This is a genomic window from Klebsiella sp. CN_Kp091, from assembly GCF_040065095.1.
Lineage (GTDB): Bacteria > Pseudomonadota > Gammaproteobacteria > Enterobacterales > Enterobacteriaceae > Klebsiella > Klebsiella aerogenes.
Genome location: NZ_JBEAIO010000010.1, coordinates 1 through 57,081, shown reverse-complemented (window position 1 = coordinate 57,081; position 57,081 = coordinate 1). Strand labels below are relative to the sequence as shown.

Below are 57,081 nucleotides of genomic sequence, written 5' to 3'. Positions count from 1 at the left end.
GATCGGATAGTCGCCATCTACCAACGGGAGGATAACGACATCCAGGCGTTATACAACGTCAGCGACGGGGGCGCTTTTCTGAAAAATCATTGGTGGTATCCCGGTAACCGGCAAATGTCGCTACTCTATAACCTGCTTTATGGCATGGCGCTGGCGCTGTACCTGCTTGTACTTGGCATGGAATTATATAATCCCTACAAGTCTGGCAGGAGCTTGTGGTGGTTGTTTCGCGATTCACTGCACATGTTGTCTATATCACTACTTTGTTTCGGCGGAACACTGGCAATAATGGAGCTTATCGGCCCAACCGCCCGCTGTTTGTCACAAAGCGTACGCGACTGGCTGGCGCTGCGAACGACCGTAAGAGGTTACCTCAGGCGAGTCGCCGCCAACACCACATTAGAGGAAATAGGATAATGTTCAGCACCCCGACAAGGCGGTTGTTGTTTCTCGCGCTCACCACGCTGGCGGCCCTTCTGTTGATTGGTAAGAGCCATTTTTATCTGTGGTAATGGCTTTGCCTGAGTCTTCGGCATGGGCTATAGGGAAAAACGCCGCTATTTCATTAAGGAAGGAACCTTGTGAAACAGACTCATTATTTCACCCTGAATTTTACCGGCTTCACCACTGCCGCCTCGGAAGACCAGGGCTATTTACGCCTTATCGAAGATGGGCGCGTCTTTTATACCGATAAACGCTACTTTAAGGACTCCTCGCTTTTTGACAGCCTGCAGGTCGGCCAGCCGCTACATATCGGCACCCGCCGCCTGCAGGATGGTAGCTATTGGATCCACTGGTTAAGCGATGGTAGTGCGTTACTCGAACCCAGCCTACAGCCGCTGAAAGGGGCATGGCTTTTCGGCGTACTGGCGCTCTGCGTTGCTGTCGGTATGATCGCTAACGGGTTATTTTTTGGGCTTTTCATGTTCGCGCTGCTGGTTATGTTATTTTTGCGGATTCACCCTACCGGTTTCGCCTGGATCGCTCATAACTTTTCCCTTACGCAAGCTGACCTGATTAGCAAAATGAATCAAGCCAGACAAGGTGACTTTTCATTTTTCCAGATATTAAATTCAGCACATTCAATAGACGAGAGAAATAAACTCCCGCTGGATAAAAATCTATCGCTACCAGAACATATCGCCCTTGAGGAAGGCGTAATAATGAATAGTTACTTTCGAATATGGGAGTATAGATCTTCGAGAAAATATGCAACAGCAGAAGGCGTATGTTTCCAGCTAGCCACCTCTGCATTGTATTTTCCTGCACAACTGACCTGGCTAACCAACCCCTTCGCGACACATCCGAATATATATCGTCATCACCCACCATTTCTTGCCGATGGCGACTGGGTAATTACCGCACGACAACATGGACATAATGGTCTCCAGGCGTTATACAATGTCAGCGATGGCAGCGCTTATCTGAAAAGCAGTCAATTTAGCCTCGGCAATCCGCAGATGGCGTTTATTTATAAATGTGCTTACGGCTTCGTACTGTTGATTGTATTATTCTCACTATCAATACATTTGCACGATCTGCTAAGCGCTCCTGTAAATTGGAAGTTCATTACCAGCCTGATGATAATGGCGATGCCTATCAATCTTCTTTTAATTATCATCGAACTTATCGGCTTAGTTAGCCGTCGGCTATCGCGCCGGGTAAAAGGTAGAATAAAAGTGCATCAAATAATATTGGCTTACGCCAGGCGTAATGGTTCCAGGATAACGCCACGGGAACTGATGTAGCGCTAAGAAAGATAAAATGCAGGCTGTTATTTTGGCAATCGAAAACTGACACTTTTATCTAAATACGTCATATTCTTACTGTATTACTTACATGAATATGGCAACAGCATCATTACTTTTAATGTAAAAGTAAACAATCATGAATAAAATAATATATGCACTACCGATAATTTTCACTTTAACGATATTCTCATCCCTCGCAGAGAGTAAATATCCACCAACGCCTGATGAGCTCGAAAAGATCCGCATGTTCGATGCTAATTTAGGCAACTACGGAGTCAGAACGATTATTTCCGGACCGGCAGCAATTAAATTAAACGACATTGCCAAATTAAATATATCGAAAAACTATATTTACATTGAAGATAAAGAAAACTACGGTACGCCATTAAGTAATTCCCCAGAAGAAAACTGTTCCAGGTACATATTGCTACGTAATCCCAACAGAAGGGTGTTATGCATAAAAATATTTAACGTCGGATACTTAAGGCTCTCTAACAATCTATCCAACTTGCAAAAAAAAGCGAAGGAACTACAGGATAACATTCTGCCAGAATATATCAGAAACATTCCTGAAGACGTTAGTTTCAGCTGGCTAGAATTACCACAATACAATAAACACGATCATACGTTATCCTGGACGTATCGCTATAGATTTACAAACAAAAATCATATCACCCCTGTAAATCACACAGAACAAGAAAGCAGCGTAATAATATTTGGAAAGCAACATATAATCTGGTTAACAAACTATGATTTTCATAAAAAAGATGAATTTTTATCGCATCTGAACGATTGGGGGAAGAAAATTGTCTTTGCCGAAGGTTATCAGTACCAGCAAGGCAACGTTCCTGCTTGCCACGGACTAGCACCGGGTGATAGTGCGCTGGAAGGGATTGCATACGACTATTCTGCTAATCCACAGCGCTGTTTTCCCTATCCAATTGAGACTTTAATCACTGGCCTACCAGAACAGACCCGTGGCAATCTTAATATTTATAATTTCATGAAGAAAATCTGGATGTCATAAGTAGAGATACTATAGATGAATAAAATAAGCATCTTTTTCGGTTTAACTTGCGCACTGCTTCTTACTGCCTGCGGCAGTACAAAAAAAGACGCTGGCTATCCGGTTAAAAAATTGAGCGGGCCGCAGTGGCGCTGGGAAATTCAAAAGCGTTTTGATGCCGCAAATCCTAATGCCAATCAAGCGGTCTGTATAATTACCGATAGAAGACTGCGCACCAAGTTTAGCGGCGAGATTCGGCCTAGTGCAGGAACGCCATGGTTTATTAAACACGATCTTGTAGAAGAAATAAAACAGGTAAACGAATTTGGAATTACTTTCTTTTATTATCGACTGACTGATAAAGGTGCAGCCAGCAGTCCAAACTGGCCTTATAGCTGGAGAACCGGTCTATGCTTCGGCAACATACAGGTGGAAAATGTAAATACTATCACTCCTACTATGGACCAACGCACCACCAAGGTCGAATTCATTTATCATATCAATAATGTACCTGAATGGGGTCAGGAATTAATGTTACAGCTTTTCCCCAACGCAATAGATGGAAAAATAACCGGATGCGCTAATTTTGATATGGTGGATAAAACACAGCTACGCAGTCAGTCCGGAATCAGTAATTACTATATTGAGGAAAACGAACTCTTCAACTCTGATATAACGAATAAAACACTTTTACACTGTCAGTCCGGCATTGAAAATCACTATAGCGAGAAAGAAGAACTCTTTAATGGATTTTGAGGGAGTCCACTTATGCTGCTTAAGAATATATTTCGCGAATCATTTATCTTCACCTTATTTGGCTGCAAGGTTCGGCATAATCCGGGAAGGATTTTTAGGTTACCCGCAAACATCGTGGCCAGAAAATAAATAATAACGCCCCGAGCGCAAGATAAAACAACGCCACCCTAAGGTGGCGTTGTCGTTTTCAATTACTGGTCTCTGTCCAACCAGTTTCCGCTCTCAATCTGCGCAAACCCCTCGACGGAGCGCTGGTAGACATACATCCACGCGCTGCCGTAAGGCGTTTGGATCAGATGGCGCGCGTATTCACCGCCCTTGGTGCGCAGCGCATCCAGCTCGGCCAGCGTCGATGCGTCGATACGATACACTTCACCATGTACTGTGCCCTCGCCCGGCACCGCGCCTGGATAGTGGCCCAGGCTGTACAGCTGATAATCGTCGACACTATGAGCGCCCAGCAACTGGGCGTTGGTCATCCAGTGGCTGTTGCCTTGTTTGCGTCGTAAACTGCCGTAAACAAATATTCGCATTGCTAAAACTCAAACTGATAGAGCAAATCGAGAGCCTGGTCTACGCCAGACACCGCTTCCATATATAGCTTAGGCATCAGGCGATAACGCAGGGTAAGCGTCGCCAAAGAGTCGAAGATGCCGACGCCGTATTTTACCTGAAGACCCGGCAGCACATAGCCGCTGACCACCACCTGGGAGGAGTCGCCTACCCCCTGGGTATCCAGCGCCAAATTGCTTACGCCAAACGTCTCGCCGATTTTACCCACAACCTGACCACTTTGTGCAACCCCCATTCCAATAAGCATTGAGGTCATCGCCGCACTATCGCTCTGTTCGCTGCCTAAACCCTGACCGCGTAACAGATAAGAAAGCGCTTCCTGCTGCGACATTGCCGGGTCGGAGAAGATCTCGGCCTTCGGCTGATCGGCAGAACCGGTGACGCGAACGCCGGCGATCACGTCGTCTTCGGTGGCTTCCGGGTTACGAATCGCTTCGATATTGAGCAGCGGCTGATCCGGCGGCCCGGAGAACAGCAGCTCGCCTTTACGCACGATCAGATCCTGACCATAAGCGTGGAAACGACCTTCCGGAATATTGATCTGGCCATTGAGCCCCAGCCCCTGCTTATCCTGCGCCACTTTCAGATCGCCGGTCAGACGCGCTTTCAGGCCGAAAGCGTCCAGACGCACGTTGTTGCCGACGTGAATCGTCAGGTTGCTGTTGATCGGAATACCGGCGCTCTGCGGCTTAATCGGCTTCAGATCTTTATCCAGCATCACCTCATCGGAAGAGACGCCCACCGCGCTCTCCGGCACCTCGTTCACCACAATACGCGCCCAAGGTACGTCAACGCGGCCATCGAGGTTAAACAGGCTTGGCGTGGCGGTAAACACCACGTCCGGAGAAACATCCAGGCGGACCATCGGCGGCACGGTAATGCGCACCCGGCTGCCCTTCGCCGCAATCTGCGCGCGCCAGTTGTCGATTTGCGTCCAGTCGGCGTTGCCGCTCAGCGCAATCTGCCCCTGTTTGGTATTCACCGTCCCCTGCAGGGTCGAACGCGTTCCATTGAAGTTCATCGCCAGCTGGCTCGGCTGCATATCAAACGGCATAAAGTTGCCGTCGATATCAACGCCGCTCAACTGCATCTGACCAAACAGCTGCGGGCTCTGTAAGTTGCCGCCCAGACGCAGACGGGCATTAAGCTTGCCTTCTGCTTTCTCGCCGCGAGCGAAGATCGGGTTAATCATCGCCAGCGAGAAGTTGCTAATGTTGACGTTGCCGCCCAGGTTACGCCGCCCCTGCGGGTCGGTCACCTCCACCTGGCCATCAAGCTGGCCGTTGTTGGTCAGGCGTATCAGCCAGCCCAACTGCGCCCGGTTGTTATGCAGGTCGGCGCTGAGGTTAAGCGTATCAAAAGCCACCGGCAGCGGTGCGTCGTTGACCGTCTGGGTGACTTTGACGTTGCGCCCGCTGAGGGTGACTTTGCCCTGCGGCAGCCCCTCTTTGGTGGTATCCCAGCTCACATCGGCGTTACCGCTAAACACGCCGCTTGCCTGGGTCGCCTCCGGCATAAACGGCTTCAGCATCGCCAGATCGAAACGGTTGAGATTGACCACCGCGCGCCCGCTGGCGCCGGCATCGATGGTCTGCGGTACGCACAGCTCGGCATTCGGGTTGCTCCAGCAGTGCGGCCCGATGCTGATTTTCTGTTCCTGATTACGGTAATCCAGCGCAATGTTGCGCGTCAGCGCCACCGGCCCGACCGGCGTCTGGAAACGGGTATTGCTCAGGGTGCCCTTCCAGCGCTCCTCTTTACGATCGAAACTGCCCGCCAGCGTCAGCTGGCCCGACACAGGATCGCCCTGTACGCGCAGCTGTAAATCATGCTGCTTCTCAGTCCCTTTGGCATTCAGCTGCACCAGGCTGATGTTAACCCCAGGCTGGCTGATGCGATCGACGCGTACGTCAAGATTACCGCCAATCTGGTCGCTGGATTTGACGTCACCTTTGACGTTGACCTGGGCTACCGTCAGTTCCTGCCAGCGTAAAGCGCGGGCGGTGATATCCGCCAGCAGCTGCGGCGCGTCGATGGTGCCGCGTACCTTCAGCAGACCTTTCGCCGTACCGCCAAGCCCCGGCAACGCATTGTCGAGATGCGGCGCATCGATGGTGGCGTCGAGATTAAGGTCTTTCACCCCCAGCTCGCCTTTCACATCGGCGCTGTTTGGGCCAAGCGCCAGATGCAGTCCCGGCACTTTCCACTGCATATAGCTGTTACCCTGCAGCGAACCGTGAACATCGACTTTATTCTGTTTCACGTTGCCGGTAATTTTCAGCTCGGGAACCGCCATCTGCCAGCTGCTGCCGTACAGGCTGCCCTGGGTTTTGATAATCCCGTTCAGCTTCGACGGCCAGTCCGGCACCTCTTTGGCGGTATTAATGCCATCGAGGGTCAATTCGCCGCGCCAGCTGATCGCCTGCTGCCAGTCGAGCAACGCTTTCAGTTCGGTTTTCCCCTCCAGCGCCGCCACGGTCAGCTTATCGAGATTTACCTGCTGTTCGTTACCTTTAGCATTAAGGGTAATTTTAGCCGGCGGCAGCGACTGTCCTTTCACCGCGGTACTAAACGCCATGGTGTAGTCGGTCATTTTGCCGCTGAATTTCAGATGCAGATCATCCGCCTGGAACTGTTTCTCGCCGGTAAACGGCCAGTACAGCTGCTTACTCTTCACTTCCATATTCAGCGGCAGACCGGCTTCCGCCAGCTGCGCTTCGGCGCGCAGGGTCATGGCCACCGAGCCGGCTAAATCAACGCCGACCTGCAGTTTTTTACGCAGCTCGCCGCCTACTTTCAGCTTCACCTTCTCGCCTTTCAGCGGGTCGATGTTCAGCGTGCTGTCGAGAGTAATATCGACCGGCCAGTTATCCTGCAGTTGCGCGGTGCCGGAAGCGGTAACCTTGCCCTGGTCGGAATCGACGTCCAGCGCATCAAGTTTCATCTGCCCGTCGATGCTGCTGACCTTCAGCAGCAGGTTGTAGACGGTCATATCGGTATCGCCGGTCAGGCGCAGCTGTTCGCCGCGGAACTCCTGAATATTAAGATTCAGCGGCAGATGCACATCGACCATTTCCGGCAGCACCGGCTGCGAGAACAGATCTTTCATCGTCTCGCCGAGAGGCTTCTCTTCCGGTTTCGGATGGTCAATTTTCGGCTCCACAACCTGCTCCTGCGCCACTTTCGCCACCTTCGGCAGGGCGATGAGTAACCCCTGCAGCGAGGTCGGCGTCAGGGTCAGGTTTTTCTCCTGCCAGTTCAGGCCGGTGGAGAAATCGCGCAGCGAAACGGCGGTGTCGTCGATTTTGACATTGACGTTATGCAGCGCCACGCGGCTGAGGGTAATGGGATAGGGCGTCGAGAGGTTCAGCGGGCCGGAATCTTCTTCCTCTACCGGCGTCGAAGGCGGCATCTTTTTGGTATCGATAGCGACGTAGATATCGCGCAGCGAGATATCGTTAACGCACAGGCTGCTATCCCACAGACAGCGCAGCTTGACGCCGAGATGGAACTGGCCGGCCGTCACCGCCACGCCCGGCTGTTCGAAGCGTACGTTCTGTAAGGTCAGGTCGCGCCAGCCGCCGGTGACCTTGCCAATCTCCAGCCCCGGCACCCAGCGGTCCGCCGCTTTCAGTACCAGATGCAAACCGGTAGTGGTGCCGACTAAAAAGCCGACCACGCCAATCAGCAGCACTAAAAAGAGTAATACGCCGAGGCTTATCTTCTTCCATAAACTCATAATTCAGGCCCCAGACCGATGTAAAACTGTAAACCGTGTTCTTCTTTGTCGCCGATAGGTCTGGCGATATCCAGCTTGATCGGCCCAACCGGCGATTGCCAGCGCACGCCGACGCCCGCGCCGGTTTTAAAATCGCTTTTACGGATATCGCTCACCGCTTCGCCGCTGTCGATAAACGCCGCCCCCCACCATTTCCCGGTGACGTTGTATTGATACTCCAGCGAGCCCGTCGCCAGCTTTGAGGCACCGATTAGCTTGCCGTCGTCATCTTTCGGCGAGATCGATTTGTATTTATAACCACGAATGCTGCGGTCGCCACCGGCGAAGAAACGCAGATCCGGCGGAACTTTGCTGAAGTCATCGGCTTCAATCCAGCCGAGGTTGCCGCGCACCACGAAGCGGTGGCGGTCATAGAGGGTGCGGATCCACACGTCCTGCGCCTGCATGACGATAAAGTTAATGTCCGAGCCCCACATGGTGTTGGAGTAGTCCACCGAATAGCGCTGGGAATCGCCCCAGGTCGGCATCAGGCCGCCACGGGAGCGGGTGCGGTTTACCGAGACGCCGGGATAAAGCAGCATAGTGGTATTGGTGACGTTAGCCTGGGTAAAGTGGTCCAGACTCCAGCGCAGGTTAATCGCGCGCTGCCAGCCGCTCGACATCTCCCAATAGCGCGACAGCGCCAGGGTGGTGGAATCGGCCTTGGTATCGTTAAGGTCGGTACGCTTAAAACCGCCCTGCATCAGGTAATACTGCTCAAGCGGGCTTTTTAATAGCGGGACTTTGTAGCTGAAATCGAGCTGCTGTTCCGGCGCGGAGAGGCTAACGCTGGAGGTCAGGCTGTGGCCGTAGGAGTTCATCCACGGCTTTTTCCACGTTGCTTTCACGCGCGGCCCGACGTCTGTCGAATAGCCGACCCCGGTTTCCACGGTGTTCTCTTTGCGTGGCGAAACGACGCCCTGCAGAGGCAGCACCTTGGTTTTACGTGATTTATCAAACTGCGGCGCGACGACCACCGAGTTAAACCAGCCGGTCGCCGCCAGGCGGCGGTTCAGCTCCGCCAAATCCTGCGAGGTGTAATAATCACCCTGTTTAAAGGGCACCAGGTTTTGCAGGTACTCTTCGCGGATCTGCGAACCGGTAAAGCTTACCGGGCCAAAGCGGTAGCGCTCGCCGCTGTTGTAGTCAATGTCCCAGAAAGCCTGATGGCGATCGAGCGACACGCCGAGCTGGCTTTTATTGAACTCGCTATCGAAATAGCCTTTGCGCAGCGCCACCTTGGTGAGCGAGCTTTTGAAGCCGTCATAATCACTGTGATTGAGCACCGTGCCAATTGCCGGACGCGTTTTCAGCAGATCCAGGTAATCGCGGTCGGTGCGCGCGCCGCCGCGCAGGATCACCTCGGTGCCGCCAATGCGCACCGGCTCGCCGGGAGTCACTTTGGCAATCAGCACCTGACGCCCTTTTTTGGGCGGCGGACGCAGATCGAAATCGATGGTGGGTTCATAGTAACCCAGCGCTTTCAGGCCCTCGCGGATGGCGTCATCGACGCGCGCGCGAAAACGACGGTCCGGCGTGACCTCATCGCTCTGGATCGTGGATAGTTGGGCGCGGACGTTTTTTTCCAGTTCCCCGGATAACCCCTCAACCTGCAAACGCACATTCGCTGCGCTGGCGACCCCGCTGACCAGCAAAAGGCTGGTAACGCATATCTGGCGGATTTGTTGCACGTGTTCTCCTGAATATCCTTGTTTCCCCCCGAAGGAAACGCAAGTGCCGCTCCACGGCTTAACAAAACCCTAACAACTAAGGGTTGAAAAAGTGACGGTAACCCAAATAATTCTTATGTTTAAATTTAGACGTATTGAGCGTGTTTATTGTCTAAAAAGATACGCGACGTTACAACCTTAACCACAAATTGCGAGGCCAACCGTGAGTCTATTTGATAAAACGCATCTTGTCGCCCAGGCGGATGCGCTGCCGGGGCGCAACACGCCGATGCCGGTAGCAACGCTCCACGCCGTTAACGGCCACTCAATGACCAACGTTCCTGAAGGAATGGAGGTAGCGCTGTTCGCGATGGGCTGCTTCTGGGGCGTCGAGCGTCTGTTCTGGCAATTGCCGGGGGTCTACAGCACCGCGGCGGGCTATACCGGCGGCTACACGCCAAATCCAACCTATCGTGAAGTGTGCAGCGGCGATACCGGGCACGCGGAAGCGGTGCGCGTGGTATATGACCCGCAGGTCATCAGCTATGAACAACTGCTGCAGGTTTTCTGGGAGAACCACGATCCAGCGCAAGGGATGCAGCAGGGTAACGACCACGGCACGCAGTACCGTTCGGCTATCTACCCGCTGACGCCGGAGCAGCTTGAAGCGGCGCAGGCCAGCATGCTGCGTTACCAGGCAGCGATGCGCGACGCCAACGATACCCGCGAGATCACCACTGAAATCGCCACGGCGAAACCGTTCTACTATGCTGAGGACGATCATCAGCAGTACCTGCACAAAAATCCGTACGGCTACTGCGGTATCGGCGGGATTGGCGTTTGCCTCCCTCCGCAGGCGTAATCCTGTAGAAGAGGCCGCTGGCGAGAATAATTATCGCTCTGGTGGCTTTACAGACATTTACGCTATACTACGCTGTGTCATAGCCGGTCCAGCGCCTTCGGACCGGTTTTTTATGTATTCCACATTAAAAGAGTTATCCACTTCCCTTCCGAGGATCTGGCCTCAACGGTCAGAAAAGATATGTTAAACAGTATTTTAGTAATACTTTTCCTTATTGCCGTCAGTGCATTTTTTTCGATCTCTGAAATCTCACTGGCCGCATCACGTAAAATCAAACTCAAATTGCTGGCTGATGAAGGCAATGTGAATGCGCAGCGCGTTCTCAAAATGCAGGAAAACCCTGGCACCTTCTTCACCGTCGTGCAGATCGGCCTCAACGCCGTGGCCATTCTGGGTGGTATCGTCGGCGATGCCGCATTTTCACCCGCGTTTCACAGCGTATTGAGCCGCTACATGTCGCCGGAGCTTTCCGAGCAGCTGAGCTTTATTTTCTCTTTCACCCTGGTCACCAGCTTGTTCATCCTGTTTGCTGACCTGACGCCGAAACGCATCGGTATGATTGCGCCAGAAGCCGTGGCTTTGCGCATCATCAACCCGATGCGCTTCTGTTTACTGGTCTTCCGCCCGCTGGTGTGGCTGTTTAACGGCATGGCGAACAACATCTTCCGCCTGTTTAAAATCCCGATGGTGCGTAAAGACGACATCACCTCCGATGATATCTACGCGGTGGTGGAAGCCGGCGCGCTGGCCGGGGTGCTGCGTAAACAGGAACACGAATTAATTGAAAACGTCTTTGAGCTGGAATCCCGTACCGTCCCCTCTTCGATGACGCCGCGCGAAAACGTGATTTGGTTCGATTTACACGAAGACGAGCAGAGCCTGAAGAATAAAGTGGCGGAACATCCGCACTCCAAGTTCCTGGTATGTAACGAGGATATCGATCACATCATCGGCTACGTCGATTCAAAAGACCTGCTGAACCGCGTGCTGGCAAATCAGAGCCTGGTGTTAACCGGCGGCGTGCAGATCCGCAATACGCTGATCGTGCCGGATACCCTGACGCTCTCTGAAGCGCTGGAAAGCTTTAAAACCGCCGGCGAAGACTTCGCGGTGATCATGAACGAATACGCGCTGGTGGTGGGGATTATCACTCTCAACGACGTCATGACCACCCTGATGGGCGACCTGGTCGGCCAGGGGCTGGAAGAGCAAATCGTCGCCCGCGATGAGAACTCATGGTTAATTGACGGCGGGACGCCGATCGACGACGTAATGCGCGTGCTGGATATCGATGAATTCCCGCAGTCCGATAATTACGAGACCATCGGCGGCTTTATGATGTTCATGCTGCGTAAGATCCCGAAACGCACCGATGCGGTGAAGTTCTCTGGCTACAAGTTTGAAGTGGTGGATATCGATAACTACCGTATCGACCAACTACTGGTTACCCGTATCGACAACAAACCAACGGTGCTGGTACCGAAACTGCCTGATATCGAAGAAGCGGCGAAGAAAGAAAAAGGCGCGGCGTAAGCGGCCCTGAAAACATCAACGGCTCCCATCGGGAGCCGTTTTTTTTCGTGCCGTCATACCACGTTATGCGGTCTCAGTTTGCAGACGCATAACCTGACGATTGACTTCGGACATCACTGAGAAATGCAGCTTGTCCTTAACCTTCGGGATAAGGATTTTGCCCTTATCAAATTCAAAAGCGCCAACGTCCTTGATGTACAACCGTCCACGAAACAGGATCTTCACGTACTTCGCCACTTGCAGCGGATTGTAGCGTTGGAAAATTTTCATTGTTGTCTCCTGCCAGGGTTACGCTCCTGCGGTGCCACAGTTAGCCCGCGTATCGGGAGCGCAAATTTTAATGCCCTAAAACTATAGTCCAGATTTCCGAAGTCACCCAGTCTGTAGAAGTTTTTTTACCCTTTGATGACAATAATTCAGAATTTTCGTTTCAGGCATACGTAGTTGTTAGTATAAGTTTCCGTTTTTTATTGAATGTGTGCGTTGGCACGCAAACTGGCATCACGCTTGCGGGTAATGGCGACAATTCGCACTTATCATTAAACAAGACCAAGTGGTCGGATCACCTGCATATAAAAAAGGATATCTCATGACCCTACGTAAGTTGCTGGCGGTTTCCGCCCTCCTGTTTCCGTTAATGGCTTCGGCGCATAATTTTGTCGATGGTCAGCGCGTCGCGCCGGTAGGCATCGCCGATCGCGGAGAACTGATACTGAATAACGATAAGTTTAGCTACAAAAACTGGAATAGCTCGCAGCTGGCGGGAAAAGTGCGCGTCATCCAGCATATTGCCGGGCGCACCTCGGCAAAAGAGAAAAATGCCAATCTGATTGAGGCGATTAAGGCGGCTGGCCTGCCGCACGACCGCTACCAGACCACCACCATCGTCAATACCGACGACGCGATCCCCGGCTCCGGGATGTTCGTGCGCAGCAGCATCGAGAGCAACAAGCAGCTCTATCCGTGGTCGCAGTTTATCGTCGACAGCAACGGTCTCGCGCGCAAAGCCTGGCAGCTCGATGAAGGAAGTTCGGCGATTGTGGTGTTAGATAAAAACGGCCGTGTTCAGTGGGCAAAAGACGGCGCGCTGACCCAGCAAGAGGTGCAGCAGGTCGTCGACCTGCTGCATAAGCTGCTTAATAAATAGAGACCCGGAAGCCGGGGTTGAGGAAGGATTCACGCGGCGTGTAGTCAAGAGTTTTGCCTTGCCAGTCGTGAACATGCGCCCCGGCGGCTACCGCGACCGCATGACCGGCAGCGGTGTCCCAGGTGCTGGTCGGCCCGAAGCGCGGATAGAGCTGCGCCTGGCCTTCCGCCACCAGGCAGAATTTCAGCGACGAACCGATTGAGGTGGTCTGGTGCTCGCCCAGTTGCTCCAGATACTCCTGCAGCTCCGGGTCATTACCATGAGAGCGGCTAATCACCACCAGCGGCGGGCGAGCATCGCGAACCTGAATCTGCTTGCGCACGCCACACTCTTCTTTCCACGCCTTGCCATTTTGCGCGCTGTACATCACTTTCATCACCGGTGCGTACACCACGCCCAGCGTCGGTTTACCGTTTTCAATCAGCGCGATATTAACGGTGAATTCGCCATTGCGCTTGATAAATTCTTTGGTGCCGTCCAGCGGGTCGACCAGCCAGTAGCGCTGCCAGTGCTGCCGCACTTCCCACGCCGGCGGATCTTCTTCCGACAGGATGGGGATTGTGGCATCCAGCGCCTGCAGGCCGCTGACAATGACTTTATGCGCGGCGATATCCGCCGCGGTAACGGGAGAATCATCCTTTTTGCTGCTCACATCCATCGGCTGGTTCCCATCGTAGACATCCATGATGGCATCGCCCGCGATCCGTGCAAGCTGACATACTTGTTCTAACATTCTCCACCTCTTCTGGTTACAGTGGCGTTAACTCGTTGTTTTATTTATATCGCATCATCACCAGTTCCGCTATCTGTGATAACACTAGCGGTTTCCATTCACGCTTTTCTGGCAGAATTCACAATTCTGTAAGCAACAGAATGTAAATACATTTTCTTTTGTGCCATTGCTCATAAAAAAGGACGCCTCTGATGATTAAGTTTAGCGCAACGCTGCTGGCCACGCTGGTGGCGGCCAGCGTCAACGCGGCGACGGTCGACCTGCGGATCATGGAAACCACCGATCTGCACAGCAATATGATGGATTTCGATTACTACAAAGATACCGCCACGGAAAAATTCGGTCTGGTCAGAACCGCCAGCCTGATTGAAAAAGCCCGTGCGGAAGCGAAAAACAGCGTGCTGGTGGATAACGGTGATGTTATTCAGGGTAGTCCACTGGGCGACTATATGGCGGCAAAAGGGCTCAAAGAGGGGGATGTGCATCCGGTTTACAAGGCGATGAACACCCTGAATTACGCCGTCGGCAACCTGGGCAACCATGAATTTAACTATGGCCTCGACTTCCTGCATAAAGCGCTAGCCGGGGCGAAGTTCCCTTACGTTAATGCCAATATTATTGATGTAAAAACCGGGAAACCGATGTTTACGCCATACCTGATTCAGGATACCCAGGTTCAGGATAGCGATGGTCAGCCCCATACCCTGCGCATCGGCTACATCGGTTTTGTGCCGCCGCAGATCATGACCTGGGATAAAGCCAACCTCAGCGGCAAGGTGAAGGTCAACGACATCACCGAAACCGCGCGCAAGTACGTGCCGGAGATGCGCGCGAAAGGCGCTGATGTGGTCGTGGTGGTCGCGCATTCGGGGCTCTCCGCCGATCCGTATCAGGCAATGGCGGAAAACTCGGTCTACTACTTAAGCCAGGTACCCGGCGTTGACGCCATCATGTTCGGCCACGCCCACGCGGTGTTCCCCGGTAAAGACTTCGCCACCATTAAAGGCGCGGATATCGCCAAAGGTACGCTAAACGGTATTCCGGCGGTGATGCCGGGAATGTGGGGCGATCATCTCGGGGTGGTCGATTTGGTGCTGAATAACGACAGCGGTAAATGGCAAGTGGCGCAGGCCAAAGCCGAAGCGCGACCTATTTACGACGCGGTAGCGAAAAAGTCGCTGGCGGCGGAAGATAGTAAAATGGTGGCGGTGCTGAAAGCCGATCACGACGCCACACGCGAATTCGTCAGCAAGCCTATCGGCAAGTCCGCCGACAACATGTACAGCTACCTGGCGCTGGTGCAGGACGACCCGACGGTGCAGGTGGTCAACATGGCGCAAAAGGCCTATGTCGAGCACTACATCCAGGGCGATCCAGATCTGGCGAAACTGCCGGTACTCTCCGCCGCCGCGCCGTTTAAAGTAGGCGGGCGTAAAAACGATCCGGCAAGCTTTGTCGAAGTGGAAAAAGGCCAGCTCACCTTCCGTAACGCCGCCGACCTCTATCTCTACCCGAACACGCTGGTGGTGATGAAGGTAAGCGGTAAAGAGGTCAAGGAGTGGCTCGAATGCTCCGCCGGGCAGTTTAACCAGATTGACCCCGCCAGCAGCAAACCGCAGTCGCTGATTAACTGGGACGGGTTCCGCACCTATAACTTCGACGTGATTGACGGCGTAAATTACCAGATCGACGTGAGTCAACCGGCGCGCTACGACGGCGAGTGCCAGATGATTCACCCGCAGTCAGAACGCATTAAAGACCTGACCTTTAACGGTAAGCCTATCGATCCGCAGGCCACCTTCCTCGTCGCCACCAATAACTATCGCGCCTACGGCGGCAAATTCGCCGGTACCGGCGACGACCATATCGCTTTTGCCTCCCCGGACGAAAACCGTTCGGTGCTGGCGGCGTGGATTGGCGCGCAGTCGAAGAAGGATGGTGCGATCCATCCGGCGGCGGATAACAACTGGCGTCTGGCGCCGATTCACAGCAAAACGCCGCTGGATATTCGCTTTGAGACCTCGCCTGGCGACAAAGCCACGGCGTTTATCAAAGAGAAAGCACAGTATCCGATGCGGCAGGTAGCGACCGATGATATCGGCTTCGCTATTTATCAGCTGGATTTGAGTCAGTAATGCCTGTTCCCCGGTGGCGCTGCGCTTACCGGGGCTACAAAGCGGAGCTGGCTGGTAGCCCGGATTAGGCGCCAGCCGCTATCCGGGTACAGCTCCCCGGTGGCGCTGCGCTTACCGGGGCTACAGAGCGGAGCTGGCTGGTAGCCTGGATCAGGCGCCAGCCGCTATCCGGGTATATATCCCCGGTGGCGCTGCGCTTTCAAGGGCTACAAAGCGGAGCGGGCTGGTAGCCCGGATTAGGCGCCAGCCGCTATCCGGGTATATCTCCCCGGTGGCGCTGCGCTTACCGGGGCTACGGAGCGGAGCTGGCTGGTAGCCCGGATTAGGCGCCAGCCGCTATCCGGGGTTACAGGGAGTGATACTTTTTCACTCCCCGTGGTTAGCCAGCACCGCGGGGAGATTCAGCTCGATCCAGTCCGCCAGCGCCGCCACCTTCTCGCTCACCTGCAGACCGAGCGGCGTCAGGCTATATTCAACATGCGGCGGCACCACCGGATACGAGACGCGGTCGATAAAGCCATCCAGTTCCAGCGCCTGTAAGGATTGCGCCAGCATTTTTTCGCTGACGCCGCCCATTTTGCGCCGCAGATCGCTAAAGCGGTGAGTCCCCTCGCGAAGCGCCACCAGAATCAACACGCCCCAGCGGCTGGTCACGTGTTTTAGCACATCACGCGACGGGCACTGTTCAGCAAACAGATCCCCGTTGCGCAGTTTGTCGCTCAGCGTCGGTTCGGCCATTTTATACTTACCTTTTTGTACGTACTTACTAAAAGTTAGTTAAGGTGTTAGCTTACCACAACTGCCAATGAACACGAAGGAGAAGAACTATGATCGCGATTACCGGCGCCACCGGCCAGCTTGGCCAGCACGTACTGCATGATCTGTTAAAAACCGTCCCCGCCAGCCAGATTGTGGCGATTGTCCGCAACCCGGCGAAAGCGCAAGCGCTCAGCCAGCAGGGCGTGATTGTGCGCCAGGCCGAATACGGCGATGAAGCCGCGCTTACCGCCGCGCTGCAGGGGGTTGATAAACTGCTATTAATCTCCTCAAGCGAAGTCGGCCAGCGTGCCGTCCAGCACCGTAACGTCATCAACGCCGCCAAAGCCGCTGGGGTGAAATTTATCGCCTATACCAGCCTGCTGCACGCCGATACCTCACCGCTGGGCCTGGCCGGTGAACATATCGAAACCGAACAAATGCTGGCTGATTCCGGTATTCCTTACGCGCTGCTGCGCAACGGCTGGTATACCGAAAACTATCTGGCCAGCGCGCCGCCGGCGCTGGAACACGGCGTGTTTATTTGCGCCGCCGGGGAGGGTAAAATCGCCTCCGCCACCCGTGCCGATTATGCCGCCGCCGCCGCCCACGTTATCGGCGGCGAGGGCCATGCCGGGAAAGTTTACGAACTGGCGGGAGACAACGCCTGGACTCTGAGCGAACTGGCTGCCGAGCTGAGCAAGCAAAGCGGGAAAAATGTGGTTTATCAGAACCTCAGCGAAGCCGATTTCGCCGCCGCGCTGAAGAACGTCGGCCTGCCGGCCGGGCTTGCCGATATGCTGGCGGATTCCGATACCGGCGCGTCGAAAGGCGGACTGTTTGACGACAGCCGCACCCTGAGCAAACTGATTGGCCGCCCGACCACGTCGCTTGCCGATAGCGTAAAAGGCATCATCTAACCACTCCCTGTCAGTTTTTGCGGTTGCGTCCCGGCGCTTCATCTCTAATATTGAAGGGATGAATCGTCGGGAGACACGGCATGCAGGGCGTACCACCACAATTTAGCGATGAAAAAGACCGCGCGCGCTTTCGCCATCTCGAACAACTTCCCGGCGTAGAGCTCTATCACGCCCATATTTCTCGTTATGCCTTTGAACCGCATACCCACGAAGCCTTCGGCATCGGCGTGATTGAACAAGGCGCCGAACGCTTTCGCTATCGTGGTAGTCAGCACGTCGCTTCAGCCAATTCCATCGTCACCATGAATCCGGATGAGCTCCATACCGGCGAGGCGGAAACCGCCGAAGGCTGGCGCTACCGGATGATTTATCTGGAGCCGGATCGGCTGGAAGCCTTCACCGGCGTTCGCCACTGGTGGTTCAGTGAGGTCGTGCGCCAGGAGCCACAGCGCGCCCGGCAAATCGGCCAACTGATTTACGGCCTGTGGCACGCTGACGATCCGCTGGCGCAGCAAGGGATGCTGCTCGACCTGGTTGATACCTTTCGCCCGCTGGCTCACCATGCGCCAATGGCGCCGGAAGCGGCGCACCGCTTCGATCGGGTACGCGACTACCTGCACGATAACTATATGCGCGCCGTCAGCCTTGATGAACTGGCGCAGGTGGCAGCGCTCAGCCCCTATCACTTCCAGCGCCAGTTTAAAGCCCACTTTCACGTTACCCCGCACCAGATGCTGATGGCGATTCGCCTGTGGCGCGCCAAGGCGTTTCTGACCCACGGCATGCCCGCCGCCGAAGTGGCCATCGCCGCCGGATTAACCGACCAGTCACATTTAACCCGCGCCTTCACCCGTCGCTACGGCATCACGCCGGTGCGTTATCAAAAACAGGTCGCCGGGCGCTAAAGCGCAATCTCATACAATATTCTTACCCTCGCGCCCTCCTACACTTGGCGCAAGCAAACTGAAGATGGATGTCATCATGATTAGCGGCGTGTTGTATGCCCTGCTGGCGGGGTTAATGTGGGGGCTGATTTTCGTCGGCCCGTTGCTGGTGCCGGAATATCCCGCGGTGCTGCAGTCGATGGGGCGCTATCTGGCGCTGGGACTTATCGCCTTGCCGCTGGCGTGGCTCGGCCGCGCGCGTCTGCGGCAGCTGAACGGCAAGGATTGGTGGACCGCGCTGGCGCTGACCATGATGGGGAACCTGATCTATTACTTCTGTCTTGCCAGCGCCATTCAGCGCACCGGCGCGCCGGTATCGACGATGATTATCGGCACCCTGCCGGTAGTACTGCCGGTGTGCGCCAACCTGCTGTATAGCCAGCGCGATGGCAAGCTGCCGTGGCGGCGGCTATTTCCGGCGCTAATCTGTATCGCCCTGGGGCTGGTGTGCGTCAACGTGGCGGAGCTGCAGCACGGGCTTCCTGATTTCAGCCCGTGGCGCTATGGTTCGGGCATTGTTCTCGCGCTGATCGCCGTCGTCTGCTGGGCGTGGTACGCCCTGCGCAACGCCCGCTGGCTGCGTGAAAACCCGGATAAGCCGCCGATGATGTGGGCCACCGCGCAGGCGTTGGTCACCCTGCCGGTATCGCTGGTCGGTTATATTGCCGCCTGCGGATGGCTGCAGGGCCAGCATAGCGACTTCCCGCTCCCCTTCGGCCCGCGCCCGGCGGTGTTCATCGTCCTGATGCTGGCGATCGCCGTGCTCTGCTCGTGGGTCGGCGCACTGTGCTGGAACATTGCCAGCCAGCGCCTGCCGACGGTGATCCTCGGGCCGCTGATCGTCTTCGAGACGCTGGCCGGTCTGCTGTACACCTTCCTGCTACGCCAGAGTCTTCCTCCGCTGCTGACGCTGAGCGGGATCCTGCTGCTGGTGCTCGGTGTGGTGTCGGCGGTTCGCGCCCGCCCGGAAAAACCGGTTCTGCAGGAACTGCGCGTCGAGCCAAAAAAATAGCCTGGTATCCTAAAGGGGTATTCCCATGGATTAAAGATGCATTTAATATACATCTTATATTCTTGATGACGAGGTAACTGCTATGGCTTTCCGTGACCAACCTTTAGGCGAGCTGGCGCTGAGCATCCCGCGCGCCTCCGCGCTGTTCCGTAAATACGATATGGATTACTGCTGCGGCGGCAAACAAACCCTGGATCGCGCGGCGGCGCGCAAAGCGCTGGACGTCGCGGCGATTGAAGCCGAACTGGCAAAACTGGCCGAGCAGCCGATCGAGCGCGACTGGCGCGCCGCGCCGTTCACCGACATCATCGACCACATCATCGTTCGCTATCATGATCGTCACCGTGAACAGCTGCCGGAACTGATCCTGCAGGCAACCAAGGTTGAACGCGTCCACGCCGATAAACCGAACGTGCCAAAAGGGCTAACTAAATACCTGACCATGCTGCACCAGGAGCTCTCCAGCCACATGATGAAAGAAGAGCAGATTCTGTTCCCGATGATCAAACAGGGGATGGGAACCCAGGCCGGTGGTCCTATCAGCGTGATGGAAAGCGAGCACGACGAGGCGGGCGAACTGTTGGAAGTCATCAAGCACATCACCCATAACGTGACACCGCCGCCGGAAGCCTGCACCACCTGGAAAGCGATGTACAACGGCATTAACGAGATGATTGACGACCTGATGGAGCACATCAGTCTGGAAAATAACGTGCTGTTCCCGCGTGCCCTCGCCGGAAAATCATAAAAAAAGGCGCCCGCAGGCGCCCTCTCGACATTGTCAGTTTATTGGCCACTCCGGGTGGCCTTTTTTATTTCGCCAGACGTTTTTTACCGGCAAACAGCCAGCCTGCGCCCAGCAGAACAAACCACAGCGGGGTGACCATCAGCGCCTCGCGGGTATCATCTTCCAGCGTCAACAGCACCAGTACGAAGACGAAGAAGGCCATGCACACCCAGCACATCACTTTACCCAGCGGCATCTTATAGATGGACTTCTCGTGCAGCTGCGGACGCTTTTTACGATAGACCAGGTAAGAGCAGAGGATAATGGTCCAGACGAACATGAACAGAATTGCCGACACCGTGGTGATCATGGTGAACGCGGCAATCACGCTCGGGTTGACCATCAACATCACCACGCCGCCCAGCAGGCACATGCAGGAGAAGGTTAAGCCCTTCGCCGGCACCGCACGTTTAGACAACTTGGCGAACATTTTCGGCGCCTGACCTTCCTGCGCCAGACCGAACAGCATACGGCTGGTGGAGAACACTCCGCTGTTAGCGGAAGAGGCGGCGGAAGTCAGTACCACGAAGTTGATCAGGCTGGCGGCAGCCGGCAGGCCGACCAGAACAAACAGTTCAACGAACGGGCTCTTGCTCGGCACGACGGAGCTCCACGGTGTCACCGACATAATAACAATCAGCGCGAAGACGTAGAACATAATGATACGCAGCGGGATGGAGTTGATCGCCCGCGGCAGTGATTTTTCCGGGTCTTTGGTTTCCGCCGCGGTAGTACCCACCAGCTCAATCCCCACGAAGGCGAATACCGCTATCTGGAAACCGGCAAAGAAGCCGCTGAGGCCTTTCGGGAACCAGCCGCCGTCATTCCACAGATGCGCGAATGAAGCTTCAACGCCGGTCGGCGATTTAAAGTGCATCATCACCATCACCAGGCCGACCACGATCAGCGCCACGATGGCGACGATTTTGATCATCGCGAACCAGAACTCCATTTCGCCAAACATCTTCACGGTCGCGAGGTTCAGGCCCAGCAGCAGCAGGATAACCGCTAACGAAGCGACCCAGTCAGAAAGCCCGGGGAACCAGAACTGCGCGTAGGCGGTGATGGCGACAACGTCCGCCATCCCGGTGACCACCCAGCAGAACCAGTAGGTCCAGCCGGTAAAATACCCCGCCCACGGCCCTAACAGGTCGGAAGCGAAATCACTGAATGATTTATATTCCAGGTTCGACAGCAGTAATTCGCCCATGGCACGCATGACGAAAAACAGCATAAAACCGATGATCATATAAACAAAAATAATGGATGGCCCGGCGAGACTGATGGTCTTGCCAGACCCCATAAACAGCCCGGTGCCGATCGCCCCGCCGATAGCAATAAGCTGAATATGCCGGTTAGTGAGATTTCGCCGTAGCGATTGTTCAGTCGTCTCCTGCTCGTCGGCAACGACTTTGACCTGATCTACCATGTGATTTTCTTCCTGTTGTACCTGTCTGTGTTGTTCAGGCTCTGTTGGCCTGTCATTTGTCGCAACCCTGACAAGAGGGTTTATCGATATTAGGTAAGAATCGGAGGGATGAATACTATGATTTAGATATAATGTTAATTTTATGTTTAAAGTGAGTGTTATATCACCAATGTAACGCGAAACAGCTCACAAAAATACACTCAACGAACTTATATGCAATACAAAATTCCAATAAATTTATAACTTAAGGATTTTACACTATTTTTATCGGCTCCCTCCCCCTGACAGGAGAGGAAGCCCCTGGTGCTTAAATAATGTCCAGCAGCTCAACTTCAAAGATGAGGGTGCTGAATGGCGGGATAGAAGCACCCGCGCCGCGCTCGCCATAAGCCAGGTTGTGCGGAATAGTCAGTTCCCATTTGGAACCTACCGGCATCAGGGTCAGCGCTTCGATCCAGCCGCCGATCACGCCGGTCACCGGGAATTCAGCCGGTTCGCCGCGGGCCACGGAGCTATCGAACACGGTACCGTCGATAAGTTTGCCGGTGTAGTGAACGCGTACGCGGTCGGTGCGCGCCGGGATCGGGCCTTCGCCCTGCGTCAGTACGCGGAACTGCAGGCCGGATTCAGTGCTGTTCACGCCTTCTTTTTCACGGTTTTCATCGAGGTATTTCTGGCCATCAGCGGCCATCGCCTGGAAGCGCTCGCGACGCACGGCGTCAGCGCGTTCATGGATTTCACGCAGCGCGCGGTGTACCGCTTCAACCGGCACCTGCGGCTGATTACCTTCCAGCGCATCGGCAATGCCGGCAACCAGCGCTTCCGGCAGCAGCCCCTGCAGGCCGGATTCGCTCAGTTGTTGTCCAACCTGCAAGCCGATACCGTAACTTGCCTGCGCTTCGATAGTGTCAAAAGTCGGGGTTGCCATCTTTGTTCCTTTTTTGGGTGATAAACATCTTGAGAAAAGCGTTCGAAAGCATAACAGCCATAGAGGAATGGGTAAAACTTTGTCGGCGGATGATGACAAATCTCAGCGAAACAGAAACAATAGGCGATATCAGGTTAACCTCTACCTTCAGGACGTTAGCCGTCTATACTCATAAGCAGGATAAAAATATGCGGAGCAGGAGGAAAGCCATGCCCGGGCGCTTTGAATTGACATCTACCCTGGCGAAGATCTGGCACGCCCCGGATCAACTTCGTCTCATGGATCCGCTACCGCCCATGCATCGCCGCGGCATCATCGCCGGCTTCCTGCTGGTCATTATTGGTTTCCTGCTCCCCTCCGGCGATAACAGCACGCCGACCCAGGCCAGCCGCGAAGCTAATCTCGATCTGCAGTCCCAGTCTCAGCCGCAAGGTTCGGGCAATCAGGCCGTGCCGCTTCCGCCAATCACCAATACACCGACGGTCAGCGATGCCGACCAGGTTGCGCCTGTGGCGCCTGAAGCCATTCAGGATGAACAGCCAGACCAGACGCAAACCGCTTCCTCTTCTCAGCCGTATCAACAACCGGCGCAGCAGCAGTCTGCTCCGGGCATTGAACAGCAGTGGCGCACCTACCGGATTGAATCCGGCAAAACGCTGGCGCAGCTGTTCCGCGACCACGGACTGCCAGCCACTGACGTCTATGCCATGGCGCAGGTCGAAGGCGCCGGCAAACCATTAAGCACCTTGCAAAGTGGACAAACGGTGCAAATTCGCCAGAACGCCAACGGCGTCGTCACCGGCCTCACTATCGATACCGGCAACGGCCAGCAGGTGCTGTTCACCCGCCAGTCGAACGGCAGCTTCGTGCGCGCGCGATAAACACTTCGCTTAGGTCGGGTCGAACACCCGGCCTAACGCGCCTGGTTTTTGTTCACCCAGCGGATCCCTACGCATACCAACACCAGTGCGATCGCGTACTTCCACTCAAAAATATTCTCGCCAAGAAAGATCGCCGACAGCACCGTCCCGGCCACCGGGATAACAAAGTTAAACGGCGCAATCATACTGACGCGGTTGTGCTTGAGCAGCACGCTCCATAGTGCGAAAGCTATCGACGACAGCAAAGTTAAATAGCCAAGGATCATCGCTGCGGTCAGGCTGTGCATCCGTAGCTCCCCGCCGGTCAGATACCCGCCCACCACCAGCACCAGACCGCCGAAGGCCAGTTGCCAGCCGGTCATCACCGTTGGGTCGACGGTTTGTGAGATGCGTTTGCCGTAGAGCGTCGCCGCCGAGAGGATGAACGCCGCCAGCACGACAAATCCATCCCCCTGCCAGACAAAATTAAAATCGCCCAATGAGGTGTTGAAGTTCACCAACATCACGCCAACGAAGCCCAGCACGCAGCCGATAGTTTTGTTATAGCTGAGCCGGTCATTCTGGTAGATAAAATGCGCCAGCAGAACGCTGAAGAACGTCCCGGTGGCATTCATAATCGATCCCTTCACTCCGGTGGTGAATGCCAGGCCAACGTAGAAGAAGGCGTACTGGATAGCGGTCTGCGTCAGCCCCAGCATCGCCAGCTGCCCGCACTGGCGGCCATTGAGCCGGGCGATGGGTTTGCGCTGCGCGAGCGCAAACAGCAGCAACAATAAGCCCGCAAACAGGAAGCGATATCCGGCAAAAACAATTTTTGAGGGAACATCATCGGTGGCGATGTGCAGAAGCTCATAGCCGTTTTTAATCGCCGGATAAGAACTGCCCCACAGCAGACAGCATAGGGTCGCGCAGACATAAGCTACTTTTTTATTGGCAAAAATCGAGGGGGTTGGAAAGGAAGCGTCCATTAACTTTACCGGAAATAAAATCGTGTTTTATTTTATCATCCAGAAAGTGGAGAGAATAGCTACCATACCAGATAAAAATCAGGCTGGCGCTAAAAAGCAAAACGCCGGCACAAGGCCGGCGCATCGACGTGAGTTGAGTAAAAAATTACTCAGCTACAACGTTAACAACCAGTTTAGCGAAGACTTCGCTGTGAACCTGGAAGTCTACTTCGTGCTCACCGGTGGTGCGCAGAACGCCGTTCGGCAGGCGAACTTCGCTCTTCGCAACGGCAACGCCAGCTGCAGAAACAGCGTCAGCGATGTCGCGAGTACCGATGGAACCGAACAGTTTACCTTCGTCGCCAGATTTGGACGCGATGGTAACGGTGCCCAGTGCGTTGATTGCTTCAGCACGTGCGTTAGCAGCGGCCAGAACGTCAGCCAGTTTGGCTTCCAGTTCAGCGCGGCGCGCTTCGAAGAACTCAACGTTTTTCTTGGTAGCTGGAACAGCTTTACCCTGTGGTACCAGGAAGTTACGAGCATAGCCCGCTTTAACGTTTACCTGATCACCCAGGCTACCCAGGTTTGCTACTTTATCAAGCAGAATAACTTGCATTACCTTATCCTCTCAAAGTCGTATTAATGGACCGTGACCGATTACTGATGACGATCAGTGTACGGCAGCAGGGACAGGTAGCGTGCGCGTTTGATAGCGCGAGCCAGCTGACGCTGATATTTTGCACGGGTACCGGTGATACGGCTTGGGACAATCTTACCGCTTTCGGTGATGTAGTTTTTCAGCGTAGCGATATCTTTATAGTCGATCTCTTGAACGCCTTCCGCGGTGAAACGGCAGAACTTGCGACGACGGAAATAACGTGCCATATGGCTAGTCTCCAGAATCTATCAATTCAATCTGCTCGGCATGCAGAACCATTTTACTCAAGCCGTTCTTTGCCTTATGGCAACTAATGAACCCTTGAACGGTGACTGCGCTACCGACCGTTATACTGTGAGTAATGGCCTGGTTCTCGTGTCCGCTAATAATAACGGGCATTTGGCACCACGCCTGCCGGTGAAAACCGGCTTCCTCCTGCACAGAACGATGCTCAAGCACGAACTGGCAATGAGGAATTCCTGACGGGCTGACCTTTCGAAGGGGCATCCTGCACACGGTGCCGGACAACACCAGACGGTTGGTCATCAGGATTACTCTTCAGAATCCCCAGCTTCAGAATCATCTGCGGTTTCGTTAGCGAAATCTTCACGACGCTCACGGCGCTCGTCTTTCGCTTTAACCATCGGAGATGCTTCGGTAACAGCGTGCTTAGTACGCATTACCATGCTGCGGATAACGGCGTCGTTGAAGCGGAAGTTAGTTTCCAGCTCATCGATCGCTTCCTGCGGCGCTTCAACGTTCAGCAGAACGTAGTGAGCTTTGTGCAGTTTGTTGATCGGATAAGCCAGCTGACGGCGGCCCCAGTCTTCCAGACGGTGGATCGTACCTTCTGCTGCAGTGATTGCACCAGTGTAACGTTCGATCATGCCCGGAACCTGTTCGCTCTGGTCAGGATGGACCATAAAAACGATTTCGTAATGACGCATCGAATTGCTCCTTACGGATTATTCAGCCTCCTGTCTGGGTCAGCCGCGGCCCATGGAGGCAAGGAACGTGTTAAAGGGCGGCTGAAAAATTGACGCGTCATTCTAATTGCGCCCCCCCAGGAACACAAGCGCATTTGCACAAATAATTCGCACTAAGCGCCAAGCTGGGCTAAGTGAGTGATTTAAAATTAACCAATAACGAACGCGGCATTTTTTTGAACAACTGCATCAGAAAAGGTCGCTATCAGGCGACGCGCCAGCGATTACAATTTAATCAATAGCCAGACACCAGCAAGAGGAGTCCAGCGTTTTACCCGTACTGTCAGTAAGGAGCGTTCTATGAAAAGCATTATCATCGCCGTAATGGCTGCGCTACTCCTTAGCGCCAACGCGCTGGCAGCCATCAAAATCGATGGGCGTCAGGCTCGCAACATGGATGATGTGCAGAGTCTGGGCGTAATCTATATCAACCATAATATGGCTAGCGAACAAGAGGCCGACCAGGCCCTGAACCAGGAAAGCGATGCCCTGGGAGCGAAGTACTTCCAGCCAATCCTGATTCACGAACCGCAGAGCAATGGCCTTATTCATGCCAGCGCCGCTATTTATCGCTAACCCAGGTCGATGCTTCGCCTCTCCTCATGAGGGGCGAAGCGAAAGCCTACGTAAACGCAATTGAGAATTATTTTCCAAACTGACTTACCAGCGTCATCGCAACCTGATTTAATCATCAATTCACCGTTTGTTAATCAGGAGTGATTGATGGTCCCGCGTTTCGCGACGTTAGGTCGCATCCCTAAAGGAGTTTGGGTACTCGGCGGCGTCAGCCTGTTAATGGATGTCTCGTCAGAGATGATCCACAGCCTGCTACCGTTGTTTATGGCCACCACGCTCGGCGCCAGCGTCATTATCATCGGTCTTATCGAAGGGCTGGCCGAAGCCACCGCCTTAATTCTCAAAGTCTTCTCCGGCGTTATTAGCGACTACGTTGGCAAACGCAAAGGGCTGGCGCTGCTTGGCTACGGGCTGGGGGCGATCAGCAAGCCGCTGTTTGCCCTCGCGCCGAGCGCCGGGGTGGTATTTAGCGCCCGCATGATCGACCGCGTCGGAAAAGGTATCCGCGGAGCGCCGCGCGATGCGCTGGTCGCCGACGTAACACCTCCGGAGATCCGTGGCGCTGCCTACGGGTTACGCCAGGCGCTGGATACCGTCGGCGCCTTTCTCGGCCCGCTGCTGGCGGTGCTGCTGATGTTCATCTGGGCCAACGATTTTCACGCTATCTTCTGGGTGGCGGTCATTCCCGCCGTACTATCCATTGCTCTACTGGGCTTTGGCCTGCAGGAGCCGAAATCCGCCATCGCGCACAAACGTAGCAATCCGCTGAAGCGCGAAAACCTGAAAAAGCTCTCCGCCGCCTACTGGTGGGTGGTGGCGATCGGCAGTATCTTCACCCTCGCCCGCTTCAGCGAAGCTTTTTTGGTGCTGCGCGCCCAGCAGATGGAGATCCCACTGTTTACTATTCCGCTGGTCATGGTCGCGATGAACCTGGTCTACAGCCTCACGGCTTACCCGTTCGGTAAGCTCTCTGACAGCATGAGTCACAGTAAACTGCTGCAATGGGGGCTGCTGGTGCTGATCCTCGCCGATATCGTGCTGGCGCTCAGCGGCCACTGGAGCACGCTGCTGATCGGCGTCGCGCTGTGGGGGATTCACATGGGGATGACTCAAGGCCTACTGGCGGCCATGGTTGCGCATACCGCGCCGCCGGAACTACGCGGTACGGCATTCGGCATGTTCAACCTGATGAGCGGCCTGGCGCTGCTGCTGGCTAGTACCGGCGCAGGGGTACTGTGGGAAACCTTCGGCGCAGCCTCGACGTTTTACGCCGGCGCGATGATTTGCGTGGTCACGCTCATCGGCATGCGCTGTATGCCATCGGCCTATCGTCAGGTTTAAAAACGGCTCCGGGGCCAGACCAGTTGCTTCACCCTGAGGTGAAAGCCCCGGAGCGCGTAGCTTACTTCTGCCCGTAGTAGGCGTCAGGCCCGTGTTTACGCAGAAAATGTTTCTCCATTAGCCAGCCGTCGATGGGCTGTAGCTGCGGATTAATCCCGCGGGCGATCCACGCCATTCGCGCCACTTCTTCCATCACCACCGCATTGTGCACCGCCTCGTGGGCATCTTTCCCCCAGGAGAAGGGTCCGTGCTGATAGACCACAATCCCTGGCGTATGTAACGGGTTGGCCTCGCCCAGCGTTTCGATAATCACCTTCCCGGTGTTCAGCTCATAGGCCTCTTCCACCTCCTGTGCGCTGAGCGCCCGGGTGCAGGGGATATCACCGAAGAAGTAGTCCGCGTGGGTGGTACCGAGCGCCGGGATTGCCAGCCCCGCCTGCGCCCAGGCGGTAGCGTGCGTCGAGTGGGTATGCACCACCCCGCCGAGGCCGGAATAACGGCGGTACAACGCAAGGTGGGTAGCGGTATCAGAAGAGGGACGCCAGCGCCCCTCCACCACGTTGCCCTGCAAATCGACCACCACCATATCATCGACGGTCATTGACTCGTAGGCTACGCCGCTGGGCTTAATCACCACCAGCCCACGCTGCCGGTCGATTGCGCTGACGTTGCCCCAGGTAAAGGTCACCAGCCCGTAGCGCGGCAGATCCATATTAGCTGCAAATACCTGCTGTTTAAGCTGCTGCATTATGCCGCCTCCGTCAGGCCTGCGCGGGCCATCCGCGCCTTCACCCAGTCACGAGCCTTTGCGACTTCCGCCGCCGGGTCATCGGTGGTTTCGCTCCACATTTCAATCAGATACGGACCGCAGTAGCCTGTCTGCTTGAGCGTTTCGAAGCAACGTTCAAAATCGACGACCCCTTCACCAAACGGCACGTTTTTGAAGACGCCGGGCTTCGTATCTTTGACGTGTACCGCCACGATATGCCCCATGCCGGCCTGCAATTCCATCTGTACGTCGTTATCCCACGCCGACAGATTGCCAATATCCGGATAAAGCTGGAACCACGGATTATTCAGGTAGTGAGCATAGCCCAACGCCTTACTGATCGAGTTCATCAGCGGATAGTCCATGATTTCCATCGCCAGCGTCACCTGGGCCCGGCTGGCCATCCCGACGCTCTCTTTCAGGCCTTCGCGAAAACGGCGTCGAGTCTCATCATTCGCCTGCTGATAATAAACATCGTAGCCCGCCAGTTGGATCACCCGAATCCCCACATCCTGCGCCAGCTGGATGGCTTTACGCATGATGTCCAGTCCCTGATTACGCACCGCGTCATCTTCGCTGCCGAGCGGAAAACGACGATGGGCGCTAAGGCACATCGATGGTACCCGGACGCCGGTTTCGGCTACCGCCTTGACCAGCGCCAGGCGCTGCTCCTGGCTCCAGTCCAGCCGGGCGAGACGAGCATCGGTTTCATCAAGCGACATTTCGACAAAGTCAAAACCGAGGGTTTTCGCGAGCTGTAACCGCTCCAGCCAGCACTCCCCGCCGGGGAGCGCTTTTTCATAGATACCGAGCGGAATGTGTTTCGACAACATAGCCGCTCCTTAACCCCACAGCTGGGCGATAGAGCGTTTAAACTGGCGAGCCGCTTCCACCGGCGAGGCGGCATCGCGGATACTGCGCCCGGCAATAAAGACGTGAATAGGGATACCGGCGAACAGCGGCAGGTCTTCCAGCGCCAGCCCGCCGGTCACGGTGACTTTGAAGCCCATATCGGAAAGGCGCTTAATCGCGCTGATATCCGCCTCGCTCCACGCCACGCCCGCGGCCTGCGCGTCGCGGCTGCGGTGATAGACCACCTGCTGAATGCCCGCGTCGCGCCACGCCTGCGCCTGCTCCCAGGTCCAGAAACCGGTCAGTTCAATTTGCACGTCGCCGTTGAACTCTTTGGCGATATCCAGCGCCCCTTTGGCGGTGTTGATATCGGCGCAGCAGATCACGGTCACCCAGTCGGCGTTGGCTTCAAAGCACATCCGCGACAGGATTTTTCCGGCATCGGCGATTTTGGCATCCGCCAGCACGATTTTATGCGGGTACAGCGCTTTCAGATCGCGCACCGCGCGCACCCCTTCGCCAACGCAGAGAATAGTACCGACTTCAATGATATCCACCTCTTCGGCGATCAGTCGGGTGGTCTCATAGGCGTGAGACAGGGTTTGGTTATCCAGCGCAACCTGCAACATTGGTAACTGAGACATCGTATAAACTCCCTCTTAAACAGCCGCCGCAGTGGCGTTTTCAATTAAATCCAACACTTCCTGCTCGGTGCGGCAGGCGCGTAAACGGTCGAAATTGGCTTCGTCATCAAACAGGTTAACGATCTGCATGATGCCCACCTCCTGGTGGGTGGTAGCGTCAACTGCCGCCATGGTGATCAGAATGTCGACCGGGTCGTTATCTTCGTGATTGAAAATCAGCGGTTTTTTGAGCGTCACCAGCGCAAAGCCGGTTTTCTTAACGCCCTCTTCCGGACGGCCGTGCGGCATCGCCAGCCCCGGCGCGATAACAAAATAGGGACCATGCTGCGCGACGCCATCGAGGATCGCCTGGTAGTAACGCGGTTCCACTACGTCGGCGGCCACCAGCAGATCGACACCGATTTTCACCGCCTCCTGCCAGCTTTCCGCCTCCGCCTGCAGGCGTATGGAGTGGTTCTGCGCCAGAGAATCATGAAGTTTCATGGCGGCTCCTTATTTCACGTCCTGCGGGAAGTGGGCTTTGATCACTTCAAGCAGTTTTGGGCCGAAATCCGCAGGCGACAGCATGTTGCGCACGCCAACCACATATTTATTGCCAGTAACGGTGATTTCACCTGCGATGTGGGTCGAGGCAATAATGATATCCGCGCCGTTTAGCTCGCTTTTATACTCACCTACCGCGCAGCTGTTCACCGTGTGGTCGATGTTTGATTGCGTCAGGAACTGGTCCACCTTCATTTTCATGATCATGGAACTACCTTGCCCGTTGCCACACACAGCCAGAATACGTACGGTCATAATCAGAACTCCTTATTGAGCAGAGGCTTCTGCCAGTTGTTTTTCCGCATCTTCCTCGGCGCGCAGCGCGCGGCCGGCGAAGAACATATAAGCCAGTGAAATCAGAATAATGACGGCCATAAACGCCAGCCCTATCGAGGCGAAGCCCTGCATCATCGGCGGCGCCAGGATTGACCAATCCGCCATGCCCATCCAGGCGCTCATCCCGGTCAGCTTCACCGCCCACACGCAGCCGAAGATTTCAATCATGCCCATCACCAGACAGATCTTGAGCGCCGCGCGCCAGCCGCCGAAGTGGTTAGCAAAGACGCCAATCGTCGCGTTAGAGAAGAACATTGGGATAAAGCCCGGGATGATCAGGATGGAGGAACCAACGCCGACGAGAATACCCACGGCAATCAGTTGGCCGATGGTGCCCCACATAAAGCCCCAGACCACGGCATTCGGCGCGAAGCTATAGATAGCGGCGCAGTCGATTGCCAGCACGGCGCCGGGAATCAGGCGCTGAGAGATGCCGTTGAAGGCTTCGGACAGCTCGGCGACAAACATGCGCACGCCCTGGGTAATGATGAAAATGGCCACGGCGAAGGAGAAACCGGTCTGCAGGATATAGACCGTCCAGTGGGTTTTGCCCGCCATCGCCTGTACAACATCGATGCCAAACGAGAGCAGAATGGCGCCAAAGAAAATGGTCATCACAATCGCGGTAGAGACGATGTTGTCGTGGAAAATATTGAGCCAGCCCGGCAGCTTGAGGTCTTCGACACTCTCCTCTTTTTTCCCCAGATACGGCGCCACTTTATAGGCAATCCACGAGGCAAACTGCTGTTGGTGGCCGATAGAGAAGCCGCAGCCGTCGGTAACCAGTTGAGTCGGCTTGAACATCATGTTGGAGGTGATACCCCAGTACAGGGAGACCAGCACCGCGGTGCAGATAATGGTCGTCCACATGGAGTAGCCGAAGATGAAGAAAGAGACCGCAATCAGCCCCGCCTGCTGAAACATGATATGGCCAGTCAACATGATAGTGCGGATGCCGGTAATGCGGCGCAGCAGGACGTAACAGATGTTTAGCGCCAGCGCCAACAGCACCGCATACCCCACCCAACTGTAGGCCTCGCCCATCCGGTCGATGGTCGCCATCATTGAGGCGTAGGTATCGGAAATCGCGCCATTGATGCCATAAACCTCTGACATTTTCGCCACCACCGGCTTAAAGGTGCTGGTAAGAATGCCGGAGCCGGCTTGTAACAGCATGAAACCAATGATGGTTTTGATCGTGCCTTTGATAATCACGCTAACGCTTTTACGCAACAAGATATAGCCAAGGCAGGTCACGATACCCAGCAGCAGCGGGGCATTAGTCATTACCTGATTAAAGAAGACGGTAAAGATGTTGTAGAGGATCTCCATAACACACTCCAGAAGAGGAAGGCTTAGAACGCGCATGACGCTCAGCAGTTGTCGTCGCCCTCACTCTAATAATCAAAAACAATCACAACAAGATTGAATTTGATTAAATGTGACGCATCACGCAAATAATCATATTTTTTATAGGTGTATTCTCTCCCACGTCACGCGATAACCAAACAAACCACTAATATCAACAATATACATACATGCCCGATAATAAATCCAGGGGTTTTCAGCGCGTTAGCGCTACGATATCACCGCATTTCATCGAAAATAGCCGATTGCATTCCTGAAAAAACAGTGCCAGTATCAATCAAAACAAATCACCAATTGATTACTTTTGAAATAAAAGAGGAAGAGATCGATGAGTAAAGTGCAAACCATCACCCGTGAATCCTGGATTTTGAGCACTTTCCCGGAATGGGGCAGCTGGCTGAATGAAGAGATCGAACAAGAGCAGGTTGCGCCGGGCACCTTTGCCATGTGGTGGCTGGGATGCACCGGTATTTGGCTAAAATCGGAAGGCGGCGCTAATATTTGCGTCGATTTCTGGTGCGGCACCGGTAAGCAGAGCCACGCTAATCCGCTGATGAAAACCGGCCACCAGATGCAGCGCATGGCCGGAGTGAAAAAACTGCAGCCGAACCTGCGCACTACGCCATTCGTGCTCGATCCTTTCGCCATCCGTCAAATTGACGCCGTGCTGGCGACGCACGATCACAACGATCATATCGACGTTAACGTCGCCGCCGCGGTGATGCAAAACTGCGCCGCCGATGTGCCGTTTATTGGACCAAAAACCTGCGTTGACCTGTGGATTGGCTGGGGCGTGCCGGCAGAACGCTGCATCGTCATGAAGCCGGGCGATGTGGTGAAGATCAAAGACATTGAGATCCACGCGCTCGACGCATTCGATCGTACGGCCCTCATTACCTTGCCTGCCGATCAAAAAGCCGCCGGCGTGCTGCCGGACGGCATGGACCAGCGCGCGGTCAACTATCTGTTCAAAACGCCGGGCGGCAACCTGTACCACAGCGGCGACTCCCACTACTCCAACTACTATGCAAAGCACGGTAACGACCATCAGATTGACGTCGCCCTCGGTTCCTACGGGGAAAACCCGCGCGGCATCACCGACAAAATGACCAGCGCCGATATCCTGCGCATGGCGGAATCGCTAAATGCCAAAGTGGTTATCCCGTTCCATCACGATATCTGGTCCAACTTCCAGGCGGACCCGCAAGAGATCCGCGTGCTGTGGGAAATGAAAAAAGATCGTCTGAAATACGGCTTCAAGCCGTTTATCTGGCAGGTCGGCGGTAAATTTACCTGGCCGCTGGATAAAGACAATTTCGAGTACCACTACCCACGCGGGTTCGACGACTGCTTTACCATTGAGCCGGACCTGCCGTTCAAATCCTTCTTGTAAGCGTATCCCGGCGGGCACGCCCGCCGGAATTCCCTTTCCGCATTAGTATTTAGCGTTAATTTCAAATATCATCTTTGCTTGTCACTTTTAATCGGATTCGCTCATGACTGAAGCGCAAAGACATCAAATTTTACTGGATTTGCTGGCGCAAACGGGATTCGTCACCGTTGAACAGGTAATCTCCCGCCTCGGCATCTCTCCGGCGACGGCAAGACGCGATATCAATAAGCTTGATGAAAACGGCAAGCTGAAAAAAGTCCGTAATGGCGCGGAAGCCATCAGCGAACAGCGTCCGCGTTGGTCGCCAATGAACATTCATCAGGCGCAAAACCACGATGAGAAAGTGCGGATTGCCCGCGCCGCCTCGCAGCTGGTTTCTCCGGGCGAAAGCATCGTTATCAACTGCGGCTCCACCGCCTTCCTGCTCGGCCGTGAATTATGCGGCAAACCGGTGCAGATCATCACCAACTACCTGCCGCTGGCCAACTATCTGATTGACCAGGAGCATGACAGCGTGATCATTATGGGGGGGCAATATAACCACAGCCACTTCATCACCCTCAGCCCGCAGGGTAGCGAAAACAGCCTGTATGCCGGGCACTGGATGTTCACCAGCGGCAAAGGGTTAACCGCCGAGGGATTGTACAAAACGGATATGTTGACCGCGATGGCCGAGCAGAAAATGCTGAACGTCGTTGGCAAACTGGCGGTACTGGTCGATAGCAGCAAAGTCGGCGAACGCGCCGGGATGCTGTTCAGCCAGGCCAGCCAAATCGACCTGGTCATTACCGGTAAGCAGGCCGATGAAACGATCCTCAAGCAGCTTGAGGATCAGGGCGTGCAGGTTATCCGCGTTTAAAGATGCTGCCGGAAAAAGGCGATGGTCGCGTCCAGCGCTTCAGGGGTAATGCGATGGCGCACGCCCTTTTGCCACTGGCAGGTCAGGTTTGTTGCCAGGCCGCTCTGCGTTAACGCCTGCTGGAGGCGAAAAGTGTCGCCGGGCGGAACCACGTCGTCTGCGTCGCCGTGCCACAACAGCAGCGGCTTGTCGGCTAGCGCCGCTAACTGATGAGTCACGTCCCACTCCGCCAGGCTTGCCGTATCGAATCCGGGCGACGGAAACAGCGTCTGCGCGAGGCTGCTGAAATAGCCCGAGCCCATCAGGCAGGCCACGCATTTTAGCTCCGGATGATGGGTCATGATACCGAGCGCGGTCATGCCGCCCATTGATGCGCCGGCCACCGCCAGCCGTTCATCTTCAAGCCATCCCTCTGCGATAATCGCGTCTCGCAGGGCGGGAAATTCAAGAAAATTCTGTCGCAGGATCGGCCAAAAACGCTGCATTCGCCCCTCCTCGTCGCCGCGAAAACGCGCGCCATGTTCGGCGGCATCCGGCATAATCACCCGGAAACCGGCATCGGCCAGCGCGACGGCGAAGTAGCTGTAGACCAGCCTGGAAGAGGTAAAACCGTGATAGAAGACGATAACCGGCAGAGGCTTATCCGCCATCCCAGCCGGATAGGCGTGAATCACTTCACCGCCTGCCAGATTGCGCATTTCGAGTGTAATCAACTATCGTCTCCTTCTTTATAGTGGCACGGCGTCTCGCACCAAAACATTCGTCAAAGCTTTGCGTTGAGCACGATTTATAATGTTGAGAGCTCGGTTACGCTTTCATAACATTTTCATTCGAAAATCGCGCGATAGATAACAATTCGGGAACATTCCCCAGAAATGATGTTCAGGCTACCACTACACTATCACTATCAGGAAACGAGATATGGTCATGCGTAGGTTTACACCGTGGTTACTGGCTCTCGCCTTAAGCGGATGTAGCATCCTGCAGGGTACGCCGGAGGCGCCGCCGCCGGCAAGCGATCATCCGCAGGAAATTCGTCGCAATCAGACTGAGGGCCTGCAAAAGATTGGTACCGTCAGCGTGCTGATGTACGGTTCGCCGATGGATGTCGAGACCGCGTTGAAAGCCAAAGCAGAAGCCGCAAAAGCGGATTACTACGTCATCGTTATGATCGATGACACCATGGTTCCCGGCCAGTGGTATTCGCAAGCGATTCTGTATCATAAATAGCGGTGTGATGCGTTTTTAACCAGCTTTACACTGCTTTGCGTCCATTCACGTTCTCCTGCGCATAATAACGTTCGGCCAGCCTTTTTGGCAGAACGTTAGCAAACGGACTGCCCTCGGGATTACGTGAAATGGAGCTGACGATGAAACGATCACTGACCTTACCCAGCCTGTTGCTGACTACCGCGACGGCCAATACTTCCGCTCAGTCAGCCGAATTCGCCAGTGCGGATTGCGTCACTGGCCTGAACGAAATTGGTCTGATTTCCGTCAATAATATCTCCGGCAGTCAGCAGGATGTCGAGCACGCCATTGCCGTAAAAGCCGATGAGCAGGGCGCTTCCTGGTATCGTATCGTTCAGATGTATGAAGAGCCGCAGCCGGATAGCTGGCGGGTGCAGGCCATTCTCTACGCCTGAGACGGCTGTCGTCCGCGCCCCATCGCCCGTAGCAGCGCATCGTCCAGCAATTGAGCGTCCAGGCGGATACCTCCTCGCGGATCCAGCATCATCCGGCACCATGCCTGGGCCAGCGGCGGCGATGCAAAGCGCAGCATCTGCGCCCCCGCCCCCAGGCAATACACCAGACGCGCTATTTCTCGTCCCTGCGCCTCAACCGGCCGCCGTAAGAGTTGCTGAAGCTGTCGCCACGCGCGGTCATAATGCCGGTTCTGCCCCTTGACCTCAGCGCACTCCGCCGCCAGCATTTCTAACGCCGCCGGCTGCTTGCCAAGCACCCGCATTACGTCGAGGCACATAATATTGCCGGAGCCTTCCCAGATACTATTCACCGGCATCTCACGGTATAAGCGCGGGAGTTCGCTCTCTTCGCAATAACCGATACCGCCCAGCACTTCCATCGCCTCGGCGACAAACGGTATACCGGCGCGACAGATAGCAAACTTGGCGGCCGGGGTAAATAAACGAGCCCATAGCACTTCATGCGCATCGTCGCGCCGATCCCAGGCGCGAGCCAGACGGAACAGAAAAGCGGTTTGTCCTTCAAGACGCAGCGCCATCTGGCCCAGCACCTGACGCATCATCGGCTGATCGGCCAGATTCTTGCCGAACGCCTGACGCTGCAGCGCATGGTACAGCGCCACCGAGTATGCGCGGCGCATCAGGGCATGGCTGCCGGCCGCGCAGTCGAAGCGGGTCAGCGCGCCCATCTTGAGAATTTGCCGCACGCCGTCGCCCTCTTCGCCTATCAGCCACCCACAGGCGTCAAAGAATTCGGCTTCGCTACTGGCGTTAGAGCGGTTACCTAATTTATCTTTCAACCTCTCCAGGCGCACGCCATTGCGTTGGCCATCGGGTAAAAAGCGCGGCACAAAGAAGCAGGAGAGCCCGCCCGGCGTCTGGCCTAATACCAGATGCGCATCGCTCTGCGGCACCGAGAAGAACCATTTATGGCCCACCAGCCGATAGAATCCTTCCGCCGTTTTTTCCGCTCGGGTGGTATTGCTGAGCACATCCGAACCGCCCTGTTTTTCGGTCATTCCCATGCCAATCAGCAATCCACGTTTCTGATCGCCCGGTGCGAGATGCGGGTCATAGCGATCGCTGAGTAATGGCGGCAACCAATCGCTGAACACCGCAGGTAACGCGCGCTGCAGCAGCGGCGTTGCGGCGAAGGTCATGGTTATCGGGCATAACGTTCCCGCCTCCACCTGGGCATGCAGCATAAAGCGGGCGGTACGGGCAACAAATGAACCCGCGCGGGCGTCTTCCTGCCAGGCGAGATTATGCACCCGGTTGGCGCACAGTCCCTGCATCAGCAAATGCCAGGCGGGATGAAACCGCACGTCATCCAGCCGGGCGCCGGTGGCGTCATAGCGTAGTAGTTCGGGCGGGTTACTATTCGCCAGTCGCCCCAGCTCCAGCGATTCCGCCGTGCCCAACTGTTGGCCGATGCTGGCGAGCAGATCGCCATCCCAGCCGGCGCCTTCACGCACCACCGCCTCACAAAGCGCGGTATCAGACAAAAACAGATTGCTGTTACACAGTGGCGTCGGTTGATTGAATACGGTATGCGTTTGCCAGTGCATGATGTCTCCCTCCGTCAATGGCTCTGACAGTAAGTATGGTCGCCCGCATAGACGCTCACAAAAAAACCGCTCCGCCTTCGTGAAGCCCATCACAGGCATAAGAATTTAAAATTTTCTCATTAAAAATGTATGGAATAATTTATTCATTCGTTACTGTTTTGTATTAGTCGGGGCTTCCTATGCACACCGCCAGCACAACATCGGCAGCGCAAAAACGCGCGCTGATCGCCGGTTCTATCGGTAACTTTATTGAATGGTACGAGTTCGCGGTCTATGGCTTTCTGGCGACCGTAATTGCGAAAAATTTTTTCCAAATGACCGGAGAAGCGCCGCTGACCGGGCTGATTCTGACTTACGCCTCTTTCGCGATTGCGTTTTTCTTTCGCCCGCTGGGCGCCATCGTTTTTGGCCGCCTCGGCGACCGTATCGGCCGCAAGCCGACGCTGATTATCGTATTGGTACTGATGACGCTCGCCACCACGGCTATCGGACTGGTGCCGGTTTACGCCAGCATCGGTATTGCCGCGCCGCTTATTCTGACCGGATTACGTATTCTTCAGGGGCTTTTTGCCGGCGGCGAGTACGGCGGGGCGGTATCGCTGATGACCGAGTTCGCCCCTAAAGGTAAGCGCGGACTGTATGGCGCATGGCAATCTTTTACCGTCGCGCTGGGGCTGCTGGCAGGCGCTGGCGTGGTCGCCCTGATTTCCACCGCGCTCAGCCCCGAAGCATTGCATGACTGGGGCTGGCGAATCCCCTTCTTCCTCGCTATACCGATGGGCATCGTCGCGCTGTGGCTACGCGTAAAAATGGAAGAGACGCCGGGTTTTTTGCGCCAGCAGCAGGCTACGCCGTCCCTGGAAACCCGCGCCAGTTTGCGCCAGACGCTCAAAGCGATTCTCACCGGCATTGGCCGGCTGATGGTATGGTCGGCGGCGGGTTATACCTACCTGGTGATCATGCCCTCGTACCTCCAGTCCGCGCTACACACCGGTTTTAATCAGGCGCTGCTAATTGCGGTGATCTCCAACATTGGTTTCGCCATCACCATCTTGCCTGCCGGGATACTCAGCGATAAGTGGGGACGTCGGCGGGTAATGGTCGCGGCTGCGGTATTGCTGCTGGTACTGGCGCTGCCGCTGCTGAAAATATTGCAGGCGGAAAGCAGCACGCTGCTGGTGAAAGGTATCGTGGTGCTGATTGCGGGTGGCCTGGTGGGGATTCTGGCCGGGCCTGGGCCGGCGATGCTGGCGGAGATGTTCCCAACCAGAGTGCGTTATACCGGGCTGGGTTTAGCCTATTCGCTTTCGAATGCTGTCTTCTCCGGCTGTGCCGGGTTGATTATTACCGGCCTGATTAAACAGACCGGTAATCTGGACATTCCGGCGTACTACGTGATGGCGACAGCCGTCGTCAGCATCGCTGCGCTAATGACGCTCAATAAGAACGATCATCTGCGCGCGCTGGATGACTAACCCACCTCGCCAGCGGCGGCTTAGCTGCGCTGGCGCACCGCTTCAAACAGGCAGATACCGGTGGCGACGGAGACGTTCAGCGAAGAGACGCTACCCGCCATCGGGATGCTGATCAGCTCATCACAATGCTCACGGGTCAAACGGCGCATGCCTTCGCCTTCCGCGCCCATCACCAGCGCCATCGGGCCGGTCATTTTGCTCTGGTAGAGCGTATGGTCGGCTTCGCCCGCGGTACCAACGATCCACACGTTTTCTTCCTGCAACAGACGCATGGTCCGCGCCAGATTGGTGACGCGGATCAGCGGCACGCTTTCCGCCGCGCCGCAGGCGACTTTCTTCGCCGTAGCGTTGAGCTGAGCGGAACGATCGCGCGGCACGATCACCGCATGCACGCCAGCGGCGTCGGCGCTACGCAGGCAAGCGCCGAGGTTGTGCGGATCGGTGACGCCGTCGAGGATCAGCAGGAACGGTTGATCGAACTGCGCCAGCAGATCCGGCAGATCGTTTTCCTGATACTGACGTCCCGGCTTCACGCGGGCAATAATGCCCTGATGCACCGCGCCTTCGCTTTTCTCATCGAGGTACTGGCGGCTGGCAACCTGAATCACCACGCCCTGCGCTTCAAGGGCATGGATCAGCGGCAGCAGACGCTTATCCTCACGGCCTTTCAGAATAAAAACTTCCTGAAAACGCTCAGGTGCGCGTTCCAGCAGTGCCTGCACCGCATGGATGCCGTAAATCATTTCACTCATTGATGTACTCGTTTTAGGTTCTGTTATCCGCCCCCTTCACCCTATCCTGCGCCAGCAGACTTCAGGGTGAAGGGGCGTCAATCACTCGGCGATCTTCTTTTTCGCCGCGCGCTTGGCTTTGGTCGCGGCGGCGATTTTCTGCGTTTTCGCCGAAGGCTTTTTCGCTTTCTTCTCGCCTTTCGGTTTGGCTTTAGCTTTATCTTTTTCCTTACGGAAGGCGCTATCCGGCTCGAAGTTTACCTGCTTGCCAACCTGACGACGACGGCCGCCGCCGTTTTTACCCGGCGCGCCTTTCTTCGCTTTTTCGCGTGCGGTTTTGCCGACATTACGCGGGCCGCGTTCGCTGGAAATCAGGCTGAAATCAATCTTACGCTCATCCATATTGACCGCTTCGACGCGCACTTCCACGCGGTCGCCCAGGCGGTAAGTCTGGCCGCCGGACTCGCCGATCAGCCGCTGCCCTACCTGATCGAAGCGATAGTAGTCATTATCCAGCGAGGAGACATGTACCAGGCCATCGATAAACAGATCGTTCAGGCGAACGAAGAAGCCGAAGCCGGTGACGCTTGCGATCACGCCGGAGAAGGTGTTGCCCACCTGATCCTGCATGAAGTCGCACTTCAGCCAGTCGGACACTTCGCGCGTCGCTTCATCGGCGCGGCGCTCGGTCATCGAGCAGTGCTCGCCCAGTTGCAGCATCTCTTCCATGCTGTAGTGCCAGCCGCCGGTCTCGGTGCTATTGCCTTTATGTCCCTGCTCTTTCGCCAGTAAATACTTAATAGCGCGATGCAGCGACAGGTCAGGATAACGACGGATCGGCGAGGTGAAGTGGGCGTATGACTGCAGCGCCAGGCCGAAGTGGCCGCGGTTTTCCGGATCGTAGACCGCTTGTTTCATGGAACGCAGCAGCATCGTCTGCAGCATTTCCGCATCCGGGCGATCGGCGATGGAAGTCAGTAGCTCAGCGTAATCGCGCGGCTCCGGCTTGTTGCCGCCCGGTAGTTCCAGCCCCAGCTCCGCCAGCACGGTACGGAAAGCGGTAATCGCTTCGGTGCTTGGCTTATCGTGAATACGGAACAGCGCCGGCTCCTGCGCTTTCTCAACGAAACGCGCCGCTGAGATGTTCGCCAGGATCATGCACTCTTCAATCAGCTTGTGCGCATCGTTACGCTGAGTCTGTTCAATACGCTCTATACGGCGCTCGGCGTTGAAGATGAATTTAGCTTCTTCACTTTCAAATGAGATACCGCCGCGCTCTTCACGGGCGCCGTCCAGCACCTTGTAGAGGTTATGCAGCTCTTCAATATGCTTCACCAGCGGCGCATAGTGCTCGCGCAGCTCTTGATCGCCCTGCAGCATATGCCAAACCTTGGTGTAGGTCAGACGGGCGTGAGAGCTCATCACCGCTTCATAGAATTTAAAGCCGGTCAGTCGACCTTTTGACGAGATCGTCATTTCGCAGACCATACACAGGCGATCGACCTGCGGATTCAGCGAGCACAGGCCGTTGGACAGCACTTCCGGCAGCATCGGTACGACCTGCGAAGGGAAGTAGACTGACGTCCCGCGGCTGCGCGCTTCGCCGTCCAGCGGCGTACCAGGGCGCACATAGTAGCTCACGTCGGCGATAGCCACCCATAGACGCCAGCCGCCGCCGCGTTTTTTCTCGCAGTACACCGCGTCATCGAAGTCGCGGGCATCTTCGCCGTCAATAGTAACCAGCGGCAGGGAGCGCAAATCAACGCGCCCGGCTTTTGCCTCTTCCGGCACCTGTTCTTTGAGGCCGGAAACCTGTTTTTCCACCGCCGGCGGCCAAACGTAAGGGATCTCATGGGTACGCAGCGCCATATCAACGGCCATGCCGGTGCCCATATTGTCGCCCAGCACTTCAACTATTTTGCCTACCGCCTTGGTACGACGGGTTGGACGCTGGGTCAGCTCGACCACCACCACGTAGCCCATACGCGCGCCCATAATCTCTTCAGGCGGGATAAGGATATCGAAGCTAAGACGGCTGTCGTCCGGCACCACGAAGCCTACACCGGCATCGGTGAAGTAACGGCCGACGATCTGGCTGGTTTTCGGCACCAGAACGCGAACGATGCGCGCTTCTCGACGGCCCTTGCGGTCCGCGCCCAGCGGCTGGGCCAGTACCTGGTCGCCATGAATACACATTTTCATCTGCTCAGATGAAAGATACAGGTCGTCTTTGCGCCCTTCGACGCGTAAAAAGCCGTAGCCGTCGCGGTGGCCAATAACGACGCCTTTGACTAAATCGAGACGCTCCGGCAGCGCATAGCACTGACGACGAGTGAAGACCAACTGGCCGTCACGTTCCATCGCACGCAGGCGGCGACGCAGCGCTTCAGTTTGTTCTTCGCCCTCAATATTTAACTCAATCGCCAGCTCATCACGGCTGGCCGGTTTTTCACGTTTGGTTAAATGTTCGAGGATAAATTCCCGGCTCGGGATTGGATTCGCGTACTTCTCAGCTTCGCGTTCCTGGAATGGGTCTTGTGACATATCGGTTCCTCCGTTGTCATCTCCGATGAAAGTCTGACTGCGTTTTACGCCGCCGCTTTGTGGGTTCTCTTTACGCTGCGGCGCAAATCATTCAGCGCTTTTCTTCCACCAGTAATAATTTATATAGCGGTTGATTCTTTTCAACCAAATCGGCCAGCGTGTAGTTATCCAGTTCCTTCAGGAAACTTTGCGCGGCTTCGGCAAGTGCCTGTTTCAGGCGGCAAGCGGGAGTAATGTGGCAAAATTCGCTGCTGCAATTCACCAGCGATAGCGGCTCCAGATCGCGTACAACATCACCCACGCGAATCATTTTAGCCGGCTTGCCAAGGCGAATCCCCCCATTCTTTCCCCGCACGGCCGTCACGTAGCCAACACGGCTTAACTGATTGATTATTTTGACCATATGATTACGGGAAACGCCATAGACATCCGTCACCTCGGAAATACTGGTCATTCGGTCATCCGGCAACGACGCCATATAAATCAGCGCGCGTAATCCATAATCGGTGAAACTCGTTAACTGCACATCAACCTCAGGGTAAGGGGAAAGCGGTGAATCCGCGGGTATTAACTCTATTGATGATAAACCAGCCAGCGCTCAGGCCGCTAATTTATTTGAAATGGGGCGGGCGAACTGCAAAAACAAGGGCGCCCGAACGGCGCCCCTGGATGATGATTACGCGTCGAACGGGTCGCGCAGAATCATAGTCTCAGTACGGTCAGGACCGGTAGAGATGATATCAACCGGCACGCCGGTCAGCTCTTCAATACGAGCGATGTAGTTCAGCGCTGCCTGCGGCAGACCGCTGCGCTCTTTCACGCCGAAGGTGGTTTCGGACCAGCCCGGCATGGTTTCGTAGATAGGCTCGATACCTTCCCAGTTGTCGGCAGCCAGCGGAGTGGTGGTCACTTCACGGCCGTCCGGCATACGGTAGCCGACGCAGATTTTCACTTCTTTCAGGCCGTCCAGGACGTCCAGTTTGGTCAGGCAGAAGCCGGACAGGGAGTTAATCTGCACCGCGCGGCGTACCGCAACAGCGTCCAGCCAGCCGGTACGACGACGACGGCCGGTAGTGGCGCCGAATTCGTTACCCTGCTTGCACAGGAACTCGCCGGTTTCATCAAACAGCTCGGTCGGGAACGGACCCGCGCCTACACGAGTAGAGTAAGCTTTGATGATACCCAGAACGTAATCCACATAACGCGGGCCCAGGCCGGAACCGGTCGCCACGCCACCAGCAGTGGTGTTGGAGGAAGTTACATACGGATAGGTACCGTGGTCGATATCCAGCAGCGTGCCCTGCGCGCCTTCGAACATCACGAAGTCGCCGCGCTGACGCGCCTGATCCAGCAGATCGGAAACATCAACGACCATGCCGGTGAGGATGTCGGCAATCGCCATCACATCGTCCAGCACTTTCTGGTAGTCAACCGCTTCTGCTTTATAGAAGTTCACCAACTGGAAGTTGTGATATTCCATCACTTCTTTCAGTTTGTCAGCGAAGGTGGCTTTATCAAACAGGTCGCCAACGCGCAGGCCGCGACGAGCGACTTTATCTTCGTAAGCCGGGCCGATACCGCGACCGGTCGTACCGATAGCTTTCGCGCCACGCGCTTTTTCACGCGCCACGTCCAGCGCAACGTGATAATCGAGAATAAGCGGACAGGCTTCGGACAGCAGCAGACGCTCACGAACAGGGATACCACGGTCTTCCAGACCTTTCATCTCTTTCATCAGCGCAGCCGGAGACAGCACAACACCGTTACCGATGATGCTGGTTACATTCTCGCGGAGAATACCTGATGGAATAAGATGGAGGACGGTTTTTTCACCGTTGATTACGAGAGTATGGCCTGCGTTATGGCCACCCTGGTAGCGCACAACATATTTAGCCCGTTCTGTCAGGAGATCGACGATCTTCCCTTTACCTTCGTCACCCCATTGGGTGCCCAGTACGACGACGTTGTTACCCATTTTTTCAAAATCACCGTTTGCTTAAAAATGGATTCTACCATCGCTTTTTCAGAGTTACAGCACTTTTTGCACTCAAAATGAGGGTAATCCGATTATTTTTTGATCAGCCAATCGATTTCCTCAACATGTAGTAGATGACGATGCCAGCTACCACAAGACCGCCGCCAAAGCGACGCAATAAATTATCCGGCAGTTGGCTCATGGTCGCTACCATCTTGCGCCAGGCGCGGGGATAAAGCAGTGGGCCAAGACCTTCGAGAACTAAAACCAGCGCCAGTGCCAGCCAAATTGTTGCATTCATTATTGATGACCCTTATAGAAAAACAAAACCGCCGCCAGTTTGGCGCCGGTGAGTATTACCGCAAACCCTTTTTCTTTCTTCACATTCTCCGGCATTTCATAGGCAATATGAAACCACTAGCTGAGAGAAAAATCACAATCAATGGCATGAAAAAAGGCGCCTCTTGCAAGGCGCCTTCTGATTTCACACCGACCCGGCTTATTTACGCACGGAATCCGGTGACTTCATGTAACGGAAGAAATCGCTATCCGGACTGAGGACCATCACGTCCTGGTTGCTCTGGAAGCTCTTCTCGTAAGCACGCAGGCTACGGATAAAGGCATAGAAGCCCGGATCCTGACTGAATGCATCGGCAAACAGTTTTGCCGACTCGGCATCGCCTTCACCGCGCAGAATACGCCCTTGACGCTCTGCTTCCGCCAGGGTCTTGGTCACTTCATAGTCCGCGGTCGCGCGCAGTTTTTCCGCTTCTTCCTGACCTTGTGAACGATGGCGACGAGCAACCGCTTCACGCTCGGCGCGCATACGGTTGTAGATCGCTTCAGACACTTCAGCCGGCAGGTTGATCTGCTTGATACGTACGTCAACGACTTCAATACCCAGCGCCGCCATACTGTTCGGGTTGATTACCTGAACCTTACCGTTAGTTTCAGCTTCTACCCGTTCTGCCGCTTTAGCGATAGCGTCATCGGCTGCCGGCGTCGAGACTTCATCTTCTGTACCTGCAGAACCGGAGTTCAGCGCATCACGCACTTCCAGGGTCAAACGACCGCGGGAATCAGTCACGATGTCTTTCACGTCCAGACGACCAATCTCAGAGCGCAGACGGTCAGAGAACTTACGCTTCAGCAGAACTTCGGCCTGGGAGACGTCGCCGCCGCCGGTCGCCAGATAGTAACGACTGAAGTCACTGATGCGCCACTTGATATAGGAGTCGACGATCAGGTCTTTCTTCTCTTTGGTAACAAAGCGGTCAGCCTGGTTGTCCATGGTCTGGATACGCGCATCCAGCATTTTCACGGATTCAATAAACGGGATCTTGAAGTGCAGACCCGGCGCATACACCAGCGGCTTGTTCTCATCGTCGCGCAGAACTTTGCCAAAGCGCAGCGTAATGCCACGCTCGCCTTCTTTCACCACGAAGACAGACATGTAGAGCACTACCAGCACGACGACAATGATCGCGATAACAGATTTACGCATCGTTATTCCCCCTGACGCTGGTAGTCGTTACGCTGCGCGTTGGCGCGGCGTTGGTCCATAATGGTACCCCCGGTTGAACTCGAGGTTGATGAAGTGCTGGCGCTGCTTGAGCTGGACGCAGGCGGCAGGCGCAGCAGATCGCTTGCGCCACTGCTATCGCTCTTTGCCGGCGCACCAGTGGCGCCTTTCAGCATCTGATCCAACGGCAGAACCATCAAGTTGCCGCCCTTGCTGTCATTAACCAGCACTTTGCGGGTATGGCTCAGCACTTTTTCCATGGTTTCGATATACAGACGCTCGCGGGTAATTTCCGGCGCGGCTTTATATTCCGGCAGGATCTTCGCAAAGCGAGCGACTTCACCCTGCGCTTCCAGTACGGTCTGGGTTTTATACGCACGCGCCTCTTCGAGGATACGCTGCGCCTGACCGTTAGCACGCGGCTGAACTTCGTTGGTATAAGCTTCCGCTTCGCGGATGTACTGCTGCTCGTTCTCACGCGCGGCAATGGCATCATCAAACGCGGCCTTCACCTCTTCCGGCGGACGCGCCGTCTGGAAGTTGACGTCCAGCAGGGTGATACCCATGTTGTACGGACGAATGGTCTCTTCCAGCTCGCGCTGGGTATCGCTACGGATAACGGTACGACCTTCGGTCAGGATACGGTCCATGGTGTACTTACCAATGACGCCACGCAGGGCGCTGTCGGTGGCCTGACGCAGACTATCGTCGGCGCTGGTCACGCTAAACAGGTAGCGCTCCGGATCGGTCACCCGGTACTGTACGTTCATCTCAACGCGCACGACGTTCTCATCGGAAGTCAGCATGACGCCGGACGCTGCCAGTTCGCGAACCGACTCGACGTTCACCGCTTGCACATTATCGACAAAAGTTGGCTTCCAGTTCAGACCAGGCTCAACCAGATGGCTGAACTTGCCAAAGCGTGTCACCACACCACGTTCCGCTTCCTTGATGGTATAGAAACCGCTGGCTGCCCAGATAATCACCGCCGCTGCAGCAACGATGCCGACAATGCGCCCGCCCATCGGGCCACGCGGCCCCTGCGTCACATTACCGCCACCCTGGCCGCCTTTACCGCCGCCGAGACCGCCAAGTTTTTTGCTTAACTTGCGGAAGATATCATCCAGATCGGGCGGCCCCTGATCGCGACCGCCTTTGTTGCCATTTCCCTCAGAGTTGCCGCCATTCTTGCTGCTTCCCCACGGGTCGCGGTCCTGTCCGTTATTACCGGGCTGATTCCACGCCATGTATATGCTCCATATTTGTTTTTGATATCCCCACAGGGGTTAATATCTTCAGGCCAGGTCAAACCACGTAGTCGACCAACGCAGGCTCTTGTTTGCAGAGGCGACGCCAGTCCACGATGGGCATGCGCACTTGCAGGCTTACGCTGCCGTCATCCTCCATCCACTCTTTTTCTATCGCCTGAAGCTGATAGAACCGGCTTCTCAGACGACCTTCCTGCGGCGGTAAACGCAGCGTATGCTGCGCCACTTCGCCGGAAAGACGTTCTGTTAACGCCTGAAAAAGCAGTGGTACGCCAATCCCGGTCTGGGCGGAGAGCCAGACCCGAATCGGTTTATTCTCTTCATCCCGATCGATGCGCGGTTCAAAATCGTCAAGCACATCGATTTTGTTCATCACCAGCAATGACGGAATTTCATCGGCCTCGATTTCAGCAAGGACCGTATTTACTGCATCAATATTTTCCTGCACGCGGACATCCGCCGCGTCGATAACGTGCAGCAGCAGCGTCGCCTGACGCGTCTCCTGCAGAGTCGCTTTAAACGCCGCCACCAAATCGTGCGGCAGATGACGAATAAAACCTACGGTGTCTGCCAGTACCGTTTCGCCGACGTCTGTGACGTTAATACGGCGCAGCGTCGGGTCCAGAGTGGCGAACAGTTGGTCCGCGGCATAGACTTCCGCTTCGGTTATCTGGTTGAACAGCGTTGATTTTCCGGCGTTGGTATATCCCACCAGCGAGACGGTAGGGATATCGGCCTTGGCGCGTGACCGCCGACCTTGCTCGCGCTGTTTTTCTACTTTTTCCAGTCGCGACAGGATCTGCATAATACGGTTACGCAGCAATCGACGGTCGGTTTCGAGCTGGGTTTCACCCGGTCCGCGCAAACCAATCCCGCCTTTCTGCCTTTCAAGGTGGGTCCAGCCGCGTACCAGACGCGTGGCCAGATGGCGCAACTGCGCCAGCTCAACCTGCAGTTTCCCTTCGTGGGTACGCGCTCGCTGGGCAAAAATATCTAAAATCAGACCGGTGCGATCGATAACCCGGCATTCGCATAGCTGCTCCAGGTTACGTTCCTGGGCCGGACTCAAGGCATGATCGAACAGCACGACCGAGGCGCCGGTCGCTTTTACGGCTTCCGCAATTTCAACAGCCTTACCTTCACCAACAAAATACTTCGGGTGCGGTGCTTTACGGCTACCGGTAATCACCTGCATTGCTTCGACACCGGCGGAAGAGACCAGGGATTCAAACTCCTGGAGATCCTCCATATCTTTGTCTTGCGAAAAATAGATGTGTACCAGTACCGCCTGCTCACCGGCATCATAACGGTCAAACAAGCGTAAACCCCTTATAAAATACCAGCGGGGAACGCAGAAAACCTGGCTCCCCGACGTGGAAAAACAGCATTAGCCTTATTCGGCGTCGTCGCTGTCTTGCTGCGGCGCAGAAGAACCTTGCGCGCTACCACCGTGGTGATAGTTGCTTGCACCGCCGCCAGCATTATTGCTGTGGTGAGACACCGGACGGGACGGGACAACAGTAGAAATTGCGTGCTTATAGACCATCTGGCTGACCGTGTTCTTCAACAGGATCACGAACTGATCGAAAGACTCAATTTGCCCTTGCAGCTTAATACCATTCACCAAATAAATAGAAACCGGAACACGTTCCCGACGCAAAGCGTTCAGGAACGGATCTTGTAAAGATTGCCCCTTAGCCATTCTCTCTTTTCCTTATATGTATGCTTGTTTTGTACTCAGAACCTTACGATTCTTAAAAAAAATTACGCACGATACCGTTCAATTGTACACGTTCAGTTCTGGCTAGCACCAACAACCTGTAATACTTTGTTGAGCGCTTGTTCAGGTTGCTCACTGTCTAACCAGTGAACATCTTCCCAACCGCGCAGCCAGGTGACCTGACGTTTCGCTAACTGTCTCGTCGCGCAAACACCTCGATAAACCATTTCATCATACGAGACCTCGCCTTCAAGGTATGACCACATCTGGCGGTATCCAACACAACGAATGGAAGGCATATCCGTATGCAAATCTCCACGGGCAAATAGCGCCCGCACTTCTGCTTCAAAACCTGAAGCCAACATCTGATGAAAACGCTGCTCAATGCGTTGATGTAGCAGTTCACGGCTCGCCGGGGCGATGGCGAACTGATGCACCTGATACGGCAGAGCCTCTCCTGACGTTTGCGTCAGTTCCGTTAAAGTTTTACCCGAAATGAAAAAAACTTCCAGTGCTCGGGAAAGTCTTTGCGGATCATTTGGATGAATACGCGCGGCGGCCACGGGATCGATCTCCTGTAACTGCCGGTGCAATGCGTGCCACCCCTGCTCTGCTGCTTGTTGCTCAATTCTGGCCCTGACTGCGGGATCCGCCGAAGGCAGCGGCGATAACCCTTCCAACAACGCTTTGAAATACAACATCGTTCCGCCGACCAGCAGCGGGATGCGCCCGGCGGCGACGATATCCGCCATTTCCGCCAACGCATCGCGACGAAAATCCGCCGCCGAGTAAGACTCTGCCGGATCAAGGATATCCAGCAACCGATGCGGCGCAGCGCTAAGCTCCGCGGCATCGGGTTTGGCCGTACCGATATCCATTCCTCGATAGATGAGGGCGGAATCGACGCTAATCAACTCTACGGGCAAAACTTTACGCAAGGCGATAGCTAATGCGGTTTTACCGGAGGCCGTCGGCCCCATTAAAAAAATTGCCTTAGGCAGGCTCGCCTCAGTTACATCACTCATCTTTCAGGGCTGTCATCGCCGAATGTAAATCAACAGGTTGTAACAGGCCACCCGGCGGCGCTTTAATCAGCTGCGGACATAAACGCTCAACGTCCGCCAGCACCGAAATCGCCTGCGCCATACTCCACTGCGCGTGCTCACTCGTCAGATTACGCGCCGTCCACTGGGCAATGTCGCCGACGTTGAATGCCGTTAGCTGCGCCAGGTAGCCTATCAGTTCAGGAATCAAGATTTGTAAATTTTGTTGTCTTAAGGGTAAAGGCACCGCGCGGACCGTCACGTGCTGGGCATCTGCTTGTAAATCGATGCCCAATTGCGCCAGCGCCGGCTGCGCCTTTTCCAGCGCCTTACGTTCTGCTTCACTCACTTTAAGACGCAGCGGAATAAGCAGCGGCTGCGCGCAAACCGCTTCCGCGCCCGGCGTTAGCTGCGCCTGACGCAGCCAGCGTTCCGCCACCGGCAGCGCCAGCAACGCCAATGTGCCGCCCCGCTCGAGCAGCGCGCAATCGCCGCCGATAATAGTCAGCACCCGGCCAAAGCTTTGGCCATGGGCCGCCAGACTTTCCGCAGGCGCCGACGCGGCTTGTTTTTTTTCCACCGCCGGGGTTTGCAGCAGTTGACGATAAAGCGCCCCTTGCTGTTTTTGATAACCCGGCTGGGCGTGCGGCCAACTGGCGCCGCCTGCGCTATAGCCGCCAGCGGCGGCAGGTTCGCGCGGCGCGCGAGTATCATAACCCGCCGCCGGTTCCCGGACCGGCGATGGGCGAGCGAAATGGTTCGCGCCCGCCGCCACGCGGTTTTCCGGCACCTGCCGCGGCGCTGGCGCTTCGTCCTCTGCCACCAGCGGCGCATCAAGCTGCTGCTGCAGCACGCTCAGTACGCCCTGGTAGATAAAATCATGCACCAGCCGTGATTGATGGAAACGCACTTCGTGCTTCGCCGGATGCACGTTGACATCAACCTGATGCGGGTCAATCTCCAGATACAGTACAAACGCCGGCTGCTGGTCAGCGCCCAGCTTGTCTTCGCAGGCCTGGCGAATGGCATGGTTGATAAGCCGGTCGCGCATCATACGCCCGTTGACGTAACAATACTGGATTTCCGCTAGTGCCGGATTGGTATGCAATGGATCGGCGACCCAGCCGCGCAGTGTCAAATCGCCATGCTGCCACTCAATGGCCAACGCATGTTCCAGAAACGCCGCGCCGCAAATCGAGCCGAGGCGACGTTCACGCGGGCCGCCTTCCGCCACTGCGCGATACTGGCGCATCATTTTGCCGTTATGGCTGAGATTAATCGTCACATCGAAACGCGCCAGCGCGATGCGGCGGACGATTTCATCAATATGATTAAACTCGGTTTTTTCGGTGCGCATGAACTTGCGTCGCGCGGGAGTGTTGTAAAACAGATCAAGCACTTCCAGCGTGGTGCCTATCGGATGCGCCGCCGGTTTCACCGTCACCGCCTGGTCGCGCCCTTCAGCATAGGCCTGCCATGCCTCTTGCTGCTCCGCGGTACGCGAAGTCAACGTCAGGCGGGCGACAGAGCTGATACTGGCCAACGCTTCGCCGCGAAAGCCAAGACTGATGATCGCCTCAAGGTCATCCAGCGAGGCGATTTTACTGGTGGCGTGACGAGCCAGCGCCAGCGCCAGCTCATCTTTTTTGATCCCACAGCCGTTATCGCGAATACGGATAAGCTTCGCGCCGCCGCGTTCGATATCTATGTCGATACGGGTCGCGCCGGCATCAAGGCTGTTTTCGACCAGCTCTTTAACGACCGACGCCGGACGTTCCACCACCTCGCCAGCGGCAATCTGGTTGGCGAGCTGCGGCGGTAGAACCTGAATCGGCATGACCTTCTCCTTAGTTAATCAACGACCCGCCAGGCGAACTGGCGCTGGCGGTTTGCGCAGCCGTGCCGCGCGGCGCTGATTGCAGCGGGTGCTGCATATAATAGTTACGCAGCCCTTTATAAATCGCCTCTGCAATCTGCTGTTGGTAATCATCGCTACCCAGCAGGCGCTCTTCGCCGTTATTACTGATAAAGCCAGTTTCTACGAGGATCGACGGAATATCCGGCGAGCGCAGAACGCCAAGGCTGGCATGCTCCGGGCGGCGTTTATGCAGATTACCAACCCGCTGGAGCTGGCTGAGTACATCGGTCGCCACATCATAACCGACGCGCTGGGAATGGCCGAACTGTAAATCCAGCACCGCCTGGCTCAGATAAGGATCCGACTGGCTATTCGCCAGCACATCGCCCGCGCCGCCCAGAAGTTCGGATTGTTTCTCATGCTGTTCAAGCCAGCCGGCCATTTCGCTGTTAGCGCGGCGGTTAGAGAGCACCCACACCGATGCGCCAGTCGCATCGCGATTCGGGGCCGCATCGGCATGGATAGAGACCAGGAAATTAGCGTTTTGTTTCCGCGCCACGTCCGAACGCCCCATGACCGAGATGAAGTAGTCGCCATTACGGGTCAACACCGGTTTAAACTGCGGATCGTCGTTAAGCAACGCTCGCAGTTTATGGGCGATAGCAATCGTGACGTTTTTCTCTTTGGTGCCGCCAGGCCCGATAGCGCCAGGATCCTGGCCGCCGTGCCCGGCATCAATAGCGATAATAATCTTATCGTCAGAAGAGACGGTACGCGCCGCCGGACGGGTAATAGTCTGGTTGTTGGTCATCGCCGGCTGACTGCTGGTCACCACCGTGGTTCTGTCGCTGCCTGAGATTTTAAACGGATTGCGCGGCGGCTCGCTCGGACGCGGCGACACTACCGGCGCTTCGACCCGCTTCGCTACCACTGGCGGTGGCGGAGGTGGCGGCGGCACATCGGCGTTAATGGTAAAGACGACGGTATAGTTGGCGCCGTTTTGCTGCTTCGCCGCCCGCGTTTTACCATCTTCCGTCAGATCGACCAACAGACGCAGAGATTGCGTATCCTGAGGCGAGCCAGAGCGAATGCTTTTGACCAGATTATTACCGCTAAACTGCAGCGGCAGCCCCTGAAGCACGCCGGTTTGTTTGATATCCAACGCCACCACGCGCTTACCTTGCGGGATGAAGGAATATTCGGGATCGCCGACAAAACTTAGCGTGATGCGGGCCTGCCGATCGCCGTTTGAGACCTGGATATCGGATAAACTTGCCGCGGACGCCTGAGTGCCGAACAGCATCAGAGCGGCGGCCAGCCAACTGGTTATACGATACTTCATCCCGTCATCCTTTAGGCTAAATGGCTAAACGCGCCAATAAAGACTCACCCAATGAAGAGACCGCCGTTACGCGCGCCTCACGCCCTTGCGCCTGGTAATCCAGGTGAATTTCGACATCCGGGTCAGGCAGTACACCCGCGCCTTGCTGCGGCCATTCCACCAGGCAGATGGCATCGTTAGCGAAGTAATCGCGGATCCCCATAAATTCAAGCTCCTCAGGATCCGCCAGGCGGTACAGGTCGAAGTGATACACCATCAGATTTTCGAGGGTGTAAGGCTCCACCAGCGTATACGTTGGGCTTTTGACATTGCCGCGGTGGCCAAGGGCCTGTAGAAAACCGCGGCTGAAGGTGGTTTTACCCGCGCCTAAATCGCCATACAGATAGATAACCGTCGCGCCGGTACAGGCCTGCGCTACGCGGTTGCCAAGGTCTAATGTCGCCTGCTCGTCGGGTAAAGGAATCACACGGTTAATCATGGTCTAGGTCAATCACATCCGGGTTAACAACACGCCTTAGCGTGCAAAAAAGATCGGTCGCCAGCATCCCACGGGCGCCATCTCTGGCGGCCAGTCGGTCTGCGGCTTCGCCGTGCGCCACGCAGCCTGCGCAAGCGGCATCATACGGGGTCAGCCCCTGTCCCAACAGCGCGGCGATAATGCCGGTGAGCACATCGCCCATCCCGCCGCTGGCCATTCCGGGATTACCGGCATCAATGATACCGATTTCACCCGCGTTATTCGCCACTACGGTTCCTGCGCCTTTTAGCACCACCACGCCGCCATACCGTTTTACCAGACGTTGTACAGAATGTAAGCGATCGCTTTCAACTTCTGCCACGCTGATATTCAATAAACGGGCGGCTTCGCCAGGATGCGGGGTTAACACGCGATTGTGACGTTTATCGGGATTGATTGCCAGCAGGTTCAACGCGTCGGCATCCCAGACCATTGGTTTGCGAAAATTCTCTACCTGCCGCAGCGCCGCTTTCCCCCATTCGCTTTGCCCAAGACCGGGGCCAATCGCCACGACATCCGCCCACTCCAGGCTCTCGGTAAGGGTGTCGCCGTTCAGCTCATGAACCATCAATTCCGGCCTGGCAGTCACGATCCCCGCGATATTTTCCGCCCTGGTCAGCACGCGTACTAAACCCGCGCCGGCACGCAGCGCGGCCTCACCCGCCATACGAATGGCGCCAGCGGTGCCGCGATCGCCGCCGATAATCACCAGCCGACCATGCGAGCCTTTATGCGACGTCGGGCGACGCGGCGGCAGCCATCCTGCCAGCTGCGCTGCGGAAAAACGACGAATAGCGGTGTTTTGCCCGGAAAGCCAGCGCTCCAGGCCGAGTGCATGATGATGTAAGCGCCCGACGACGTCGCGGGCATTGCCGGTCAGCAGTCCAGGTTTTAGCGCGATAAACGTCAGGGTATGGGCGGCGTGAATCGCCGCGCCAGGCGTCGCGCCGGTTTGCGCGTTCAGCCCGGAGGGGATATCAAGCGCAATAACCGGCGCGGGATAGGCATTCGCCAGTTCAATCAGCCCGGCGACGTTAGCGCGCGGCGCGCTATGCAGACCGGTGCCGAGCAGGCCATCAATAATCAATGAGATATCATCCGGCCAGGCGCTATCGGCGGCGTGGATGACGCCGCCGGCATTGAGCCACTCTTCCCGCGCGGCCTGCGCCTCTTCCGGCAGCGGCTTATCGCTTTCCAACGCCAGTAGCGTTACCGCGATGCCCTGCGCCTGCGCCAGCCGCGCGACGACATAGCCGTCGCCGCCGTTATTGCCATGGCCGCAAAGAATCAACCAGTGCTGGCTGGCGGGATAAAGGCTTCGGGTCAGTTGAAACGCCGCCTCGCCGGCACGCCGCATCAATTCAAAAAGCGTCAGCCCGAGACTATCCGCCGCCTCTCTTTCCGCCTGGCGCAGCGTCTCCGCTGGCCACACGATGTGTGGTATACTGTCAGGGTTTTTCGTCATTGTATGGTCCATCATGTCACAGCCCCTCGATCTCAATCAGTTAGCGCAGCAAATCAAACAATGGGGCACCGAGCTTGGCTTCCAGCAGGTCGGTATTACCGATACCGATCTCAGCGCCAGCGAACCTAAACTACAGGCATGGCTGGATAAACAATACCATGGCGAAATGGAATGGATGGCTCGCCACGGCATGATGCGCGCCCGGCCGCATGAACTGCTGCCCGGTACGCTACGCGTGATTAGCGTGCGCATGAACTATCTGCCCGCCAATGCTGCTTTCGCCAGCACTCTGAAAGATCCCACGCTGGGTTACGTCAGCCGTTATGCCCTGGGGCGTGATTATCATAAGCTGCTACGTAACCGCCTGAAAAAACTCGGCGAGATGATTCAGGAACAGTGTGCTTCGCTCAATTTTAGACCGTTTGTCGATTCTGCGCCTATCCTGGAGCGGCCCATCGCTGAAAAAGCGGGCCTTGGCTGGACAGGTAAGCACTCACTTATCTTAAGCCGCGACGCCGGATCGTTTTTCTTCCTGGGCGAGTTGCTTATCGATCTGCCACTGCCGATAGACCAGCCGGTTGCCGAAGAGTGCGGGCGTTGTGTCGCCTGTATGACTATCTGCCCCACCGGCGCCATCGTCGAGCCCTATACCGTTGACGCACGGCGCTGCATCTCCTATCTGACCATCGAGCTGGAAGGCGCTATCCCGGAAGAATTTCGTCCGCTTATCGGCAACCGTATTTACGGCTGCGATGATTGCCAGTTGATTTGTCCGTGGAACCGTTTTTCGCAGCTTACCGATGAAGAGGACTTCAGCCCGCGTAAAGCGCTACATGCGCCGCAGCTGATTGAGCTGTTCGCCTGGAGCGAAGCCTGGTTTCTGAAAGTCACCGAGGGGTCGGCGATACGCCGTATCGGCCACTTACGCTGGCTACGCAATATCGCCGTCGCGCTCGGTAATGCTCCCTGGAATGAAGCAAATCTGGCAGCGCTGGAAAGTCGCCGAGGTGAGCACCCACTTCTCGATGAACACATCGAATGGGCGGTTGCGCAGCAGATAGAAAAGCGAAATGCCAACGTTGTCGAAGTGCAGTTGCCGCAGAAACTACGCCTGGTCCGGGTGGTCGAGAAAGGATTGCCGCGCGACGCCTGATTCATTCACAGGCTGTGAATAAAAACAAAAAAACATTGCGTTTCAACGGGCAGACGTACGTCAAGTGATCGAATTAACAGTTTGAAATGAAATTTAAATGTTAAATTTCAATCAGATACAATAATACTATTTACAAAGTGAAGCATTTGTCGCGCAGTCAGCCAAACGACAGCCTGTGGATAACTCTGTTTACAGTATTTTTGGATAGGTAATGAAAATCATCCCCGGCGCGATTTCGCACTGTGGATAAATTGGATAAAGGAAGAAATTTGGAGCGGGAAACGAGACTCGAACTCGCGACCCCGACCTTGGCAAGGTCGT

56 protein-coding genes (1 of these 56 only partly in view) are annotated in these 57,081 nt (G+C 55.6%); 21 read left to right on the top strand and 35 right to left on the bottom strand.

Going from position 1 to position 57,081, the window contains the following annotated elements:
• The 4 genes from ABLV17_RS10225 to ABLV17_RS10210 all read left to right on the top strand — a co-directional run.
• Positions 1-417 carry the final stretch of a hypothetical protein gene (locus tag ABLV17_RS10225; RefSeq protein ID WP_308957776.1) on the top strand. 771 nt of this gene lie to the left of the window's left edge, so the window shows 417 of its 1,188 coding nt (coding positions 772-1,188); its start codon lies beyond the left edge, outside the window; its stop codon occupies positions 415-417.
• Positions 418-581: 164 nt separating this feature from the next.
• Positions 582-1,748: a hypothetical protein gene (locus ABLV17_RS10220; protein ID WP_308957775.1), complete on the top strand. Its 1,167-nt coding sequence runs from the start codon at positions 582-584 to the stop codon at positions 1,746-1,748.
• Between the two features lie 139 nt (positions 1,749-1,887).
• Positions 1,888-2,778: a DUF2167 domain-containing protein gene (locus ABLV17_RS10215; RefSeq protein WP_271031653.1), complete on the top strand. Its 891-nt coding sequence runs from the start codon at positions 1,888-1,890 to the stop codon at positions 2,776-2,778.
• A 15-nt stretch (positions 2,779-2,793) separates the two neighbouring features.
• Positions 2,794-3,513, top strand: a complete 720-nt coding sequence (locus ABLV17_RS10210; RefSeq protein ID WP_213794678.1) for a hypothetical protein — start codon at positions 2,794-2,796, stop codon at positions 3,511-3,513.
• Positions 3,514-3,704: 191 nt separating this feature from the next.
• Here the strand turns inward: ABLV17_RS10210 and ABLV17_RS10205 are convergent, their stop codons facing one another.
• From ABLV17_RS10205 to tamA, 3 genes are read right to left on the bottom strand one after another with little or no spacing between them, the layout of a single operon-like run.
• A complete protein-coding gene (locus ABLV17_RS10205) occupies positions 3,705-4,046 on the bottom strand; it encodes a gamma-glutamylcyclotransferase (protein WP_015704194.1) in 342 nt (113 codons plus the stop codon).
• Positions 4,047-4,048: 2 nt separating this feature from the next.
• A complete protein-coding gene (gene tamB, locus ABLV17_RS10200) occupies positions 4,049-7,825 on the bottom strand; it encodes an autotransporter assembly complex protein TamB (RefSeq protein WP_308957774.1) in 3,777 nt (1,258 codons plus the stop codon).
• Entirely contained in the window at positions 7,822-9,555 is a 1,734-nt protein-coding gene (gene tamA / locus ABLV17_RS10195) for an autotransporter assembly complex protein TamA (RefSeq protein ID WP_087858312.1), read from the bottom strand. Before tamA ends, tamB begins: the two co-directional genes overlap by 4 nt.
• A 202-nt stretch (positions 9,556-9,757) precedes the next feature.
• Between tamA and msrA the strand changes: the two genes are divergently transcribed.
• On the top strand, positions 9,758-10,396 hold the full coding sequence (gene msrA / locus ABLV17_RS10190) for a peptide-methionine (S)-S-oxide reductase MsrA (protein WP_015368592.1): 639 nt from the start codon (positions 9,758-9,760) through the stop codon (positions 10,394-10,396).
• Positions 10,397-10,576: 180 nt separating this feature from the next.
• Positions 10,577-11,929 (top strand): hemolysin family protein, encoded by a 1,353-nt coding sequence (locus tag ABLV17_RS10185; protein WP_015368593.1) that lies wholly within the window; start codon positions 10,577-10,579, stop codon positions 11,927-11,929.
• A gap of 63 nt (positions 11,930-11,992) precedes the next feature.
• On the opposite strand, the gene ABLV17_RS10180 is transcribed toward ABLV17_RS10185, so the two are convergent.
• Positions 11,993-12,199: a DUF1107 domain-containing protein gene (locus ABLV17_RS10180; RefSeq protein WP_015368594.1), complete on the bottom strand. Its 207-nt coding sequence runs from the start codon at positions 12,197-12,199 to the stop codon at positions 11,993-11,995.
• A 319-nt stretch (positions 12,200-12,518) separates the two neighbouring features.
• On the opposite strand from ABLV17_RS10180, the gene ABLV17_RS10175 reads away from it, so the two are divergent.
• The gene (locus tag ABLV17_RS10175; protein ID WP_213317449.1) at positions 12,519-13,076 is read left to right on the top strand and encodes a YtfJ family protein; all 558 of its coding nucleotides are present in this window, start codon (positions 12,519-12,521) and stop codon (positions 13,074-13,076) included.
• On the opposite strand, the gene cysQ is transcribed toward ABLV17_RS10175, so the two are convergent.
• Positions 13,066-13,809, bottom strand: coding sequence for a 3'(2'),5'-bisphosphate nucleotidase CysQ (gene cysQ, locus ABLV17_RS10170; RefSeq protein ID WP_308957773.1), 744 nt, complete (start codon positions 13,807-13,809; stop codon positions 13,066-13,068). The two genes, ABLV17_RS10175 and cysQ, sit on opposite strands and share 11 nt — an antisense overlap.
• Before the next feature lie 191 nt (positions 13,810-14,000).
• On the opposite strand from cysQ, the gene ABLV17_RS10165 reads away from it, so the two are divergent.
• Positions 14,001-15,944: a bifunctional 2',3'-cyclic-nucleotide 2'-phosphodiesterase/3'-nucleotidase gene (locus ABLV17_RS10165; protein ID WP_348854232.1), complete on the top strand. Its 1,944-nt coding sequence runs from the start codon at positions 14,001-14,003 to the stop codon at positions 15,942-15,944.
• A 366-nt stretch (positions 15,945-16,310) separates the two neighbouring features.
• Here ABLV17_RS10165 and ABLV17_RS10160 read toward each other — a convergent pair whose 3' ends face one another.
• Positions 16,311-16,682: a helix-turn-helix domain-containing protein gene (locus ABLV17_RS10160; RefSeq protein ID WP_087858307.1), complete on the bottom strand. Its 372-nt coding sequence runs from the start codon at positions 16,680-16,682 to the stop codon at positions 16,311-16,313.
• Between the two features lie 89 nt (positions 16,683-16,771).
• On the opposite strand from ABLV17_RS10160, the gene ABLV17_RS10155 reads away from it, so the two are divergent.
• From ABLV17_RS10155 to ytfE, 4 genes are all read left to right on the top strand, one after another.
• Complete coding sequence (locus ABLV17_RS10155; protein ID WP_348854231.1) at positions 16,772-17,620, top strand: SDR family oxidoreductase; 849 nt, start codon at positions 16,772-16,774, stop codon at positions 17,618-17,620.
• 80 nt (positions 17,621-17,700) lie between these two features.
• Complete coding sequence (locus ABLV17_RS10150) at positions 17,701-18,525, top strand: AraC family transcriptional regulator (RefSeq protein WP_020079805.1); 825 nt, start codon at positions 17,701-17,703, stop codon at positions 18,523-18,525.
• 76 nt (positions 18,526-18,601) lie between these two features.
• Positions 18,602-19,576 (top strand): DMT family transporter, encoded by a 975-nt coding sequence (locus tag ABLV17_RS10145; RefSeq protein WP_162750236.1) that lies wholly within the window; start codon positions 18,602-18,604, stop codon positions 19,574-19,576.
• A gap of 82 nt (positions 19,577-19,658) precedes the next feature.
• Positions 19,659-20,324, top strand: a complete 666-nt coding sequence (gene ytfE / locus ABLV17_RS10140; RefSeq protein ID WP_213317443.1) for an iron-sulfur cluster repair protein YtfE — start codon at positions 19,659-19,661, stop codon at positions 20,322-20,324.
• Positions 20,325-20,388: 64 nt separating this feature from the next.
• Here ytfE and cycA read toward each other — a convergent pair whose 3' ends face one another.
• Positions 20,389-21,792, bottom strand: a complete 1,404-nt coding sequence (gene cycA / locus ABLV17_RS10135; RefSeq protein WP_015368603.1) for a D-serine/D-alanine/glycine transporter — start codon at positions 21,790-21,792, stop codon at positions 20,389-20,391.
• Between the two features lie 307 nt (positions 21,793-22,099).
• Positions 22,100-22,720 (bottom strand): FKBP-type peptidyl-prolyl cis-trans isomerase, encoded by a 621-nt coding sequence (gene fklB / locus ABLV17_RS10130; protein WP_002886687.1) that lies wholly within the window; start codon positions 22,718-22,720, stop codon positions 22,100-22,102.
• Between the two features lie 209 nt (positions 22,721-22,929).
• Here fklB and ABLV17_RS10125 point away from each other — a divergent pair, with 209 nt between their 5' ends.
• Entirely contained in the window at positions 22,930-23,601 is a 672-nt protein-coding gene (locus ABLV17_RS10125; protein WP_015368604.1) for a LysM-like peptidoglycan-binding domain-containing protein, read from the top strand.
• A gap of 32 nt (positions 23,602-23,633) precedes the next feature.
• Here ABLV17_RS10125 and ABLV17_RS10120 read toward each other — a convergent pair whose 3' ends face one another.
• From ABLV17_RS10120 to rpsF, 5 genes are all read right to left on the bottom strand, one after another.
• A complete protein-coding gene (locus ABLV17_RS10120; protein ID WP_015368605.1) occupies positions 23,634-24,569 on the bottom strand; it encodes a DMT family transporter in 936 nt (311 codons plus the stop codon).
• Positions 24,570-24,714: 145 nt separating this feature from the next.
• Positions 24,715-25,164, bottom strand: a complete 450-nt coding sequence (rplI, locus tag ABLV17_RS10115; protein WP_015368607.1) for a 50S ribosomal protein L9 — start codon at positions 25,162-25,164, stop codon at positions 24,715-24,717.
• A 41-nt stretch (positions 25,165-25,205) separates the two neighbouring features.
• Positions 25,206-25,433, bottom strand: coding sequence for a 30S ribosomal protein S18 (gene rpsR, locus ABLV17_RS10110; protein ID WP_000135199.1), 228 nt, complete (start codon positions 25,431-25,433; stop codon positions 25,206-25,208).
• Between the two features lie 4 nt (positions 25,434-25,437).
• Positions 25,438-25,752, bottom strand: coding sequence for a primosomal replication protein N (gene priB, locus ABLV17_RS10105; protein WP_015704181.1), 315 nt, complete (start codon positions 25,750-25,752; stop codon positions 25,438-25,440).
• Positions 25,753-25,757: 5 nt separating this feature from the next.
• A complete protein-coding gene (gene rpsF / locus ABLV17_RS10100) occupies positions 25,758-26,153 on the bottom strand; it encodes a 30S ribosomal protein S6 (RefSeq protein ID WP_004098001.1) in 396 nt (131 codons plus the stop codon).
• A 339-nt stretch (positions 26,154-26,492) separates the two neighbouring features.
• On the opposite strand from rpsF, the gene ABLV17_RS10095 reads away from it, so the two are divergent.
• Together ABLV17_RS10095 and ABLV17_RS10090 are read left to right on the top strand one after the other, a co-directional pair.
• Positions 26,493-26,768 (top strand): DUF1471 domain-containing protein, encoded by a 276-nt coding sequence (locus ABLV17_RS10095; protein ID WP_020079809.1) that lies wholly within the window; start codon positions 26,493-26,495, stop codon positions 26,766-26,768.
• Between the two features lie 147 nt (positions 26,769-26,915).
• Entirely contained in the window at positions 26,916-28,109 is a 1,194-nt protein-coding gene (locus tag ABLV17_RS10090; RefSeq protein ID WP_348854230.1) for an MFS transporter, read from the top strand.
• A gap of 61 nt (positions 28,110-28,170) precedes the next feature.
• Here ABLV17_RS10090 and ABLV17_RS10085 read toward each other — a convergent pair whose 3' ends face one another.
• Genes ABLV17_RS10085 through ulaA form a run of 6 tightly spaced genes read right to left on the bottom strand, consistent with a single transcriptional unit; the run spans position 28,171 to position 32,585 of the window.
• Positions 28,171-28,857 (bottom strand): L-ribulose-5-phosphate 4-epimerase, encoded by a 687-nt coding sequence (locus ABLV17_RS10085; RefSeq protein WP_087858300.1) that lies wholly within the window; start codon positions 28,855-28,857, stop codon positions 28,171-28,173.
• Positions 28,857-29,711, bottom strand: coding sequence for an L-ribulose-5-phosphate 3-epimerase (locus tag ABLV17_RS10080; protein WP_113374751.1), 855 nt, complete (start codon positions 29,709-29,711; stop codon positions 28,857-28,859). The genes ABLV17_RS10085 and ABLV17_RS10080 overlap by 1 nt, the downstream gene beginning before the upstream one ends.
• Positions 29,712-29,720: 9 nt before the next feature.
• Positions 29,721-30,374 (bottom strand): 3-keto-L-gulonate-6-phosphate decarboxylase UlaD, encoded by a 654-nt coding sequence (ulaD, locus tag ABLV17_RS10075; protein WP_348854229.1) that lies wholly within the window; start codon positions 30,372-30,374, stop codon positions 29,721-29,723.
• A 15-nt stretch (positions 30,375-30,389) separates the two neighbouring features.
• Positions 30,390-30,857: a PTS ascorbate transporter subunit IIA gene (ulaC, locus tag ABLV17_RS10070; RefSeq protein ID WP_015368614.1), complete on the bottom strand. Its 468-nt coding sequence runs from the start codon at positions 30,855-30,857 to the stop codon at positions 30,390-30,392.
• A 9-nt stretch (positions 30,858-30,866) separates the two neighbouring features.
• Entirely contained in the window at positions 30,867-31,172 is a 306-nt protein-coding gene (ulaB, locus tag ABLV17_RS10065; RefSeq protein WP_001577590.1) for a PTS ascorbate transporter subunit IIB, read from the bottom strand.
• Positions 31,173-31,184: 12 nt separating this feature from the next.
• Complete coding sequence (gene ulaA, locus ABLV17_RS10060; protein ID WP_015368616.1) at positions 31,185-32,585, bottom strand: PTS ascorbate transporter subunit IIC; 1,401 nt, start codon at positions 32,583-32,585, stop codon at positions 31,185-31,187.
• A 364-nt stretch (positions 32,586-32,949) separates the two neighbouring features.
• Between ulaA and ulaG the strand changes: the two genes are divergently transcribed.
• A complete protein-coding gene (gene ulaG / locus ABLV17_RS10055) occupies positions 32,950-34,014 on the top strand; it encodes an L-ascorbate 6-phosphate lactonase (protein WP_113374750.1) in 1,065 nt (354 codons plus the stop codon).
• Positions 34,015-34,117: 103 nt separating this feature from the next.
• Positions 34,118-34,873 carry an HTH-type transcriptional regulator UlaR gene (gene ulaR, locus ABLV17_RS10050; protein WP_015368619.1) on the top strand — a complete coding sequence of 252 codons (756 nt, stop codon included), beginning with the start codon at positions 34,118-34,120 and terminating at the stop codon, positions 34,871-34,873.
• Here ulaR and yjfP read toward each other — a convergent pair.
• Positions 34,870-35,586: an esterase gene (gene yjfP, locus ABLV17_RS10045; protein WP_047065984.1), complete on the bottom strand. Its 717-nt coding sequence runs from the start codon at positions 35,584-35,586 to the stop codon at positions 34,870-34,872. The genes ulaR and yjfP overlap by 4 nt on opposite strands.
• A 208-nt stretch (positions 35,587-35,794) precedes the next feature.
• Here yjfP and bsmA point away from each other — a divergent pair, with 208 nt between their 5' ends.
• Complete coding sequence (bsmA, locus tag ABLV17_RS10040) at positions 35,795-36,103, top strand: biofilm peroxide resistance protein BsmA (RefSeq protein ID WP_045379672.1); 309 nt, start codon at positions 35,795-35,797, stop codon at positions 36,101-36,103.
• Positions 36,104-36,243: 140 nt separating this feature from the next.
• The gene (yjfN, locus tag ABLV17_RS10035; RefSeq protein WP_020079815.1) at positions 36,244-36,519 is read left to right on the top strand and encodes a DUF1471 family protease activator YjfN; all 276 of its coding nucleotides are present in this window, start codon (positions 36,244-36,246) and stop codon (positions 36,517-36,519) included.
• Here yjfN and ABLV17_RS10030 read toward each other — a convergent pair.
• Positions 36,510-38,147, bottom strand: a complete 1,638-nt coding sequence (locus tag ABLV17_RS10030) for an isovaleryl-CoA dehydrogenase (protein ID WP_045396883.1) — start codon at positions 38,145-38,147, stop codon at positions 36,510-36,512. The two genes, yjfN and ABLV17_RS10030, sit on opposite strands and share 10 nt — an antisense overlap.
• Positions 38,148-38,326: 179 nt before the next feature.
• On the opposite strand from ABLV17_RS10030, the gene ABLV17_RS10025 reads away from it, so the two are divergent.
• Entirely contained in the window at positions 38,327-39,622 is a 1,296-nt protein-coding gene (locus ABLV17_RS10025) for an MFS transporter (protein WP_308957764.1), read from the top strand.
• Positions 39,623-39,642: 20 nt separating this feature from the next.
• Here ABLV17_RS10025 and rlmB read toward each other — a convergent pair whose 3' ends face one another.
• The 14 genes from rlmB to nnr all read right to left on the bottom strand — a co-directional run bounded on the left by rlmB (position 39,643) and on the right by nnr (position 55,607).
• Entirely contained in the window at positions 39,643-40,374 is a 732-nt protein-coding gene (gene rlmB / locus ABLV17_RS10020; protein ID WP_087858291.1) for a 23S rRNA (guanosine(2251)-2'-O)-methyltransferase RlmB, read from the bottom strand.
• A gap of 81 nt (positions 40,375-40,455) precedes the next feature.
• Entirely contained in the window at positions 40,456-42,897 is a 2,442-nt protein-coding gene (gene rnr / locus ABLV17_RS10015; protein WP_045379679.1) for a ribonuclease R, read from the bottom strand.
• Positions 42,898-42,988: 91 nt separating this feature from the next.
• Positions 42,989-43,423, bottom strand: coding sequence for a nitric oxide-sensing transcriptional repressor NsrR (gene nsrR / locus ABLV17_RS10010; RefSeq protein WP_045379682.1), 435 nt, complete (start codon positions 43,421-43,423; stop codon positions 42,989-42,991).
• Positions 43,424-43,573: 150 nt separating this feature from the next.
• Positions 43,574-44,872, bottom strand: a complete 1,299-nt coding sequence (locus ABLV17_RS10005) for an adenylosuccinate synthase (RefSeq protein WP_087858289.1) — start codon at positions 44,870-44,872, stop codon at positions 43,574-43,576.
• A 103-nt stretch (positions 44,873-44,975) separates the two neighbouring features.
• Positions 44,976-45,173, bottom strand: a complete 198-nt coding sequence (locus tag ABLV17_RS10000) for a DUF2065 domain-containing protein (protein ID WP_015368629.1) — start codon at positions 45,171-45,173, stop codon at positions 44,976-44,978.
• Positions 45,174-45,371: 198 nt separating this feature from the next.
• Complete coding sequence (gene hflC, locus ABLV17_RS09995) at positions 45,372-46,376, bottom strand: protease modulator HflC (RefSeq protein ID WP_015368630.1); 1,005 nt, start codon at positions 46,374-46,376, stop codon at positions 45,372-45,374.
• Between the two features lie 2 nt (positions 46,377-46,378).
• The gene (gene hflK / locus ABLV17_RS09990; RefSeq protein ID WP_015368631.1) at positions 46,379-47,641 is read right to left on the bottom strand and encodes an FtsH protease activity modulator HflK; all 1,263 of its coding nucleotides are present in this window, start codon (positions 47,639-47,641) and stop codon (positions 46,379-46,381) included.
• Between the two features lie 58 nt (positions 47,642-47,699).
• On the bottom strand, positions 47,700-48,980 hold the full coding sequence (gene hflX, locus ABLV17_RS09985) for a ribosome rescue GTPase HflX (protein WP_032713510.1): 1,281 nt from the start codon (positions 48,978-48,980) through the stop codon (positions 47,700-47,702).
• 75 nt (positions 48,981-49,055) lie between these two features.
• Positions 49,056-49,364 (bottom strand): RNA chaperone Hfq, encoded by a 309-nt coding sequence (gene hfq, locus ABLV17_RS09980; protein WP_045396870.1) that lies wholly within the window; start codon positions 49,362-49,364, stop codon positions 49,056-49,058.
• A 92-nt stretch (positions 49,365-49,456) separates the two neighbouring features.
• Complete coding sequence (gene miaA / locus ABLV17_RS09975; RefSeq protein ID WP_087858288.1) at positions 49,457-50,407, bottom strand: tRNA (adenosine(37)-N6)-dimethylallyltransferase MiaA; 951 nt, start codon at positions 50,405-50,407, stop codon at positions 49,457-49,459.
• Positions 50,400-52,262: a DNA mismatch repair endonuclease MutL gene (gene mutL / locus ABLV17_RS09970; protein WP_308957763.1), complete on the bottom strand. Its 1,863-nt coding sequence runs from the start codon at positions 52,260-52,262 to the stop codon at positions 50,400-50,402. The genes miaA and mutL overlap by 8 nt, the downstream gene beginning before the upstream one ends.
• 10 nt (positions 52,263-52,272) lie before the next feature.
• On the bottom strand, positions 52,273-53,625 hold the full coding sequence (gene amiB / locus ABLV17_RS09965; protein WP_348854228.1) for an N-acetylmuramoyl-L-alanine amidase AmiB: 1,353 nt from the start codon (positions 53,623-53,625) through the stop codon (positions 52,273-52,275).
• A 16-nt stretch (positions 53,626-53,641) separates the two neighbouring features.
• A complete protein-coding gene (gene tsaE / locus ABLV17_RS09960; RefSeq protein ID WP_087858285.1) occupies positions 53,642-54,103 on the bottom strand; it encodes a tRNA (adenosine(37)-N6)-threonylcarbamoyltransferase complex ATPase subunit type 1 TsaE in 462 nt (153 codons plus the stop codon).
• Positions 54,096-55,607, bottom strand: a complete 1,512-nt coding sequence (gene nnr, locus ABLV17_RS09955) for a bifunctional ADP-dependent NAD(P)H-hydrate dehydratase/NAD(P)H-hydrate epimerase (protein ID WP_308957761.1) — start codon at positions 55,605-55,607, stop codon at positions 54,096-54,098. Before nnr ends, tsaE begins: the two co-directional genes overlap by 8 nt.
• 13 nt (positions 55,608-55,620) lie before the next feature.
• On the opposite strand from nnr, the gene queG reads away from it, so the two are divergent.
• Positions 55,621-56,760 carry a tRNA epoxyqueuosine(34) reductase QueG gene (gene queG, locus ABLV17_RS09950; protein WP_087858283.1) on the top strand — a complete coding sequence of 380 codons (1,140 nt, stop codon included), beginning with the start codon at positions 55,621-55,623 and terminating at the stop codon, positions 56,758-56,760.
• The last annotated feature ends 321 nt before the right edge of the window (positions 56,761-57,081 follow it).

What these genes read in the sequence shown, in the direction of transcription:
- ABLV17_RS10215 (WP_271031653.1), top strand. Translation starts at nt 1,888, where the DNA reads ATGAATAAAATAATATATGCACTACCGATAATTTTCACTTTAACGATA.
- ABLV17_RS10210 (WP_213794678.1), top strand. Translation starts at nt 2,794, where the DNA reads ATGAATAAAATAAGCATCTTTTTCGGTTTAACTTGCGCACTGCTTCTT.
- ABLV17_RS10205 (WP_015704194.1), bottom strand. Translation starts at nt 4,046, where the DNA reads ATGCGAATATTTGTTTACGGCAGTTTACGACGCAAACAAGGCAACAGC.
- tamB (WP_308957774.1), bottom strand. Translation starts at nt 7,825, where the DNA reads ATGAGTTTATGGAAGAAGATAAGCCTCGGCGTATTACTCTTTTTAGTG.
- ABLV17_RS10185 (WP_015368593.1), top strand. Translation starts at nt 10,577, where the DNA reads ATGTTAAACAGTATTTTAGTAATACTTTTCCTTATTGCCGTCAGTGCA.
- ABLV17_RS10180 (WP_015368594.1), bottom strand. Translation starts at nt 12,199, where the DNA reads ATGAAAATTTTCCAACGCTACAATCCGCTGCAAGTGGCGAAGTACGTG.
- ABLV17_RS10175 (WP_213317449.1), top strand. Translation starts at nt 12,519, where the DNA reads ATGACCCTACGTAAGTTGCTGGCGGTTTCCGCCCTCCTGTTTCCGTTA.
- cysQ (WP_308957773.1), bottom strand. Translation starts at nt 13,809, where the DNA reads ATGTTAGAACAAGTATGTCAGCTTGCACGGATCGCGGGCGATGCCATC.
- ABLV17_RS10165 (WP_348854232.1), top strand. Translation starts at nt 14,001, where the DNA reads ATGATTAAGTTTAGCGCAACGCTGCTGGCCACGCTGGTGGCGGCCAGC.
- ABLV17_RS10160 (WP_087858307.1), bottom strand. Translation starts at nt 16,682, where the DNA reads ATGGCCGAACCGACGCTGAGCGACAAACTGCGCAACGGGGATCTGTTT.
- ABLV17_RS10155 (WP_348854231.1), top strand. Translation starts at nt 16,772, where the DNA reads ATGATCGCGATTACCGGCGCCACCGGCCAGCTTGGCCAGCACGTACTG.
- ABLV17_RS10150 (WP_020079805.1), top strand. Translation starts at nt 17,701, where the DNA reads ATGCAGGGCGTACCACCACAATTTAGCGATGAAAAAGACCGCGCGCGC.
- ABLV17_RS10145 (WP_162750236.1), top strand. Translation starts at nt 18,602, where the DNA reads ATGATTAGCGGCGTGTTGTATGCCCTGCTGGCGGGGTTAATGTGGGGG.
- ytfE (WP_213317443.1), top strand. Translation starts at nt 19,659, where the DNA reads ATGGCTTTCCGTGACCAACCTTTAGGCGAGCTGGCGCTGAGCATCCCG.
- cycA (WP_015368603.1), bottom strand. Translation starts at nt 21,792, where the DNA reads ATGGTAGATCAGGTCAAAGTCGTTGCCGACGAGCAGGAGACGACTGAA.
- fklB (WP_002886687.1), bottom strand. Translation starts at nt 22,720, where the DNA reads ATGGCAACCCCGACTTTTGACACTATCGAAGCGCAGGCAAGTTACGGT.
- ABLV17_RS10125 (WP_015368604.1), top strand. Translation starts at nt 22,930, where the DNA reads ATGCCCGGGCGCTTTGAATTGACATCTACCCTGGCGAAGATCTGGCAC.
- ABLV17_RS10120 (WP_015368605.1), bottom strand. Translation starts at nt 24,569, where the DNA reads ATGGACGCTTCCTTTCCAACCCCCTCGATTTTTGCCAATAAAAAAGTA.
- rplI (WP_015368607.1), bottom strand. Translation starts at nt 25,164, where the DNA reads ATGCAAGTTATTCTGCTTGATAAAGTAGCAAACCTGGGTAGCCTGGGT.
- rpsR (WP_000135199.1), bottom strand. Translation starts at nt 25,433, where the DNA reads ATGGCACGTTATTTCCGTCGTCGCAAGTTCTGCCGTTTCACCGCGGAA.
- priB (WP_015704181.1), bottom strand. Translation starts at nt 25,752, where the DNA reads ATGACCAACCGTCTGGTGTTGTCCGGCACCGTGTGCAGGATGCCCCTT.
- rpsF (WP_004098001.1), bottom strand. Translation starts at nt 26,153, where the DNA reads ATGCGTCATTACGAAATCGTTTTTATGGTCCATCCTGACCAGAGCGAA.
- ABLV17_RS10095 (WP_020079809.1), top strand. Translation starts at nt 26,493, where the DNA reads ATGAAAAGCATTATCATCGCCGTAATGGCTGCGCTACTCCTTAGCGCC.
- ABLV17_RS10090 (WP_348854230.1), top strand. Translation starts at nt 26,916, where the DNA reads ATGGTCCCGCGTTTCGCGACGTTAGGTCGCATCCCTAAAGGAGTTTGG.
- ABLV17_RS10085 (WP_087858300.1), bottom strand. Translation starts at nt 28,857, where the DNA reads ATGCAGCAGCTTAAACAGCAGGTATTTGCAGCTAATATGGATCTGCCG.
- ABLV17_RS10080 (WP_113374751.1), bottom strand. Translation starts at nt 29,711, where the DNA reads ATGTTGTCGAAACACATTCCGCTCGGTATCTATGAAAAAGCGCTCCCC.
- ulaD (WP_348854229.1), bottom strand. Translation starts at nt 30,374, where the DNA reads ATGTCTCAGTTACCAATGTTGCAGGTTGCGCTGGATAACCAAACCCTG.
- ulaC (WP_015368614.1), bottom strand. Translation starts at nt 30,857, where the DNA reads ATGAAACTTCATGATTCTCTGGCGCAGAACCACTCCATACGCCTGCAG.
- ulaB (WP_001577590.1), bottom strand. Translation starts at nt 31,172, where the DNA reads ATGACCGTACGTATTCTGGCTGTGTGTGGCAACGGGCAAGGTAGTTCC.
- ulaA (WP_015368616.1), bottom strand. Translation starts at nt 32,585, where the DNA reads ATGGAGATCCTCTACAACATCTTTACCGTCTTCTTTAATCAGGTAATG.
- ulaG (WP_113374750.1), top strand. Translation starts at nt 32,950, where the DNA reads ATGAGTAAAGTGCAAACCATCACCCGTGAATCCTGGATTTTGAGCACT.
- ulaR (WP_015368619.1), top strand. Translation starts at nt 34,118, where the DNA reads ATGACTGAAGCGCAAAGACATCAAATTTTACTGGATTTGCTGGCGCAA.
- bsmA (WP_045379672.1), top strand. Translation starts at nt 35,795, where the DNA reads ATGGTCATGCGTAGGTTTACACCGTGGTTACTGGCTCTCGCCTTAAGC.
- yjfN (WP_020079815.1), top strand. Translation starts at nt 36,244, where the DNA reads ATGAAACGATCACTGACCTTACCCAGCCTGTTGCTGACTACCGCGACG.
- ABLV17_RS10030 (WP_045396883.1), bottom strand. Translation starts at nt 38,147, where the DNA reads ATGCACTGGCAAACGCATACCGTATTCAATCAACCGACGCCACTGTGT.
- ABLV17_RS10025 (WP_308957764.1), top strand. Translation starts at nt 38,327, where the DNA reads ATGCACACCGCCAGCACAACATCGGCAGCGCAAAAACGCGCGCTGATC.
- rlmB (WP_087858291.1), bottom strand. Translation starts at nt 40,374, where the DNA reads ATGAGTGAAATGATTTACGGCATCCATGCGGTGCAGGCACTGCTGGAA.
- rnr (WP_045379679.1), bottom strand. Translation starts at nt 42,897, where the DNA reads ATGTCACAAGACCCATTCCAGGAACGCGAAGCTGAGAAGTACGCGAAT.
- ABLV17_RS10005 (WP_087858289.1), bottom strand. Translation starts at nt 44,872, where the DNA reads ATGGGTAACAACGTCGTCGTACTGGGCACCCAATGGGGTGACGAAGGT.
- ABLV17_RS10000 (WP_015368629.1), bottom strand. Translation starts at nt 45,173, where the DNA reads ATGAATGCAACAATTTGGCTGGCACTGGCGCTGGTTTTAGTTCTCGAA.
- hflC (WP_015368630.1), bottom strand. Translation starts at nt 46,376, where the DNA reads ATGCGTAAATCTGTTATCGCGATCATTGTCGTCGTGCTGGTAGTGCTC.
- hflK (WP_015368631.1), bottom strand. Translation starts at nt 47,641, where the DNA reads ATGGCGTGGAATCAGCCCGGTAATAACGGACAGGACCGCGACCCGTGG.
- hfq (WP_045396870.1), bottom strand. Translation starts at nt 49,364, where the DNA reads ATGGCTAAGGGGCAATCTTTACAAGATCCGTTCCTGAACGCTTTGCGT.
- miaA (WP_087858288.1), bottom strand. Translation starts at nt 50,407, where the DNA reads ATGAGTGATGTAACTGAGGCGAGCCTGCCTAAGGCAATTTTTTTAATG.
- mutL (WP_308957763.1), bottom strand. Translation starts at nt 52,262, where the DNA reads ATGCCGATTCAGGTTCTACCGCCGCAGCTCGCCAACCAGATTGCCGCT.
- amiB (WP_348854228.1), bottom strand. Translation starts at nt 53,625, where the DNA reads ATGAAGTATCGTATAACCAGTTGGCTGGCCGCCGCTCTGATGCTGTTC.
- tsaE (WP_087858285.1), bottom strand. Translation starts at nt 54,103, where the DNA reads ATGATTAACCGTGTGATTCCTTTACCCGACGAGCAGGCGACATTAGAC.
- nnr (WP_308957761.1), bottom strand. Translation starts at nt 55,607, where the DNA reads ATGACGAAAAACCCTGACAGTATACCACACATCGTGTGGCCAGCGGAG.
- queG (WP_087858283.1), top strand. Translation starts at nt 55,621, where the DNA reads ATGTCACAGCCCCTCGATCTCAATCAGTTAGCGCAGCAAATCAAACAA.